Genomic DNA, 57,016 nt, shown 5'->3' on the forward strand with positions numbered 1-57,016 from the left:
GCGCACCGACAATCATCAGCAGGTTGGACAGGCCCGGGGCAACGAACAGGGTGACGCCGGCGCCAATGACCAAGACCACAAGGCAGGCGACGGTCTTCATGATGACGTCGTCATAGGTCATGCGGCCGGTGTCGGCGGGGCCGGCCGAAGGCTGGCTGTACATCTGCTGCAGTTGCTCGTTGGTCATGTTCTGCTGCTGGGCAGACCACGCCGCCTGGCCGTCCATGACCTGGCTCGGTGCCCGGCCGGGTACCTGGTTAAACTGCTGGCCGTACGGATTTTGCGGTACAGGCGGTGCCTGTTTTGCTCCACGGAAGTTTTTTCCGTTGAAGACTGGGTTTCCGCCAAGTGCCATTGCGGGTGTCCTCCTGAAAAAGGGCTAAGTGATAATTCACGGTACCAATTACCACGCGTGCCGTGCAGGGAAAGTTCCCTTGTTCACCTAGACGAAACGCAACCGTGACACGGAAGTGGAACAGTCTCCCCTGCGGGCGCCCGACTGAACGTTTAGGAACACCCTCAAACAACAAAGGTTTACTTAAGCGCTGCTACATCACGAGTTGTCCGCAGCTTCACAGTTGTTATCTGATCGCGATCTAAGGACCCCCGTTCCGTGCATTCTTTGCTTGCACCGAGCGGTAGCATTGGCCTCACATGGGTGACTTAGATCACATCGAGGCAGCTTGGCAAGAACTGTTCACAAGCCCCATGACCGTTCGCACCGGCTGCAATGGCGCAGCCGGGACCACCCCCACTGTGGAGGTTTCCATTTTGAGAAGCACACTGAGCGACCCGTCCATCAGACGGTCCAAGGGACTGCAGAGAGTCGTGGGGGCATTCTTTGCTGCCCTCATCGCCACTCTGTTGATCGCCGCCCCCGCGGCGGAGGCAACCACCCCCTCGCCTTCGCCAACACCAACCACTTTCCAAAACAACATCAGCGGCTTCCTCCGCGATGATGCCCGCGCACCAATACCCGGGGTGAAAATCAAAGCCACCGGCAACGGGTTCGAAGGTGAAGCCACCTCCGGGTCCAACGGCGCCTGGAGCATCGGCGTTCCCGTGCAAGGCACATACACCGTAGAACTTGATACCTCCACCTTGCCCGAGGGCATCAAGCTAGCGGACGGCCAGGACAATCCCCGCGACGTCAGCTTCAGCCAGACGTCCAACTTGTCCGTGATCTTTGCGTTCGGCAAAGGCATCGTGGTCCAACAGCAGGACTTCGGCCAAAACCTCCTCAACCGCCTGGTGGCAGGTCTCAGTTTCGGGCTGCTGCTCGCACTGGCATCTGTCGGCCTATCCCTGATCTTTGGCACCACGGGCCTCACCAACTTTGCCCACGGCGAAATGGTGACGCTCGGCGCGGTGCTGGTGTTCATGTTCAACGGCATCGGCCTGCCTTTCTGGCTGGCCATCCTGCTCGCCCTGGTGGGCGGCGGACTCTTCGGTTACGTCCAGGATGCCGGACTCTGGCGTCCGTTGAGGCGTCGCGGCTCGGGCCTTGTCCCCATGATGATCGTCAGCATCGGCCTCGCGCTGGCCATCCGCTACGTCATCCAGTTCTTCTTCGGCGGCGCAACGCAGCAACTGCCCGGTGCCCAGAGCGCTGAGATCCAGCTTGGTCCTGTGTCCATCTCGCCGAACAACCTCTGGTCCTTGGTCATCAGTGCGGTTGTCATCGCCTTGATCGGCATCGTCCTGCTCAAGACCCGCCTCGGCAAGGCAACCCGCGCCGTGGCCGACAACCCTGCATTGGCGGCAGCGTCGGGCATCGACGTCGATTCAGTCATCCGTATTGTGTGGATCGTCGGCGGTGTCCTCGCTTCATTGGGCGGCATCCTCTGGGCCTACTACCGGCCAGGTGTCACCTTCGACATGGGCTCGCAAATCCTGCTGCTCATCTTCGCGGGCGTGACCCTCGGTGGCTTGGGAACCGTATTCGGCGCCTTGATCGGTTCGATCGTCGTCGGCATCTTCGTGGAACTGACTACAGTGTTCGGCCTTCCGGCAGACCTCAAGTACGTCGGAGCCCTGTTCATCATGATTGTTGTCCTTCTGTTCCGACCGCAGGGTATCCTCGGCCGGCGTGAGCGTGTGGGTTAGGAGCGGGCCATGGACTTCGGATTTATTCTCTCCAGCGCCCTCGGCGAAATGTTCAGTCCGACGACGGCGGCCTACGCACTTGCCGCTTTGGGCCTCGCGGTCCACTTCGGCTACTCAGGCCTGTTGAACTTCGGCCAGGCTGGATTCATGGCGGTTGGAGCCTACGGCTTCGCCATCTCGACACTGACCTTCAAGGCCCCCTTCTTCATCGCCTTGGTCATTGCGATCCTGTGCTCGGTGATCTTCGCGTTCATCCTGGGTATCCCGACGCTGCGGCTTCGGGCAGACTACCTGGCTATCGTCACCATCGCCGCGGCGGAGATCGTCCGCTACGTGGTCACCACCAACCAGCTCACCTCAATCACCGGCTCAGCCAACGGCCTCGCCGCCTTTGAGGGCAGCTTCTTCTCCATGAATCCCTTCCCTGAAGGGTCGTATATGGGCATGAACAACCGCGACTTCTTCATACGCGTCGTGGGCTGGGGACTGGTGATTGTCTGCTGCCTGCTGGTCTGGCTGCTGATGCGCAGCCCTTGGGGCCGTGTGCTGAAGGGTATTCGCGAAGACGAAAATGCCGTCAGGTCGCTGGGCAAGAACGTGTACTCCTACAAGATGCAGGCACTGATCATCGGCGGCGTACTTGGCGCTTTGGCGGGCATGATTTTCACTCTCCCCCGGGGCGCTGTCCAGCCCTCCAACTACGGAACGGAACTGACGTTCTTCCTGTGGACCTGCCTCCTGCTTGGCGGCATGGCCACTGTTCTGGGGCCGGTCATCGGAGCAATGATCTTCTGGGTTGTGCTCTCCCTGACGCAGAGCCTGCTCTACGGCCTCATCGAGTCAGGCGCCATCACGTGGCTGACCACCGTCCAAGCCGGCCAGCTGCGTTACATCCTTGTGGGCGTCGCGCTGATGCTGCTGATGATCTTCCGCCCGCAAGGCGTCTTCGGCAATAAGAAGGAGCTTGCTTTCGCATGAGTGAGACCAACGAACCAAACACAGCCAACGCTGAGAACATCGACTACATGACGGACTCGCGGCCCATTGCGGTGGGGGAAAACACTCCCGGCTGCAAAAAGCGCGACCCCATTGTGGTGGCAGAGGACGTCACACGGTCCTTCGGCGGCATCAACGCAGTGGATGTCGAGTACCTTGAAATCCCCCGCCATAAGATCACCGCGTTGATCGGCCCCAATGGGGCCGGCAAAACCACCCTGTTCAACCTGCTCACAGGCTTCGACACCCCCAACACGGGCAAGTGGCAGTTCGAAGGCAACAGCCTGGCCGGCGTTTCCTCCTACAAAGTGGCGCGTATGGGCATGGTCCGCACCTTTCAGCTGACCAAGGTGATGGGCAAGCTGACCGTCATGGAGAACATGCGCCTTGGGGCAGCCAACCAACCCGGCGAGAGTCTCTCCAAGGCCCTGTTCAAGGGCATGTGGGGTGGCCGCGAAAAAGAGATCACGGCGCAGGCGCATGTGCTCTTGGAAAAGTTCAAGCTCGATGCCAAGAAGGATGACTACGCCGCATCCCTCTCGGGCGGCCAGCGCAAGCTCCTGGAAATGGCCCGTTCGCTGATGGTGCGACCCAAGCTGGTAATGCTCGACGAGCCCATGGCCGGCGTCAACCCCGCCCTGACGCAATCGCTGCTGGACCACATCAAGAACCTCAAGGCCGAGGGCATGACGGTTCTCTTCGTGGAGCACGACATGAACATGGTGCGCCACATCGCCGACTGGGTGGTGGTCATGGCAGAAGGAAAGGTCGTGGCCGAAGGCCCTCCCGGTGAAGTCATGAAGAACCCGGCCGTCATCGACGCCTACTTGGGCGCCCACCACGACGTCGACCTCGGCGACGCAGAAGGCATCAAGGAACTAGAGGCAGAACTGGAGGCCGACGAAGAGTCGGTTGTGGGCACCGAAGACGCAGGCATCCTGTCCGACATTGAAGAAGTCAAGAAGGAGGGCGAGAAATGAGCGCCACCAGCGCAATGCCCGCATCGGCGGACACTCCCTCGGATGATTCGGTCGTCAAGGTCACCAATCTCGTAGCCGGGTACCTCCCCGGAGTCAACATCCTCAACGGCTGCAGCATCGAAGCCAGGAAGGGTGAGCTGATCGGAATCATTGGCCCCAATGGCGCCGGCAAGTCCACCCTGCTGAAAGCGATGTTCGGACTGGTGAAAGTCCACTCCGGCACAGTAGTGGTCCGTGGACAGGACCTGACTGGCTTGAAGGCCAACAAACTGGTCACCCAGGGCGTTGGCTTCGTCCCGCAGACCAACAATGTGTTTGCCACGCTGACCATTGAGGAGAACCTGCAGATGGGCCTCTTCCAGCGGCCCAAGGTGTTCGCCGAGCGCTTCGATTTTGTCACCAGCCTCTTCCCTGAGCTGGCCAAGCGGCGTGCCCAGCGCGCGGGCTCCCTCTCAGGTGGTGAACGGCAGATGGTGGCCATGGGACGGGCGCTGATGATGGACCCGGCCGTGCTGCTCCTTGATGAGCCTTCGGCAGGCCTCTCCCCCGTCAAGCAGGACGAGACCTTCCTCCGGGTCCACGAGATCAACCGGGCCGGTGTCTCCGTCATCATGGTGGAACAGAACGCCCGCCGCTGCCTTCAGATCTGCGATCGCGGCTATGTCCTGGATCAGGGCAAGGACGCGTACACCGGCACCGGCCGTGAGCTGATGAAAGACCCCAAGGTCATCCAGCTGTATCTGGGAACCTTGGCAGACGAGGTCTAGGCAACCAGCCGCCTACACCACGGAGAACCCCGGGACAGTATCCCGGGGTTCTCCGTGGTTAACCCGCCATTGGGAACGGTTCCACGCCTGGTCCCGCCAGGCGCGCGGGGATGTCATGCTGGACTGATGACCCCGGCGATCACCCAAAAGCAGACCGGCCTCTTGACGTCCTGGCTGGGTCCCTTCACCGTAGTCCACGACCATTCCTGGCCTTTGCAGGACACCACAGTCCTGCAGCTGTCCACCCGGGACGACGCCCAATACATTGTCAAAGCCAGCCTCACCAGCCACCACATACGCCGGGAGATCGCCGCCTATTCACGGGGGCTGCCCGGGCTTGAGGGCAGGGTGCCCGTCCTCAAGCATGCTTCAGCGGAAGCCGGACTCCTGGTCACCGCGTACCTGCCCGGATCCCCGGTTGCGGGAACACCGGCTGAGTCAGAACCCGAGACGTATCGTCAGGCGGGTGCGTTGCTCGCCGCGCTCCACAGCCCCGTAGCCGTGTCCAGCGACTATCCTGCGGCCCTGGCACGGAAAACCCGGGCGTGGATACAACGGGCACAGGGACTGCTGCCTGAGGACCAACTAGCCCGCCTCAGTGAAGGCGTCACGGACCACCACCTCGGTCCCGTGCAGCTGGTGACCACCCATGGTGACTACCAGCCTAGAAATTGGCTGCGGGACGGCGAAGAGGTCAGGATCATCGACTTCGGACGTGCCGAATTACGCCCCTGGGTCCACGACCTGGTGAGGCTCAGTCATCAGCAACTCCTGGCCGCTCCACGCTTGCAGGCTGCGTTCTTCGAGGGTTTGGGCAGGACTGTCTCCCAGGGCCCGGAGGGCGAGCTGTGGAGGCTGGAGAACATCAACCAGGCCGTCGGAACCGTTGTCTGGGCCCACCAGACGGGAGACTCCGTATTCGAGCAGCAGGGCGTCCGGATGGTTGAGCGGGTCCTCACCGGCTTTGAACCGTATCGCAACTAGCAGCTTCGCACGCACAGCAGAACAGGTCCCCTTCCGAGAGGAAGGGGACCTGTTGGTTACTGCGGCCTGCAGGTGTTCGGCTTAGAGCTTGCCGAACTCCTCGCGGACCGGCTTGTAGGTGTTGTCATCCTGGTATTCGTAGATACCGATGTACGCCTCTGTGGGGTCACCAGCGTCGGAGAACGTTACCGGACCGGACTGGCCGTCGTAGTCGATGTCCTTGCCCTCGCGGAGCAGCGTGACGCAGGCTGCGAAGCTCGTGCACTTCTCGCCGCCTTCGGAAACTTCCTTCAGCTTGGCTGCGATGTCCGTGCCCTTGGTGCTCTTCGCTGCCTCGGAGGCCAGCGAGATCAGGTTCACGGCATCGTAGGATTCACCTGCGTAGCTGTAGTCCTTCAGGGCCGGGTCGATAGCCAGGAGCTTCTTCTTGAAGTCATCCTTGGCGAACGTACCGGGAATGGTTCCCTGTGCGCCCTTCAAGGTGCCTGCCTGGAAGTCCTTGCTGTAGTCCGAGGTGTTGCCGTCAACCATGAACAGCTGCGTGGGCTTGACGCCCTTGCCGGTGATCAGGGGGACGATGCTCTTGGCCTGGTCGAAGGTGATCAGTGCGATGGCGTCAGGCTTGGCAGCGAGAACCTTGTCAACCTGGCTGCTGAACTGCGAGTCGCCTTCGTTGAAGAGTTCTTCAGCAACGACCTTGCCGCCGGCGGCCTCAAAGGCCTCCTTGACGTTCTTCTGCAGACCCGTGCCGTAAGCGTCGTTCAGGACGATCATGCCGACGGTCTGGGCACCACAGGTGGCCATGTAGTTGCCGAGGACCTTACCCTGCAGGACATCGGACGGCGCGGTCCGCCAGTAAAGGCCCTTATCGTCCCACGTGGTGAAGTCAGGCGAGGTGTTTGCCGGCGAGAACTGGATAACGCCGGCGCCGGTGATCTGGTTGATAACCGTCTTGGAAACACCGGACGAGGCTGCGCCAATCACCGCGCTGACACCCTGACCCAGCAGAGCTGTGGTGGACTGCGTAGCGATGTCAGTCTTGGTGTCACCGGAATCGCGGTGGACCACGGAGACAGGGGCACCCAAAACGCCGCCGGCGTCGTTGACTTCCTTGATGCCAAGGTTGACACCGGCAATTTCGGGCGGGCCGAGGAACGCCAGCGACCCCGTTGTCGGCAGGAGCGAACCAAGCTTAAGCGGCGTGGCTGTGGTGGTGGTCGAGGGAGGTACAGGTCCCGCGTTGGTGGCAGCCTGGCTGTTACCGGCTCCCGCCCCGGCGCTCGGTGCCGGGCAGGAGATGCCTGCTGCGGCGGCGGATGAAGACCCAGTCTGGGTTGGAGTCGATGACCCACCACAAGCTGTGGCCAAGAGAGCGACCCCAATGCCAAGCGCTGTTAGCTTGGCGGCTCGGGGCGCCGCTGGGGAAAGATCAAACATGCGTTGTCTCCTCGATCGAAAGGTGCGAACTGCCTTTGATGCGATTTACTCAGGTGTTCCTGATTACGACTCAAACTAGTGCAATTGATCCACGAAAATAAGTGATTCAGGTCACATCCCTATAACACTCGTTGCCTGTGGGGAATCTCCGAGCTTGCTGGGAAAAGTCGCTGAACGATAAAGGTGATGGGCAGAAGAGAGACAGGACTCTCCCTGCCGAAGTGCCCCAGGTGGGACTCGAACCCACAACACGCGGATTTTAAGTCCGCTGCCTCTGCCAATTGGGCTACTGGGGCGCCCGGACCATGGTATCCCAGCTACAGCGTGTTGAATGGCTCCGCGTAGCGGAAGGTACCGTGGACGTCGTCGGGCCATCCCGGCAAGGCCAACAGCTGGAAGTGGTCGCCCCACGCCGCCTCAGGCGGCTCTACGCCCAACGACGTGGCTGGTACATAGCCGAAGCGCGGGTAATACACGGGGCTGCCGAGCAGGGCGATGCCGGGCTCACCGGCGGCCACGGCCCGGGCCGCCGTCTCACGCATCAGGGCCGAACCAACCCCGCGCCGCTGAAATGGCGGAAGCACGCCGATGGGACCTAACGCAATGAGATCCAGGTCCCCTACCCGTCCCCTGGTGCTGATGGCGTGACCCACGATTTCCCCACCGATCTCGGCAACGATGCTGAAATCCGGGATGTACTCGCGGCAATCAAATAGCTCCCGGAGCAGCCTGACCTCTATTGGCGTGCCCTCGACGGGCTCGCCCGTCACCGGTGAGACGGAGAAGGCACGTGCCGTCAGTTCCAGGATTGCGGGCCGGTCCTCCGGCCGCTCGGAACGCAGAACCACGCCGCGGGCCAGGAGCCGGAGCACCTCCAGGGCGCGATCGGCATCGGAGGAGGGAACCAGGAGGTGGTCATGATGGAATCCTGCCAGCACGTTGCAGCTGATTCCCGCGTGCGTCAGGGCGGCGCTGACTGCGGCGGTCAGCCCCACGGCCTCGAGGGCCGAGTGGACCTGCAGCGTGATCCACGCCGCCACAAAGTCGTAGCCGAGGCCCAGCTTGTCGGCCTCATCCCTGTGAAGGACAACCGTAAGGCCTTCAGCTTCTCGGACAGCCGCCTCAATGGCACCTTCCAGCGGACGGCCGTGCGGCCAGAGGGCGTAGACATAGTCGCCGTCTCGGACCACGGGGTGCAGGGATTCCAGGAGCGTCTTCAGATCGGTTTCACCGGACATGGAAACAGTCTAGGGGCGGCACCGGCGCAACTGCTTAAACACCGACGGCGGCCACTCCGCTGAGGGAGCAGCCGCCGTCGGGCGTGTATTACTTGGCGTCAGCAGCCACCGGAGTCTTGGCTTCTTCAACAACAGGCTTGGCCTCTGCAGGTGCCGGGGCAGCAGCAGGCTTGGGGGCCGGCGTCGCCGCGGCCACGAAGGCACCGCGCGGGTTGTCGAGGTCAATCAGCTGCGTGGTGTCGCGGCCTGCGAAGAAGGCCAGGATCCAGCCGAAGACAACGCGGAACTTGCGCTCGAACGTGGGCATTGCCATGCCGTGGTAACCACGGTGGGCAAGCCAGGCGAGTCCGCCCTTAAGGCCGATGCGGCCCAGAAGGTTGATGTTCGCAACACCCTTCCACTCGCCGAAGCCGGCAACAGCACCAAGGTTCTTGTGCTTGTAGTCGTGCAGCGGCTTGTCCCAGCGGGAAGCCCACAGGTTCTTTGCAAGCTTCTTGGCCTGGCGCAGTGCGTGCTGGGCGTTCGGTACGCAAGTACCGTCCGGCAGGCCCTTGCCTGTGAGGTCCGGAACAGCGGCGATGTCGCCGGCTGCCCAGGCGTTCTCGATGATGCCTTCATCGCCGGCGATGCGCAGGTCCGGGAGGACGCGGACACGGCCGCGGGGTTCCAGCGGGAAGTCGGTGGAGCGGATCATCGGGTTGGCCTGCACACCGGCAGCCCACACCAGGGTGTCTGCTTCGACTTCCTGTGCCGGAGTCTTGTCCGGGAGGTTGATCAGCTTGAGGTTGCCCTCGGCGCTGTCCAGGGAGGTGTTGAGGAGAACTTCGATGCCGCGGCTGCGGAGGTGCTCCACAACCCATTCGGCCTGGGAAGCGGTGACCTCGGGCATGATGCGGCCCATGGCTTCAACCAGAATGAAGCGGACTTCTTCCTGGTTGATGCGCGGGTTGTTGCGGACCGCAGCGCGGGCCAGGTCTTCCATTTCGGTGAGGCACTCGATGCCGGCAAAACCGCCACCGACAACCACGAAGGTGAGGGCCTTGGCACGCTCGGCCGGGTCCGTCATGGTGGAGGCAGCTTCGATACGCTCGAGCACCTTATTGCGCAATGCAACGGCTTCCTCGATGGTCTTCAGGCCAATGCCCTTGTCCGCGAGGCCCTTGATGGGGAAGGTGCGCGTGATGGCACCGGCCGCAATGACGACGTCGAAGTACGGGATTTCGAAGTTTTCGCCACCATCGGACGGTGCGATGACCGCAGTCCGGTTGGCGTGGTCGATGCTGGTGACGCGGCCCTGGATGAGCTCAGTCTGCTTGAGGTGCTGACGGTGGGAGACGACGGCGTGGCGTGCCTCGATGTTGCCACCAGCAACTTCCGGGAGGAAGGGCTGGTAAGTCATGTAGGGCAGTGGATCCACGACGGTGACGATGCCACCGGCATTCGCGATCTTCTTCTGCAATTTGAGGGCTACGTAGAGGCCGACGTAGCCGCCGCCGACGACGAGAACCCGGGGACGGTCAATGAGCTCTGGGGTGGTTGCCATGAAACCAGAGTACAGCACTTTGTGAAAATCTTCACTAACTACTTCTTGGCGGGTGGATCCACCGTTTCCAACACGCCTGTTTCGGCCTCTTCGGGCGTCGCAGGAGGGTTCCGGTAAACCCTTCGCAACTGGATCGCCGCGCCGGCCACAATGGCCGCGAAAAGGCCCCCGAAACCCAGTACGACGGCGGCCGGAAGGGCATCGTCCATGGTGGCCGGCGTCTTGGCTGCCGGAACGGTGGGATCGGCGAGGGTAGGGGCTGCGCTGGTCGGGCTCGCGACCGGGGCCTCGGACGGGGTGCTGAAGTCCCCCCGACGATGGACCCGGATCCAGTCCGCGATGGATCCCAGCGGGTTGGACGCGGCGGCAGGCACATCATCCTTCAGCGCGGCTTCGGCATTGAGGATGCCATAACCGTAAAGGGGGTCCTTGCCAGGGGCGCCAGCGTCCTTGGCCGTGGTGACAATCCTGTTGATGACCTGGTTGGCGCTCATCTCCGGCCACTTGGAACGAATGAGAGCCGCCACGCCGGAGACGATAGGTGCCGCGCCGGACGTTCCCGCCCATTCCGCGTACCCGCCACCAGGCAGGCCGCCCACCAGTTTCTCTGCAGGGGCTGCCACTCCGATGCTGATGCCCTGGGAAGAAGAGTCAACGCTGGCGCGTCCTTCGCCATCGAGGCCCGCGACGGTGAGGACTCCGGGAATGGTGGCCGGGGCGCCAACTTGGATGTTGCCACCTACGCGGTTGCCCGCTGCGGCAACGATCACCACGTCCTTCTGCTCGGCGTACAGGAACGCCGCGTCCCAGCTCTGGGGCCAATCGGGCGAGGTACTGCCGAGGGAAATGTTGATGACTTTGGCACCGTTGTCCACGGCCCAGCGCACGGCATCGGGAATTTGTTCCTGGTCCGTCTTGCCGGCGGGGTTGGGCGAGCCAAGCCACGTCGAAACCGCCAGGATCTCGGCTTCAGGTGCTACGCCAGTGATGCCGTCCGGTCCCCCGGCCGGAGGAACGGTGGGGCTCGTTGACGGCGACGCCGACGGCGATGCCGTGGGCGTCGTGTGACCGCGACCGGCGAGCATGGTGGCCACCAGGGTGCCGTGCTCGGTCTTGGCGCCGATGCTCTTTTGTCCGTTGGGAGCCCCCGCGCCGGAAACGTCCGTTCCGCCCACCACGGCGCCCTTGAGGTCAGGATGGTTTCCGTCAATGCCGCTGTCGATGATGGCGACCTTGACGCCGGCTCCCTTGGAAACCTGCCAGGCATTGGTAATCCCGGATTCCTTGAGCCAATATTCCTTGTCCCGCCAGGCGTCGGCGCTGGCAGCCGGAGCCGTCAACAGCACACCGGCCAGCGCCCCGCCAGCCAGGGTGGTGGCCAGCGCGGCAGAAACGGTGCGGCGGAATCGCAAGGTCATTCGCCAGCCCGGATGCTCAGAGCGATGCCGTCCAGGATGTCGTGTTCGCTGGAGACCGCTGTGCGGATGTTCCCGTTGCTCACACTGGCCAAGCGGGTCAGAATACGGCGCCACACCAAGGCGCCGGCTCCAATGACGTCAACGCGGCCCGGATGCATGTAAGGAAGTGCTGCGCGTTCGTCGCGGGTCATTTCCAGCAAGTTGGTAGCAGCGTCGCTGATGGTTTCGAGGTCCAGGGAAGCTCCATGGATCCGGCCAGGCTGGTACTCGCTCAAGCCAAGTGCGTGGGCAGTGATGGTGGTGATGGAGCCCGCCACGCCAACCACGGCAGTGGCGCGGCCAAGCGGCACCGTCAAAGCTGCAAGATCAAGCGCGGCATCGACGTCGGCCTCTGCTGCTGCGATTTCCGCAGCGTTGGGCGGATCGCTGCGGAGGTGACGTTCGGTCAGCCGCACACAGCCAATGTCCACGGAACGGGCGGCAATGACACCGCTGGAATCACCCAGGACAAATTCGGTACTGCCGCCGCCAAGATCCACCACCAGGATGGCGTCCTCCCCCGTAGCCGGCAGGACGCTGCTGGCACCGGCGAAGGAGAGAGCGGCCTCCTCATCACCGGAGATGACCTCGGGCTCCACGCCCAGGAGATCCCTGATGCCGTCCACGAAGACCTGGCGGTTGCGGGCATCACGTGTTGCAGACGTCGCGGCGAAGCGGATCCGCTCGGCGCCGTGTTCCTTGATAAGCGTTGCGTACTCGCGCGTGGCAGCGAAGGTCCGTTCCAGGGCTTCCGGGGCAAGCTCGCCCGTGGCATCCACGCCTTGCCCCAGGCGCACCACGCGCATTTCACGCACGACGTCGGCCAAGGGACCGGGAGCTCCGTTCGCGGCAGCGTCTGCGATCAGGAGGCGGATGGAGTTGGTCCCGCAGTCAATGGCTGCGACGCGGCTCATGCTGTGCCTTCCTCTGGCGGTGCAGCGTGGTCCGCCTTAGCCTTCCGTACCGGGGCGGGCCGCCCCACGATGTCCGGCAATCCCTGCGGACCATGCCGGCTCAGGTCCCGCGACGGTGCCTCGCCAGCGGTATCCCACGCGCCGTCGCAGTAGCACCGGTCCTTCGTCCACCACTCAGTGATGGACTCCAGGGCCTCATCACCCAGCGGATTCACGCCTGGACCAGCTGCCAGCGAGTGGCCCACCAGGACATGGAGGCACTTGACGCGGGTGGGCATCCCGCCGGCGGAGATGCCGGCAATTTCAGGCACGGCCCCCGTGCCGGATCGACCGGCGATTTCATTACGTGCCTGCAGGTAGGCCTCGTGGGCGCCGTGATAGGCGCCGGCCAGTTCCTGGTCGGCGGTCAGTCGCTCGTTCATCTCATTCATGAGTCCACCGGCCTCCAACCGCGACACTGCGGAAGTGATGACGGGGTGGGTCAGGTAAAACGTCGTGGGAAACGGTGTTCCGTTGCTCAGCCGCGGCGCGGTGGCAGCAACCAGCGGGTTGCCGCACACACAGCGTGCAGGGATCTCCACGACGTCCCGCACGGGCCGGCCGAGCTGGCGGCTGAGGACCTCGAGATCGTGAGCTGATGGCTGGCGGGATTCCTGCGGCACGGCTGCCGTGTTCTCTTCCACTTGCGCTGCCAACCTTCCTGCCCTTGTTGTCGTGTCCCATGCGGACACGACGGCGGCGGGCACCGCGTCTAGTCTGTTGCCGATCGTCTGATTGACTCCCAGAGAGCATCCACCCAGGGCAGATTTGCCGGGTTTGCGGATGATCCTGAACCGGTGCGGCCACCCGGTGTGCCGGCGGTTTCGTCCCCGCCAAACACCCAGTAGCCCGTTTCACCCGGCATAACCATGTTAATGCGGTCTCGGGCCTGCTGTTTCACATAGTTGGGATCCTGCCACCGGGAGAGCTGCTTGTTGAGCTCCGTTTGCTCGGCTTTCCTGCTGGCAATCTCGGCCTCCAGGGCGGAAATCTCAGCGCGCTTCTCCAAAAAGATCTTGACCGTGGGGGCCAGCATGATGGTGATGGCAATCATGACCACAGCCAGCGCAAGCATTCGTCCTGAGAACGCTTTGGCTGGAACGGGGTCGAGGTCCCGGGCATCCTTGGCGGGGGCGCCGGCCTTATCAGCTGCTGGATTCTTGCCGCGGGCAGGGCTTTTCGCCGTGCCGGGTGCTTTCCCGTTGGCCGAACGTGACGCAGTGGACTGGGTGGACCCAGCAGACGGGGCTTTGGTACCGGACGCGGGGGTTTTGGTACCGGACGCGGGGGTTTTGGTACCGGACGCGGGCGCCCTGGTGCCGGTTGCCGGCGTCGACGATCCTCCGGCCGTGCGCGTACCGCCAAACTCCGCCTTGATGACCTCGGCGTCGCCGGAGCCTGAGCCGTTGGATCCTGCAGCGGAGGAGCGCGGGGCCGCGCCGGACGGCCGGCCTGCGCTGTTTGGCCTACCAAGGGCGTCGGCCCTGGGAACCTTTGGACGACGGGTGGCCATGACACTCCTGTAATGCCCGGTGCTTGCCTGGCGGGTTGCTGCGCTTGCTTGTGTGACGGACTGGAACCAGCACAGTGCCTGCCCTGAATCCTCGCTGCGCCCGCGGTTCCGCAGGCAAGCGTTAAACAGAACCGGTGGCTATGGTCTTTCCACCATAGCCACCGGTTACCGGATTTCGCGGAATGCTAGCCCTTGAAACGCGGGAACGCGCTGCGGCCGGCGTAGCGTGCGGCGTCGTCGAGTTCTTCTTCGATACGCAGCAGCTGGTTGTACTTGGCAACGCGCTCGGAGCGGGCCGGGGCACCGGTCTTGATCTGGCCCGCGTTGGTGGCAACGGCGATGTCAGCAATGGTGGTGTCCTCGGTTTCGCCGGAGCGGTGCGAGGTGATGGTGGTGTAGCCGGAGCGCTGGGCCAGGGAAACGGCATCCAGAGTCTCGGTCAGGGAACCGATCTGGTTGACCTTGACCAGCAGGGAGTTTGCCGTGGCGGCGTCGATGCCCTGCTGCAGGCGGACCGGGTTGGTGACGAAGAGGTCGTCGCCAACCAGCTGGACCTTGTCACCGATGGTGTCGGTGAGGGTCTTCCAGCCTTCCCAGTCGTTCTCGTCCAGCGGGTCTTCGATGGAGACCAGCGGGTAGTCGGCAACGAGCTCGGCGTAGTAGGCGCTCATCTCTGCGGCAGAAAGCGCCTTGCCTTCGAACTGGTAAGCACCTTCCTTGTAGAACTCGGAAGAGGCAACATCCAAGGCCAGGGCGATATCCGTGCCCGGGGTGTAGCCGGCGTTCTTGATGGCTTCCTGGATCAAGTCCAGGGCAGCACGGTTGGACGGCAGGTTGGGGGCGAAGCCACCCTCGTCGCCAAGGCCCGTGGAGAGGCCCTTTTCCTGGAGGACGGCCTTGAGGTTGTGGTAAACCTCGACGCCCCAGCGCAGGCCCTCGGAGAAGGTCTCGGCACCGATCGGGACGATCATGAATTCCTGGATGTCCACATCGGAGTCTGCGTGCGAGCCACCGTTGAGGATGTTCATCAGCGGAACCGGCAGAACGTGGGCGTTCGGGCCACCCAGGTACTTGTACAGCGGCAGGTCGGAGGAAGCTGCGGCAGCGTTGGCAACGGCCAGGGAAACACCCAGGATGGCGTTGGCGCCGAGCTTGCTCTTGTTCGGGGTACCGTCGAGATCGATCATGGCCTGGTCGATGCTGCGCTGGTCAGTGGCGTCGAAGCCGATCAGGGCCGGGGAGATCTCGTCGATGACGGCGTCAACGGCCTTCTGGACACCCTTGCCGAGGTAACGGCCCTTGTCGCCGTCGCGAAGCTCAACGGCCTCGTGCTCGCCGGTGGAGGCACCGGAGGGAACTGCTGCGCGGCCGATCTGGCCGTCGGAGAGCAGGACCTCAACTTCTACGGTCGGGTTTCCGCGGGAATCAAGGATCTCGCGTGCGTGGATGGCATCGATAAGCGCCATGGATGTGCTCCTTATGGGCGAATTACAGGAATGTGGAGGGAAATTCTCAACGTCCTCGTCGCTACTAGCGTAGTCGAGAGTGGCTTAGGTTACGGCACGGCTTCCAAAGGCTCACGTCATGAAGGCCGGGCGTGCCCGTTCTGGAACGATCGAACCGCTGCGCGGAGGGCCCGTTCGGCGTCGAGACCCTGCTCCCTGGCCCCGGCGACGACGGCGAACAACAGCTCACCGAGCGCCTCTTCCGAGGCTGGGATGACAGGAACCACGACGTCGGCCGGGCGGCTGCGGGCGTCAACCGGCAGTCCCGCGCGGGCTGCCCGTTCCAGGGACTTCTGCGCTGCTGCCAACGCCGGAAGGTGCGGCGGAATGCCTTCGAAGGGATCCTCCCGCTCTGGTTTCTCCGCACGTTTGGCGGCGTCCCACTTGAGGATGATTTCCTCGACACTCGCCGGGAAACTCTCCTGCAGGGAACCGTCCGCTTTGAAGACGTGCCGGTTTCGTCGGACCATCTTGGCGTTGATGCCGCGCGCAACAGCCTCAAAGTCGAAACTGCCGCGCTCCTCGGCGAGCCGGGCGTGAAGCACTACCTGTAGCAGCACATCACCCAGCTCGCCGGGAAGTTCGTCGTCAACAGCGCCGGACTCGATCGAATCCACCACTTCGTAGGCTTCCTCGATCAAGTACTCAACCAAGGACTCGTGCGTCAGCGCGCCCATCCATGGGCAATGCTCACGCAGCGAGGCGATGGTCGCGATCAGTACGTCGATGGCCGGAACGGCAGGATTGTCCTTAGCCGAGGTTGGCGTAGGCATCGTTGATGTACTCGACCAACGCTTCGCGCTCGTCCAAAGGCAGGAACGCTGCCTCTGCGGCGTTGAGCGTCAGCTCAAGCAGATCGTCGAGGTCGTAGTCGAAAGTCTCCACCAGGAGCTCGAACTCGTCCGTCAGGGTGACCCCGCTCATGAGCCGGTTGTCGGTGTTGATGGTGACGTTGAAACCGAGCTGGAAGAGCATGTCGACGGGGTGGCTTTCGATGCCTTCACCGAAGGTGGAGATGGCGCCGGTCTGAAGGTTGGATGACGGGCAGATCTCCAGGGCGATTCCGCGGTCGCGTACCCAGGCCGCCACGCTGCCGATTGTCACCATGCCGATGGTGTCCTCGCCGTCGTCGTCCGAGTTGTCTTCAAACTCAACCGTGATGTCTTCGGCGATGCGGACACCGTGGCCGAGGCGCAAGGCGCGTCCGTCCACCAGTGCCGATTGGATGCTGTCCAGGCCAGCGGCCTCACCGGCATGGACAGTTGCGGGGAAGTTGTTCTCGGCCAGGTACGTGAAGGCGTCCTTGAAGCGGGAGGGGAGGAAGCCGTCTTCGGCACCGGCAATGTCAAAGCCCACAGCGCCGTTGGCGCGGTGGCGTACGGCGAGTTCGGCGATTTCCTGGCCGCGGTCGGCATGCCGCATGGCGGTGATGAGCTGTCCGACCTGGATCTGCTGGCCGCGTTCTTCGGCCGCATCCACACCGGCTTCAAGGCCGGCCTGGACAGCCTCCACTACCTCGTCCAGGGTCAGGCCGTTCTGCAGGTGCTGCTCGGGTGCCCAACGGACTTCGCCGTAGACAACGCCGTCTTCGGCGAGGTCTTCAACGAATTCCTTGGCAACCCGGAACAGGCCTTCCCTGGTCTGCATGACGGCGATCGTGTGGTCGAATGTCTCCAGGTAGCGGACCAGCGAGCCGGAGTCGGCAGATTCGCGGAACCATTCGCCCAACGCAACAGGGTCAGTAGACGGCAGCGTATGGCCGGCAGCCTGGGCCAGTTCAATGATGGTGGCGGGGCGGAGTCCTCCATCCAGGTGATCGTGGAGGGAAACCTTGGGAAGGCTCTTCAGGTCGAAGTCGAGGGCAGGGGCAGCGTCAACAATGGGCTCAGTCACGTACTAAGACTAGTCCCCCGACAACGCCCAAGGCCCGCTTCGCACGCCAGGGAGAGGCAGGCTTAACTGGCAGGCTTGGAGAGGTCGACGCCGGCAGCCGCCTTTTCCGAGGCATCCGCCCCGGGGACTTCGCTGCCCGTGGCCGCCGCACGAGCCGCGTCCTTCTTTTCCAAGTGCTTGTGCCACCAGCGCAGTGCGTGGTCCACCACGATGCCCAGAACCACTGCGAAGGCCACGGCAATGCCGACACCCAGGAGCGGGTTGTTGTGAACCCACTGCCCTGCGAGCAGGCCGATGCCGATGGAGTAGGCAACCCAGGTAACGCAGGCGAAAGCGTCCAGCCAGAAGAAGGTCCTGTGGCGGAATCCGGTCTGCCCGGCAACGTAGTTGACGGCAACGCGACCCCACGGAATGTAGCGGGCCGTAAAGATCAACACCGCCCCGCGCTTGTCCAACTCATATTGCGCCCAGCCGAACATCTTCTGGACCTTGGGCCTGCGCATCCACTTCCATCGGGTGAGGCCGATCTTCCGGCCCAGCATGTAGGCCATGTTGTCGCCTGCCATGGCACCCACCAGTGCGGTCGCACCCAGGATCCACAGGTTGGGCTCCCCGCTGTGAAGGGACAGCGCCGAGAGGCCAACGATGGCTGTTTCGCTGGGAAGAATCGTGGCAAATCCGTCAATGAAGAAGAAAACCAGGAGTACCGGGTAAATCCAGGGCTGCCCGGCTGCATGCTCGAGCATTTGGTTCAAAAACTCCACGCGGGGGTAGCTCCTAGACGAATATGACTTGACACTGTGACGGAAGTCGCTCTTAGTGTCCCATGGCCGGGACGTCGTTCGCTACGCCCCAGCCTTGGGATCACACGTTAACGCTATCGGCGGGCATGCTGTGGCGTCGTCAACCACCGGGCTGATCTTCCGGGCCGGTCCGTGTCATACCGTGGGTGGAGGCGGGGCACTTTCATCGGGGATATTCGACCCGTCCAAGGGGACGGATCCACGGACCCTGCTGATGATGCGATCAATGATGACCCCCAGGATCACAGCCACCACTATGGCGATGACGGCGCCCAGCAGATGGTTGTCCTCGAACCAGACCCCGAAGAAGTACCCGAGCACCACGGAATAGCTCGCCCATAGAACGGCTGACATGGCAGTGAAGGCCACAAAGCGGCGGTGGTTGAAGTGGGTGGCACCTGCAGTCAGGTTGACGGCAACCCTGCCAATGGGGATGAATCGGGCAACCATGATGAGGGAGGCGGCCCGGCGTCGGAGTTCCTTGCCCGCCCAGCGGAAAGCGCCCTGCATGCGCTGGGTGCGCATCCAACGCCACCGTTGGATGCCGATGCGGCGGCCAATGATGTAGGCGATATTGTCCCCGGAGAACGCTCCTATCGCCGCCATCAGACCCAGCAGCCACACGTTGGGCGAACCGCTGCTGCCTGAGACTGCGCTGAGTCCCACCACCACGGATTCGCTGGGAATGGGCGGGAAGAAACCATCAATGACGCAGCACGCCAGCACGAGGAACAACACCCACGGCTGCTCCGCTGCGGCGAGGATGAAATCGTTGATGGCCTGCACGGTTTCCTCACGGTAGCCGGCTCCCCATTGGTGCCGGATGACGGATATTCCGGGTTGCCCGATGCGGGCAACCCGGATATTCAGCCTAGGCGATCCGGTCGATAATGAGCTGATGCGCCGGGCGGGACCCCTCTGGCGCGATCACTACCGCGTCCTGGAGCGCTTCCTTCGCCCGATCGAACTTCTCAGGCGTGTCCGTCAGGAGAGTCATCAAGGGCTCGCCTGCGCGGACCAACGCGCCGGGCTTGGCGTGCATCCGGACTCCCGCGCCGGCCTGGACCTGGTCCTCCTTGCGTGCCCGCCCTGCTCCCAGCCGCCACGCGGCAACACCCACGGACAGCGCATCCAGACCCACCAGGACACCATCTGCCGGAGCGTAGACCACCTCGGATTCGCGGGCCACCGGCAGGGCAGCGCGGGGGTCGCCGCCCTGGGCTTCGATCATCCGGTTCCAGACGTCCATGGCCCGTCCGTCTTTGAGGGCCGCCGCAGGATCGGCATCGTGGATGCCCGCGCCCGCCAGCATTTCCTCCGCCAGCCGGACCGTCAATTCGACGACGTCTTCCGGACCACCGCCGGCAAGGACTTCCACTGATTCCTGGACCTCGATCGCGTTTCCGGCGGTCAACCCGAGCGGCGTGGACATATCCGTGATCAGCGCAACGGTGTGCACGCCGGCGTCCTTGCCCAGGGCCACCATGGTTTCGGCGAGCTCCCGCGCCCGAGCCTCATCCTTCATGAAGGCGCCGGAACCTACCTTGACGTCCAGCACCAACGAGCCCGTACCCTCCGCGATCTTCTTGCTCATGATCGAAGAGGCAATCAGCGGTATGGCTTCCACTGTTCCGGTAACGTCACGCAACGCGTACAGCTTCTTGTCAGCCGGAGCGAGGCCGGAACCGGCAGCACAAATGACCGCCCCGACGTCCTGCAGCTGGGCCATGATCTCGTCGTTGCTCAAGTTCGCGCGCCACCCGGGAATGGCTTCGAGCTTGTCCAGCGTCCCTCCGGTGTGGCCGAGGCCGCGGCCGGAGAGTTGCGGAACCGCGACGCCGAAAACGGCCACCAAGGGTGCCAACGGCAGCGTGATCTTGTCCCCCACCCCACCGGTGGAGTGTTTGTCGCTGGTAGCCTTCATGCCGCCGTCGGGCCTTGTCAGGGAGGAAAAGTCCATCCGCTCCCCCGAGGCGATCATCGCCGAAGTCCAACGGGAGATCTCTGCACGGTCCATTCCGTTGAGCAGGATGGCCATGTTCAACGCGGCCATCTGTTCTTCGGCGATGACGCCACGGGTGTAGGCGTCGATGGTCCAGTCGATCTGTTCGGCGCTGAGAGTGCCTTTGTCCCGCTTGATGGAAATGATCTGGACGGCGTCGAACGCTTCGGTGCTGGTCACGTGGTTTCCTCCAGGTTTTCGGGACCGAAGGCGTCAGGCAGCACCTGGTCCATGGATTTGATTCCCTGCGTTGTCATGAGCTGCATGCCCGGCGCCCTGAATTCGTACAGCAACTGGCGGCAGCGTCCGCACGGCATGAGGATGTTGCCTTGGCCGTCCACGCAATAGAAGGCGGCGAGCCGGCCACCGCCGGACATGTGGAGCTGGCCCACCAACGAACATTCGGCGCAGAGCGTCAGCCCGTAGCTGGCGTTCTCCACGTTGCAACCGCTGATGATCCTGCCGTCCTCGGTGAGGGCCGCAGCCCCCACCGGGAACTTGGAATACGGTGCGTAGGCCCGCTCCATGGCGGACACCGCAGCGGCTTCCAGGGCGGCCCAATCGACATACCCGTCGTGAAGAGTCGGCATGGTCAACCCTTCACGTACGGTATGCCGCTGGCGGCCGGTGGCCGCGACTTACCCACCAAACCCGCGACGGCGAAGATGGTCACCAGATACGGCAGCATGGCCATGAACTGGCTGGGCACCGGGGTACCAATGATGCCCAGGATCGATTGCAGGTTGTACGCGAACCCGAACAGCAGCGATGCCAGGAAGGCTCCAATCGGGTTCCAGCGGCCGAAAATCAGTGCAGCCAAGGCGATGAAGCCGCGGCCGCCGGAGATTTCCTTGGTGAAGGAGTCGATGGTTACCAGCGTGAACACTGCTCCACCGATGCCCGCCACGGCCCCTCCCAACGTCACGTTCCAGAAGCGGGTGGCGTTGACGTTGATGCCCAGTGTGTCGGCAGCCTGCGGGTGCTCACCGACAGCGCGCACGCGAAGGCCCCACCGGGTCTTGAACAGGCCGAACCACACCACGGCAACGGCCACGTACATGAGGTAGCCGGCAATTGACTGCTCGAACAGGATCGGCCCGATGATCGGAATATCGGAAAGGAACGGGATGGGCAGAATATCGAGCCGGCCAGGGGTGTTGAACTGCTCCTTGTTGGGAACCATGACGGTGCCGAACAGGAAGCCTGTGAGGCCGGAGACCAACACATTCAGGACAACGCCTACGATGATCTGGTTGACGAGGTACTTGATGCTGAAAACTGCCAGCACCATGGACACGACAGCACCAGCGGCGGCCGCGGCGATCAGGCCGATGTAAGGGCTGCCGGTCACTGTGGCCACCAGGGCTGCAGTGAAAGCGCCGCCCAGGAGCTGGCCTTCGATGGCAATGTTGACCACGCCCACCCGCTCACAGAGCACGCCTGACAGGGAGCCAAACACCAAGGGCACTGCCAGCGTGACCGAACCTGCGACGAGGCCGGCCAGCGAAATGGAAGGCTGGCGTGCGCCTGCCACGATCCAGACAAGCAAGGCGAACACGAAGACCACGGCGAACACGATTGGCAGCCACCTGGGAGAGCGCTCCCCTCGTGTCCACAAGTAGATCGAGTAGGCGGCCATGGCGAGCAGCAGGATGCCCAGGACAACGCCGCCCACCTGCCCGGGAATCATCAGGGCGGGAACTACAACTGCGTCCCCGGAATCGCTGATCTTCATTTCGGCGGTCTGGTCCGGGCCCAGCAGGCCAAAGAAGACCAAAGCCACCAGTGCCAGGACTGCCAGCGTTATGGGGACCTTCAGGGAAGGGCGGAATCCCGGCAGGGCCGTTTCTCCCGCTTTGGGAGCGGTGGTTGTTGCGCTCACTTGGCACCTCCGGTGGCGTTGGCAAGGGCAGCTTTCGTGGCCGCCTTCGGTGTCTTGTTCTTCTTCTTCTTTTTGGGTTCAAGCCGGAAGATCGACCTGATCAGAGGCGGAGCAGCGATGAAGAGGACAATCAGCGATTGCACCACCAGCACGATGTCGATGGGTGTGCCGGTTTGGATCTGCATCTGGACAGCGCCTGCCCGGAAAGCTCCGAACAGCAGGCCCGCGAAGAACGTTCCCCACGGGGTACTCCTGCCCAGCAGCGCAACGGTGATGGCGTCGAAGCCGATCTGCGCCGCGACACCACCGGTCAGGACTTTCTCCGTGCCGGCCACTTGGGCCACGCCGGCGAACGCCGAGAGCGCACCTGCCAGTGCCATCACCAGGATGGTGGCCCGCGATACCTTGACGCCTGCCGTGCGGGCGGCCACCGGGTTGGCACCGACTGCCCGGAACTCAAAGCCGATCGTGGAGCGGTTCAGCAGCCACCACACACCCACGGTCAATGCCACTGCCACGAGGAAGCCGAGGTGGAGGCGGGATCCGGGAATGAGGATGGGATACGTGGCCGAATCGTCCAAGCGCGGCGAAATGGGGCTGTTGTCGCCAGGCCTGCGGAACGCCGGAGTATTGAGCAGGAAGTCCAGAAGAAACAGCGCAATGTAGTTCAACATGATGGTCACGATGACTTCATGCGCACCTGTTTTGGCTTTGAGGATGCCAACGATCGCACCCCAGGCGGCGCCACCGAGGACGCCCATGATGATCACTACCAGCAAGTGAAGCGGGAAAGGCATGTGCCAGGCGAACCCCGCATATGCTGCCAGTGTTGCACTGATGATGATCTGGCCCTGCGCACCAATGTTGAAGAGGCCGGCGCGAAAGGCAAGTGCCACACCCAGGCCCGCGCAAATCAACGGGGTGGCTACGGTCATGGTCTCGAGCAGTGGCAGGAAGCCTTGCCTCGAGTTGAACACCGAGCCTTGGAAGAGGGCCACATAGCTCTTGGTCATGGCGTTCCACAGCGCCAACAGGAAATCGCCGGGTCGGGCAAAGAAATAGCCTGCGGTCTCGGCAACCTTCTTGTCCGTGCTGGCAATCAGCAGCCCGCCCAGGAACAGCGCCACGATGACCGCGAGGACCGACACGAAACCGTCGCCCATGACGATCCGGCGCAGAAGGCTGCCCTGTTGGTGTCCCGAGTCTCCGCTCTGGGAGGACACCGGCACAAGTGAAGGTTCCAACATGCCGCCGGCGGTATCGAGTGAGACGTCTGCGGCGCGGACTTCCGAGGTGGATTCAGCGGGTGTCTGCTCGCTCTCGGACTGGTTGTTATCAGTCATCGGAGCCTCCTTCCGGGCCGACGCCGGCCATCATCAAGCCAAGGGTGTCACGGGGCGTTCCTGCAGGAACGATGCCCACGAGTTTGCCTTTGTACAGCACCGCGATCCGGTCTGCGAGCTCAATGACTTCATCGAGCTCAGTGGAAACGATCATCACAGGCGTACCGACGTCGCGCTCGGCGACGATGCGCTTGTGCAGGAACTCGATGGAACCTACGTCGACGCCACGAGTCGGCTGGCTCGCGATGAACAGCCGCAGCGGCCGGGACAGCTCCCTGGCCATGACCACCTTTTGCTGGTTGCCGCCGGACAGTGTTCCGGCGGCGGACCCCGCCGACGGGGTCCGGATATCGAACTCCTCGATCTTGGCTTTCGCGTTCTCCACCACCTTGGCGGGCTTCATGCTGATGCCGCGGGCGAACGGTGCCTGGTCGTAGAGGTCAAGGACCAGGTTCTCGGCGACCGAGAACGGGCCAACGAGCCCGTCCACCGTACGGTCTTCCGGGACAAACCCGACGCCGGAACGCAGGACGTCCTTGACGGGTAGGCCCAGCAGCTGCTTGCCGTCCAGCGTGACCGAACCCGTGACATGCTCCTGCACGCCGAGGATGGCTTCCGTCAGTTCTGTTTGGCCGTTGCCTTGGACACCGGCGACGGCGAGGATCTCGCCTTTGGCGATGTCGAAGCTGATCCCGTCCACCACGTTGGTGCCGTTGGCGGCCCGGACCGTCAGGTTCTCCACCACGAACGTGGTTTCCTTGGGCTGTGCTGGGGCTTTGTTCAGGCTCAGGCTGACCGGGCGGCCCACCATCATGGACGCCAACTCCGTAGCGGCGGCAGAGGGAGGCGCGTCACCTACCACCTTGCCGCGGCGGATCACGGTGATGACGTCCGAGACGGCTTTTACTTCCCTGAGCTTGTGGGAGATGAAGACGATGGATGTCCCGCCCGCTTTGAGTTGCCGCATGATGTCCAGGAGTTCGTCCGTTTCCTGCGGAGTCAGAACTGCCGTAGGTTCGTCGAGGATCAGGACTTTGGCTTGGCGGACCAGGGCCTTAATGATTTCAACACGCTGCTGGACACCTACGGGGAGGTCCTCCACCAAGGCGTCGGGATCGACGTCAAAGCCGTACTTCTTTGAAATTTCGCGGATCTTCTTCCGGGTCTCCTCGATACTGAGGACACCGCCGAAGGAAGTTGGTTCCGCACCTAGCGCCACATTTTCGGCCACGGTGAAGACCGGAACCAGCATGAAGTGCTGATGCACCATGCCGATGCCCGCAGCCATGGCATCGCCGGGGCCACGGAAGGCCACAGGCTGGTCGTCCACGAGGATTTGTCCGGCCGTGGGCTCATACAGCCCGTACAGCACGTTCATGAGGGTTGATTTTCCGGCGCCGTTTTCGCCGAGGAGGCAGTGGATCTGGCCGGATTCGACCACGAGGTCAATGTCTTGGTTGGCGTAGAAGGTCCCGAAAGCTTTCGAGATCCCCTTCAATTCGAGTTTCACAACTCCCACCGTTCTGTGAGTCCGAGGGACGTTACTGCCGTCAAGCCTTTGGCTTGCGATCAGCCTAGTCAGGGCAAAAACGCGCCGCCAGTACCGAGGCTCGGTACTGGCGGCGCGTCCAGGAATTGCTTACTTTTTAGGGCTGGCCTGGGACTCGACAACCAGCTTGCCGGAGACGATGTCCGCCTTCAGGGCATCGAGTTCGGACTTGGTCTCTGCGGAAACCGCAGAATCGAGATCGTGGAACGGAGCCAGGGCTACGCCCTCGTTGGCCAGGGTGCCAACGTAGGCTTCGTTACTGAACTTGCCGTCCTTGTCATCCTTCACCACGGTTTCAACAGCCTCACCCATCTGCTTGACCACGGAGGTCAGCATCAGGTCCTTGTACTCAGGAGCGGTGAGGTAGCCGTCGGAGTCAACCCAGATGAGCTTGACGTCCTTGCCGGCCGCCTTGGCTTCCTTCAGTGCGGCTCCGGCACCCTTACCGACGGGACCAGCTACGGGCATTACGATGTCCGCGCCCTGGTCCAGAAGGTTCTTGGTGATCTGCTTGCCGGTGTCCTGCTTTTCGAAGTCACCGGTGAACGAGCCGTCCTGCGTGCTCTTGTCCCAGCCGACAACCTGGACAGACTTGCCCTTGGCCTTGTTGTAGGCCTGGACGCCGTCATAGAAACCGTCCATGAAGATGGTGACCGTGGGGAGCTTGATGCCGCCGAAGGTGCCTACCTTGCCGGTCTTGGAGGCTGAGGCAGCCGCGTAGCCTGCCAGGTATGCGGCCTGTGCGGTGTCATAGACCACCGGCTTCACGTTGGCGATGGGGGTCGCGTACGAGTAGTCGATGATGGCGAAGTGCTTGTCCGTGTTCTTTTCCGCAGCGGCCTTGGTGGCATCGCCCAGGAGGAAGCCGACCGTGACGGTCAGGTTACAGCCAGCGGAGATCATGCCGTTCAGGTTGGTCTCAAAGTCGCTGTTGGCCTTGGACTCAGCCGACTTCATGGTGATGCCGAGGTCCTTTTCGGCCTTCTGCAAGCCTTCGTATGAGGACTGGTTGAAGGACTGGTCATCGAATCCGCCGGAGTCGGAAACGATGCATCCGACGAAGTCGCTCTTGGTTGCCGAGCTGGAACCGGCGTCTGGGGCTTGCCCGCAACCGCTGAGCAGGAGCGCTGCGGCTCCTGCAGTTGCAACACCGGCCATTGAACCGCGCTTAAGGGTGGCACGCAGTGGGTTCTTCAATTTTCCTCCAGGAAGAAAGTGAGTCGCGCTACGACGGATGGTCAATGAGTGTCCGTTTCGAATACCCCGAGGCAGAAATTCTGTTTTCACTGAAGTTTCGCAGCACTGCGCCGAAGCGCCTTGATATGACCAACACTAGTGGCGTGGACCACAAGCAGATAGCACAAATCAGTCCTGGCAGGCAGATTGTTGACTTTTTGTTACCAAGCAGTAGCCGGCAACGCAAGTCACAAGCGGACGAGCATCTTTCCCGTGTTCGCACCATCGAGCAAATCGATGAACGCCTGGGGTGCATTCTCCAGGCCGTCCACGATCGTCTCGTCGTAGCTCACGGTCCCGTCGGCCAACCAGCCGGCCATCTTGCCGGCGAATTCGGCGGCGTGCTGGCGCTGTCCACCCACCAGGAACCCACGCAATGTCAGCTGCTTTCCGATGGCTGCCGCGAGGTTCCTTGGCGCGGCCGGAGGCTCAGTGGAGTTGTACTGCGCAATGGCGCCGCACATGGCTACCCGGCCGCCGACGTTGAGCGTGGCCAGCGCGGCCTCAAGGTGCTCGCCGCCAACGTTGTCGAAGTACACGTCAATGCCGCGCTCCCCCGCTGCTTCACGGAGTTGGTCCAGCACCGGGGCATCGTTGTAGTTGAAGGCGGCGTCGAAGCCGAGCTCCAGCAACCGCGCCACTTTCTCCGGCGAACCAGCACTGCCGATAACCTTGCCGGCACCCATGGCCCTGGCGATCTGGCCCACCATCGAACCGACGGCGCCCGCGGCTCCGGACACGAAGACAACATCGCCTTCCTTGAATTCCGCCACCTTGAGCAGGCCCGCGTAGGCGGTGAGGCCGGTCATGCCCAGCGCGCCCAGGAACGCGGACGTCGGGGCGAGGCCGGCGGGTACCGGGGTAGTCGCCGCGGCGTCCACAACTGCGTGTTCGCGCCAACCGAGCTGATGCACGACGACGTCACCCACCTTGTGCGCGTCCGAACGCGACGCGATCACCTCACCCACAGCACCGCCGTCGAGCGCTGCATCCAGGCCGAAGGGCGCCGAGTACGACTTGACGTCGTTCATGCGGCCCCGCATGTAGGGATCTACCGACATGAACTGGTTCCGGACCAGGAGCTGGCCTTCGCCAAGTTGGGGCAGCTCGGAAGCTGCCAACCGGAAGTTCTCCGGGGCCGGACGTCCTACCGGGCGGGAGGCAAGCTGGATCTCGCGGGTTTCAACCGGCGTTGCGGCGCTCATGCTGCGAACTCCACGAGCTTGAGGTCCACTGCCATGTTTCCGCGCGTGGCGTTCGAGTAGGGGCAGATCTGGTGGGCCTTGGCCATGAGGGCTTCCGCGGTGTCGCGGTCCAAGGCGGGCAGGGCGATTTCCAGTTCCGCAGCCAGGCCGTAGCCTTCGCTGTCCGTGAGCGCACCGAAGTGGATCTTTGCAGCAACGGCCGAATCACTGAGGTCCACGCGGTCCTTGCGTCCAACCAGGCGCAGGGCCGAGTGGAAGCAGGCGGCGTAACCGGCGGCGAACAGCTGCTCGGGGTTGGTGCCTTCACCATTGCCACCGAGTTCCACCGGGCTGGCCAGTGCCACGTCCAGTTTGCCGTCGTTGGTGCGGGCGTTGCCGTCGCGGCCTTCGCCGGAGGCCAGTGCCTCGGCTGTGTAGAGAGTCTTCATGGTGTTCCGTTTCTTTTGAGGGAATGGATGGCTTGGAAAAGTCGTCACAGTGAGCTGTTCAAGGCGGCCGTGAGCTTGCCGAGGGTGGAATGCAGCTGCTCGATCTCGCCCGCCGAAAGGCCGGCTGCGTCGGCGAGGCGCTGGGGCACGGCCTGGGCGCGGGCACTCAGGGCGGTTCCGGCGTCGGTCAGGATGACGTCCACGCGGCGCTCGTCCTCGGCCGAGCGGCGGCGTTCAACCAGGCCCATGCCTTCGAGGCGCTTCAGCAAGGGCGACAATGTGCCGGAGTCGAGGCCGAGTTCGGCACCGAGCTCGCGGACACTGCGTGGTTCCTGCTCCCAGAGCACGAGCATCACCAGGTACTGCGGATACGTCAGCCCAAGATCCTCCAACACGGGGCGGTAGACCGCCGTCGCTGCCTTGGATGCCGAGTAGAGGGCAAAGCAGACCTGGTGGCGGAGGCGGGGAGCATCACTCATGACTAAAACGATAGTGCACAATTCAATTGCGCACAACCTAACTATCGATGAGTAACCCAACCGGGTAGCAGATGAGGCCGTTTCGACGGTTCATCTGCTACCTGCATGGGTTAGTGGTGGAGGTCGCGAACTGTGCGGAGGGCGGCGGCCGTGAGGACACGTATGGCGAACCCGAGGGCGCGTTCGTCCACGATGAAATCACCGCGGTGCAGATCGTATTCCTCGCCGCCCGGCGTGTGCGTACCCAGGCGCATCATGGCTCCTGGAAGGTCTGCCAGGAACCAGGCAAAGTCCTCGCCGCCCATGGACTGCGGCGTCAGGACCACGGCATGCTCTCCCAGTTCAGCCCGGGCAGCCGCCTCGATCAAGGCGGTCTCGTGCTCGGAGTTCACCACCGGGGGAACGCCGCGGGTGTGCTCCATGTGGACATCCACGCCATAAGGGGCGGCGACTTGCTTCACAACATCGTCCAGCAACTCGCCGGCGCCATGCCAGGCGTCCCGGTCCAGGCAGCGCATGGTGCCCGCCATGTACCCGCTCCCGGGAATGGCATTCGGAGCGGAGCCGGCCGAAATCTGGCCCCACACCACGGAAACGCCGCTGCGGACATCCACGCGGCGGGAGAGCACAGCCGGCACGTTCACCGCAATTTGCGCCAAGGCGAAGACCAGGTCCTCGGTCAGATGGGGCCTGGAGGTGTGGCCTCCGCGGCCCGACAGCTCAATCTTGATGGTGTCGGAGGCCGACGTGATCGCGCCGATTCGCGTACCGATCTGGCCGACATTGATCCGAGGATCGCAGTGCAGCGCCAGAATACGCGGCACTCCCTCCAACACGCCCTGCTCGATGCAGGACAACGCTCCGCCGGGCATGGTTTCTTCTGCCGGCTGGAAAATGATCCGGACCGTGCCGCCCAAAGGCGTCTGCTGGTGCATGCGCTGGAGGACCAACGCGATTCCCAGCATTGCGGTGGTGTGGACATCATGGCCGCAAGCATGCGTCACGCCATGGTTCTTGGAAGCGAACGGCAGCCCGGTTTCCTCGATGATCGGCAAGGCATCTATGTCCCCGCGAAGGGCCGTCGCGATGGGGCCTTCGCCGACATCGACCGTGACGCCGGTGCCCTCCAAGCGCCGCGGCTTGAGGCCCGCAGCTTCGAGTCGCTCCACGAGTTTGTCCGTGGTGCGGAACTCCTTGAAGGAAAGCTCAGGGTGCGCATGAAGGTCCCGCCGGAATTCGATGAGTTCCGGAAGCAGTTCGTCCAGCCATGGGCTCACCATGGGTGTCGGCTCGGTTTCAGTCGTGTAATTGCGCACGTCACAACTGTAGCCATCCACAGCCCGCTAAGAACGAAAGCCACCTCTTGGTTACGCCGCGTTCAGACGCAGGACAACCAAAGAGGTGGCTCACGGTATAAGCAGTTGCCTACAGTACGTCCGTATCGCCGCTGGCTTTGAGGGCGTCAACAGTGCCCTTGACCAGCTGTGCGTGTTCCTTGGTGGTGACCAGGAGTGCATCCGGGGTGTCCACGATGACTACGTCCTTGATGCCGATCAGGGCAATCACCCGCTTGGTGTCTGAAACCACCACGCCGCTGGCGTTCTCCGCGAACACACGGGCACCTTCACCAAGCACCGTGACTTCATCGACGTCGCCGGCATTGTTCAGGCGACCGATCGCGGCAAAGTCGCCGACGTCGTCCCAACGGAAAGTGCCAGGCACGACGGCGACATCGCCGGCTTCCGCCGCGGGCTCGGCAACGGCGTAGTCAATGGCAATCTTGGGCAACGTGGGCCAGACGCGGGCAGTCACTTCAGCGCGCTGCGGAGTGTCCCAGGCCTCGGCGATTTCCTGCAGGCCGGCGAAGAGCTCCGGCTGGTTGGCTTCCAGGTGCTTGAGCATGAGGGCCACTGGCGCGACGAACATGCCCGCGTTCCAGACGTAGTCCCCCGCCTCCACGTACTTGTTGGCGACTTCCTGGCTTGGCTTCTCAACGAACTCGGCAACAGCCAGCGCGTTGGGTGCACCCTCAACCGAGAGAGCCGCACCGGAGCGGATGTATCCGAAGCCGGTGGAGGGATGGGTCGGCTTGATGCCAATGGTGACGATCTTGCCCGTGGCGGCGGTGTAGATGGCCTCGCGCACGGTCTCCTGGAAGAGGTTGTCCGGGCTGATGACCTGGTCCGCGGCGAAGGAACCCATGATGGTGTCCGGATCGCGGCGGTAGAGGATGGCAGCTGCAAGCCCAATGGCGGCTCCGGAATCCTTCGGTTCGCTTTCGAGGACCAACTCGTCATCCCCGACTTCGGGAAGCTGGCGGCACACGGCGGCCTTGTGCGCCTCTCCGGTCACCACCAGGACCCGCTCCCCCGCCAGCGGCTCGAGGCGGTCGTAGGTGGCCCGCAGCAGCGTGCTGCCGGAACCGGTCAGGTCATGGAGGAACTTAGGCGCAGCGGCACGCGAGAGTGGCCACAAACGGGTGCCCACACCGCCCGCCGGAATAACCGCATGAAAGCGGCTCAATGGCGATTCCCGGAATTTTGCGTCTTCTGTACTCACCGCAACACTTTATCCGACGCTGCCCCGAAGCCCCGCAGAACGCCACACATGTGGTGTTCGTCTCAGGCCATGGCAAAAATCGCCAGAAACCGGGCAGGAAACATGGAATTTACAAGCAGCAAAGTCCGCCCTAAATTGAATAAGCTGTAAGCGAAGCCTAGATTTAGGCGTGAGCTACGAGTGCTCTCGCAGCAGGCGTTCCCCCCGCATGGATCCCATGCCAGCGCCGCTGTGTTGCAGGAAGGTTTATTCAGTGCCGACAAAACCAGCTGGCACCTTGTATCGCGGCCGTGAAGGCATGTGGTCCTGGGTTGGACACCGCATTACAGGTGTAGTGATCTTTTTCTTCTTGTTGGTCCATGTGCTGGACACCTCATTGGTGCGCGTGTCCCCTGAGGCCTACACCGCCGTCATTGGCGCTTACAAGAACCCCCTCATGGCCCTGGGTGAAACGGGCCTGGTCGCTGCGATCATCTTCCACGCCTTCAACGGCCTGCGTGTGATCGCCATTGACTTCTGGAAGAAGGGCGCGAAGTACCAGCGCCAAATGCTGTGGATCGTGCTTGCGCTGTGGCTGGTCACGTTCGCCGGCTTTGCCATCCGCCACCTTTCCCTCGCGCTGGGAGGCCACTAAGCCATGACTACCATCGAGTCCCCCCGCACCGGGAAGATCGCCCCGAAGTACAACCGCACCGGTTCAAGCCGTGGCAACTTCGAGATGATCGCCTGGCTTTTCATGCGCCTGTCCGGCATCGTCCTGGTGGTGCTGATCTTCGGCCACCTGTTCGTGAACCTGCTGGTCGGCGAAGGCATCCACGCCATTGACTTCGGCTTTGTTGCCGGCAAGTGGGCCGATCCGTTCTGGCAGTTCTGGGACCTCGCCATGCTCTGGCTTGCCATGCTGCACGGCACCAACGGCGTCCGGACCATCATCAACGACTACGCCGAGAAGGACTCCACGCGCTTCTGGCTCAAGATGGTCCTTTACGCGGCCACCCTGGTCATCATCATCCTTGGCACCTTGGTGATCTTCACCTTCAACCCGTGCCCCGTGGTGGACGGTGTCCAGCTTCCCGGCGGTTTCTGCCCGGCGCCTTAAGGCCCGTGCCGTAGCGGCCCAGCCCGCTGCGGGCTCGCCTGACGTAGCGGAGCAGCCTCCGCCGACCATCTGAATTTTTGAAAGAGAGAGCATCTGGTATGCAGGTCCATAAGTACGACGTCGTCATTGTCGGTGCAGGTGGCGCCGGCATGCGCGCCGCGATCGAGTCCGGTCAGCGCGCACGCACAGCGGTACTGACCAAGCTCTACCCCACCCGCTCGCACACCGGTGCAGCACAGGGTGGAATGTGTGCAGCACTGGCCAACGTCGAAGAAGACAACTGGGAATGGCACACCTTTGACACCATCAAGGGTGGCGACTACCTGGTTGACCAGGACGCAGCCGAGGTCATGGCGAAGGAAGCCATTGACGCCGTGCTGGACCTGGAAAAGATGGGTCTGCCGTTCAACCGCACGCCCGAGGGCCGGATTGACCAGCGCCGTTTCGGTGGCCACACCCGCGACCACGGCAAGGCCCCCGTCCGCCGTGCTTGCTATGCAGCCGACCGCACCGGCCACATGATCCTGCAGACCCTGTACCAAAACTGTGTCAAGCACAACGTTGAGTTCTACAACGAGTACTACGTCCTGGACCTGCTGATCGTCGAAGAAGACGCAGTGCGTGAAGACGGTACTCCGTACAAGCAGAAGCGCGTTGCAGGCGTTGTCTCCTACGACCTCGCCTCCGGTGAGCTTCACGTCTTCCAGGCAAAGTCGGTGGTATTCGCCTCCGGCGGTGCCGGCAAGGTCTTCAAGACCACCTCCAACGCCCACACCCTCACGGGCGACGGCATGGGCATCGCGTTCCGCCGCGGCATCCCCCTGGAAGACATGGAGTTCTTCCAGTTCCACCCGACCGGCCTCGCCGGCCTGGGCATCCTCCTTACCGAGGGTGCACGTGGTGAAGGTGCCATCCTGCGTAACTCAGAGGGTGAACGCTTCATGGAGCGCTACGCCCCCACCATCAAGGACCTCGCGCCGCGTGACATCGTTGCCCGCGCCATGGCCAACGAAGTCCGTGAAGGCCGCGGTTGTGGCCCGAACAAGGACTACGTCCTCCTGGACCTGACCCACCTTGAGCCCGCACACATCGAGGCCAAGCTTCCGGACATCACCGAGTTCGCACGCACCTACCTCGGTGTGGAACCCTTCACCGATCCGGTCCCCGTGTTCCCCACGGCGCACTACGCCATGGGTGGCATCCCCACCAACATCACCACCGAAGTGCTGCAGGACAACGACACGATCGTGCCGGGCCTCTACGCAGCCGGCGAAGTTGCTTGTGTGTCCGTTCACGGTTCCAACCGACTGGGCACCAACTCCCTCCTGGACATCAACGTCTTCGGCAAGCGCGCCGGCATTGCCGCTGCGGAGTACTCCAAGACGGCCGACTACGTCGAGCTGCCGGAGGATCCGGAAGCAATGACGCGCGGCATCCTGAGCGGCCTGCTCACCGGCACCGGCACTGAGCGTGTAGCCCAGATCCGCAAGGAACTGCAGGACACCATGGACGCCAACATGCAGGTGTTCCGCACCAAGGAATCCTTGGAGCAGGTTCTGAGCGACATCGCTTCCTTCGAGGAGCGGTACAAGAACGTCAGCGTCCAGGACAAGGGCAAGCGCTTCAACCTGGACCTCCTGGAAGCCGTGGAACTGGGCTTCCTCCTGGACATGGCAAAGGTCATGACCGTCGGTGCGCTGCACCGTGAAGAGTCGCGCGGCGGACACTACCGCGAGGACTTCCCGGACCGCGACGACGAAAAGTTCATGAAGCACTCCATGGCCTACCTGGACACTTCTGTCACCGTCGATTCCTCCGCGGAATCCGTTGCGGGCATCCGTCTTGAGACCAAGCCCGTCATCTTCACCCGTTACGAGCCGATGGAGCGTAAGTACTAATGACGACCGAAATGGCAGAGCCCGCTTCCAAGATCGAGCTCCCGGCAAGCGTTGCCGGCGACGGTGAAATCCCCACGTTCCACATCACGCTGCGCGTGCGCCGCTACGATCCCGAAATTTCGGACGAAGCACGTTGGGACGACTACAAGCTGACCATGTACGGCACGGACCGCGTGCTGGATGCCCTCCACAAGGTCAAGTGGGAGATCGACGGCACCGTATCCTTCCGTCGCTCCTGCGCCCACGGTGTGTGTGGTTCCGATGCCATGCGCATCAACGGCCGCAACCGCCTCGCCTGCAAGACGCTGTTGAAGGACCTGGACACGTCCAAGCCCATCACCGTCGAGCCGATCAAGGGCCTGCCCGTGGAGAAGGACCTGATCGTGGACATGGAACCGTTCTTCCAGTCCTTCCGCGAAGTCATGCCGTTCCTGATCAACAAGGGCCATGAGCCCACCAAGGAACGCCTGCAGTCCGTTGAAGACCGTGAGCGCTTCGACGACACCACCAAGTGCATCCTGTGCGCTGCCTGCACCTCATCTTGCCCGGTGTTCTGGACCGACGGCCAGTACTTTGGTCCGGCGGCGATCGTCAACGCCCACCGCTTCATCTTCGATTCCCGCGATGACGCAGGCGACATGCGCCTGGAAATCCTCAACGACAAGGAAGGCGTGTGGCGCTGCCGCACCACCTTCAACTGCTCGGAGGCCTGCCCTCGTGGCATCCAGGTGACCAAGGCAATCGCAGAGGTCAAGCAGGCCATCCTGGCCCGCAAGATCTAGTTCGCCGTTCACCTCGAGAACAGCAAGACGACGGCGCCGCCCACCACTGATGGTGAGCGGCGCCGTCGTCGTTAAGCATTTTCCGCAACCCCCACCGCAACGCAAGGAGAGCAACGTGTCACGCTCTGAGAAGATCAGCTTCACTGGAAGCACCGGCGATACGTTGGCCGGAATCGTGGATGTCCCGGAAGGCGCTGTGCGGGGCTGGGGCGTCTACTCGCACGGCCTCACGCTGGGCAAGGACAGTCCGGCTGCCTCGCGTATCTCCAAGGGACTCGCTGAGCAGGGCATCGGGATGTTGCGGTTCGACAACCTGGGGCTGGGCGGCTCGGCCGGGGAATGGTCCGCCGGCTCCTTCAGCGTCAAAGTGGCCGACACCATCCTTGCCGCCGAGTTCATGAGTCAGCAAGGCCGGGGCATTTCGTTGCTGGTGGGACACTCCTTTGGCGGCGCCGCCGTACTCGCCGCGGCCCGCGACATCCCGGGACTCAAGGCCGTGGTGACGGTTGGTGCACTGTACGAGCCAAAGCACGTTGAGCACATGTTCGATGCCGAGATCGGAACCATTCTGCGCGACGGAAGCGCAGTGGTGGATCTGGGCGGGCGGCCCATGGAAGTCCGCCGGCACTTTGTGGAGGACGTGGAACGCGCCGACCTGCGCGACTGCATCCGGACCCTCCACAAGCCATTGATGGTGATGCACTCCCCCACCGACAACACCGTGGGAATCGACAACGCCAGCGAGATCTTCCGGACGGCGCGCCACCCCCGGAGCTTCATTTCCTTGGAGGGCAGCGAGCACCTCCTGACGGGCAAGGGACAGGCTGCACGGGTTGCTCGGATCATCGGCGCGTGGGCCGATCCCTATCTGGAGATCCGCGACGCCGACTGAGGGCCCTGCCCGCCCATGCAGGTGACAGCAACGTTCCACTGATGCCCCAGTGGAACGTTTGCTGTCACCTAGTCGGGCCTACTTTCCGATGGCGGCTTTGCTTTCACTGAGCCACTGCTCAGCTGCCTTCTCCGGGGTCAGCCTCTTGAACAAGACCTCCGTGTTGACTCGGGCGGTGATCTCCGAGACCGCTGTGGAACCAGTGGGGCCGATAAACGTGGGAGCGAAGTCCATCTTGCCGATCTGGTCGATATAGGCGGCCTCGACCTTGCCCTGCGGTGTCAGCAGGTCCTGGATGGCCGTGCGCATTTCCGGGTTGCTCGGTACACCGCGGTCACTCTGGATGATCTTGGCAGCGGCCTCTTTGTTCACCAGGAAGTTGACCAGCTTGGCAGCAGCGTCTGTGTGCTTGCTTCGCGCGGAGATGGTGTAGAACTGCGAGGACTGGAGCCAGATGCCGGGTGTCGGTGTTTCGCCCGGGAGCTTCATCAGCTTCAGCTCGGCACCAGAGGCCTTGCTAAGGGCGGTCAGTGAATTGCTCCACGTGAGCATCATCCCTGCCTGGCCCATGCCCATGAGCGTCTGCTCCGTACTGACATTAAGCTTTTCCACCGTCTCCGAAGCGCTCGGGGCGGCTCCGGACTCGCTGAGCTTCAGGGAGTAGTCGAAGTATGCCTGGACGGTGTCCTTGTCCAAGCCCAACTGGCCGTCCTGGGTGTACAGGGACTTGCCGCGCTGACGGGCGAAGGCGTCAAGGGAATCGTGCGTGAGGACCGTGGCGGTGCCATACGTTCCCTTGGGGCTCTTGTCCGTTACGTCCTTGGCGATCCTGGCGAAATCATCCCAGGACCACGTGGAATCGTCCGGAAGTGCCACGCCTGCAGCTTGGAACACGGCAGGATTGACGACGATGGCCAAGGCGTTCGCGCCGGTGGAGACACCGTATTGCTTGCCTTGGACCTGCCCGTTTTCCAGGGCACCCTGGTCGATTTTGGACAGGTCGAGGGACGAACTGACCTTGGACAGGTCCAGCAGGGCGCCACGGTTGGCGTATTCGGCCGGATACGCGCCGCCCATGGTGATGACATCGGGGGCATCGTTTGCGGCCACTTGCGTGGCCAGTTTGTCGAAGTAGCCGCCGATGTCTCCATACTCCGGCTTGACCTTGATGTTGGGGTTGGCCGCTTCGAATTCCTTGATGGCCTTGTTGGTGATGTCCGCACGGGTGGCGTTGCCCCACCACGAGAACCGGATCTCCACAGGGCCATCTTCAGGCTGGTTGGATGAAGGGCTGGAACAGGCTGCGGTGAGGCCCAGCAGGCCGACAGCTGTGACGATTGCGATTGATTTTCGAATACCACGGAGAGATCTACGCGCCATTGGGTAAGCTTCTTTCAGACTCAAGAAAACGGTTCCTGATAGTATCAAGTCGCTGTATATTCGTCAATAGTTTTGGCTATGAACTATTTCCGTACCGAAGGAGTCCGCAGTGTCCCCGCTCTTGAACGAGATCCAGATCCGCGATCCATTCGTCCTTTCCCTCCCGGAAACCCGGGAGTATTTGCTCTTTGGAAGCACGGACAAGAACATCTGGTCAGGGCCGGCCACCGGCTTTGACTGCTACCGAAGCAGCGACCTGCTCGCATGGGATGGGCCCCTGGAAGCGTTCCGCCCGGCCCCCGACTTCTGGAGCCAGGAGCAGTACTGGGCCCCGGAGGTCCACGAACACCACGGGCGCTACTTCATGTTTGCGACCTTTACCGCTCCAGGGCGGTTCCGCGGAACGCAGATACTCTCCGCAGACCAGGCCGAGGGCCCCTACGCCCCCTGGAGCGACGGCCCCGTGACACCAAAGAACTGGCAATGCTTGGACGGCACGCTTCACATAGATGCCGAAGGGGCGCCATGGCTGGTCTTCTGCCACGAATGGAAACAAGTGCACGACGGCGCCATGATGGCTCAGCGCCTCAGCCCGGACCTTCGGAGCACAGAAGGGGTGCCGGTGTTCCTGTTCAATGCCTCGGAGGCGCCGTGGGCCCGAGCCCTGGACGTTCCCTCGGTGCAGGACCGTGAGTTTCCCGTCTACGTCACCGATGGCCCATTCCTGTTCCGGCTCAGCAGTGGGAAGCTGGTTATGCTGTGGTCCAGTTTTGGGGACAATGGCTACGCGATGGGCATTGCCCGCAGCCAATCCGGTATGCTACTCGGCCCGTGGATCCAGGAGTCGGAGCCGCTCTGGAGCACCGACGGCGGGCATGGAATGATCGGCCGGACCTTCGATGGAAAGCTGTTCCTGACGCTCCATCAGCCCAACAACAGCCCCAACGAGCGCGCCGCTTTCCATCCCCTCCGCGAGCTTGAGGACACCGTAGTCCTGGAGCGGACACTGGAGGGCTCGTGATCCAAGGGGTTGACACGGCCCCGGAGCGGTACAAGGATTGAATCGTTTCGGAAAACGGTTTCTCACGGCTTTGCGTGGCATGTCGAGACGCTCAGGCCGCCACAGCCGAAACCCGATCCGACCCGATTGTCCCAGCAGCAGTCACAGCAGACAGCATCAGGAGGGCGTGCACAGTGCACAGCCAAAACACCATCCATTCACCGGAGTTCCCGGCTCCGGCCCCTCGCACGAACAACGCCGGCGTCATCGACCGGCAGGCGCTCGTTCAGCGGCACAACGTCCGGCAACAGGAACTCGACCCCAGAAGCCCGGTGTCGGTGGGCAACGGTGAGTTCGCCTTCACCATGGACCTCACCGGACTGCAAACACTGCCGGACAGTTACCCGGTAGGTGCTCGCGACGAGCTTCCGCCGGGCACGCTGCTGGGCACGCAAGCGCAATGGGGGTGGCACTCCGTGCCATCGCCGCACCCCTACGAGCTTTCAGGATCAACCGTCCTCTACGACTCCCCGCGCGGGCCGGTTCCCTATGTGGACATGGTGGGCGAGATCGTCAACGACCGCGAAACGGACACATCCCGGGCTGAAACCTGGCTCCGGGCGAACAGTCATCGCCTCGACTTGGGACGCCTCGGCTTCCGCTGGATAGAGGATGGAATAGAGCGTTCCGTCACCGAAGCCGACGTCACCGGTGCCCGGCAGACGCTGGACTTGTGGACGGGCGTGGCGACCAGCGATTTCTCCATTGCCGGGCAACCCGTCAAGGTCACGACGGCGTGCCACCCCGACCGTGACGAGCTCGGTTTCCGGGTGGAGTCGCCGGCGCTTGGTGCCGGGTTGGTTGTTGGTCTCGCCTTTCCGTATGGCTCAGAGGCCTGGCATGACGCCGCCGATTGGAACAACCCCGCTGCGCACACCACGGTGCTCGGCGGGCCTGTTTCCTCGGAAGACCCCGCCCGAACCACCGAGTGGACTATCCACCGCGAGCTGGACGATTCCCGCTACCGGGTGGTGATCACCGGACAGAATCTAACGGTGGAACACACCGAGGACCATCGGCTCCGAATAGCTCACCCAGTCACTGACAGCACCGGCGCAGCAGGCGTGCTCGATTTCTCCCTCATGTTCGTATCGGCCGGCGATGGCGACTGCATCCCGCGGGGCAGCAACAGGCTGGCAGTTGCAGCTACAGGGGTGGGCAGCGGAACCGAGCCGGCCACCGGCGTCGGGCGTTCACCGGCAAGTAGCGTGGTGGCCGCTTCTGAGGCGTACTGGCCCAAGTTCTGGTCCTCTGGAGGGGCGATCGAACTTGATGCAACCGACGATCCCCGGGCCAAGGAGCTGGAACGCAGGACAATACTGTCCCAGTACCTCACGGCCATCAATTGCTCGGGATCGTTGCCGCCGCAGGAAACCGGACTCGTGTGCAACTCGTGGCGCGGCCGGTTCCACCTGGAGATGCACTGGTGGCACGCCGCGCACTTTGCCCACTGGAATCGTGTAGAGCTCCTCCTGCCCTCTTTGCGGTGGTACTCCACCGTGCTGGAAACGTCCCGGCAAACAGCCAAGGCGCAAGGCTTCAACGGAGTCCGCTGGCCCAAGCAAGTAGGCCCGGACGGGCGCGAAAGCCCCAGCCCCATTGGGACATTCCTGATTTGGCAGCAGCCACACCCCATCCACCTGGCCGAACTCGTGTACCGGGCCACGCCCGGGCGCGAAGTGCTGGAAGAGTTCGCGGAGATCGTCTTCGAGTCTGCTGCCTTCATGGCAAGCTTTGCGCACCCAACTGCGCGGGGCTTCGAACTGGGCCCGCCCCTGATTCCGGCACAGGAAAGCTACGGTTCCATCCGGGGCAAGGTCACCAACCCCACGTTCGAACTGGCGTACTGGCAGTGGGGACTCCGGACCGCAGCTGCATGGCGCGAACGCCTGGGGCTGGAGCCGGTGGCGGAATGGCGGGAGGTGGCAGATGGCCTGGTGCCCCCGCGGGTGATCAACGGGGTCTACGCTGCGATCGACGTTGAACCCTTCACGATCCGCACGGACCACCCTTCCATGCTGTGCGCACTCGGCGTCCTACCCAGGACCGACCTGATAGATCCTGACATCATGCGCGCTACGGTCACCGACGTCCTTGCGGACTGGGACTGGGGCAGCACCTGGGGCTGGGACTACCCCGTCATGGCCATGACCGCTGCCCGGCTGGAAGACCCGGAGGCTGCCGTTGACGCCTTGCTGCTGGACGCCGGAAAGAACACCGTTCTCCCCAACGGGCACAACCGACAAACGGACTCCCTGCCGCTGTATCTGCCCGGAAACGGCGGGCTGCTGGCAGCCGTTGCGTTAATGGCCGCAGGCTGGGACAACGGACCGGGGCGCCACGCCCCGGGGTTCCCGGCTGATTGGACCGTGGCCTGGGAAGGACTGGTGCAGGCGCCGTAGCCCCCCGGGCCATAGCAATGCGGGGTCGCCCAGGGTTTCGAAGGAGCCGGAAGCGACCCCGCCCGCTCAACTCTTTCGGGGACCCGCCGCTGCTCCAACCAAGGCTCCCAGGCCAAGTCCGATGAGAATGCCAAGAAACGGAGAATTGAACACCAACTGGCCCACGATCAGGCCCGCCGCTGCACCCAGCAGGCCCGCGATCCACAATTGGTTGTTCATAGCGCCTCCATGGCGACGTTCAGGTGCGGGGCGTCACGCGTCGGGAACCAAGGACCCTCTTACGCGGGCCCTCCCCCGACTCGGCGTCAGCCTCACGAATAGCCGACCAAGACCCCGAGACGAGGTACACCTGGCTGACCAGGTTGAACCAGATCAGCAGGCCGATGATGATGGCAAACGAAGCCAGGACGGGATTATTGCCGGATCGGGCAAGAAGTTCCGTGCTGAACAGCTGGAGGACGGTGGTCCCGAAGCCCGCTAGTAACACGCCTTCGAAGAACGCCCGCCGCCCCAACTTGAGGCCACCTGCGATCCGGAACAAGACTGCCGCCGTCGCGCAGTTCAGGATGAGGGGAACGACGATCTTGACTGTTGCCGCCACCGGCCCAGCCACGGTCTCATCCAGCTTCAGGACGTCGATGAGCCAGTCGGCCGCCGTCCCGAAGATCAGCGACGCACCGGCGCTCACCACCAGCATGACGCCAAGAAGGAGGAGGGTGCCGGCGTCGATAAGCTTCTGCAGGACAGCGTTGCGTTGAAGCGGACCTGCGTTCATGACACCCCGCAGTCCCTCCCTGACACTGGCTATCCAACCGAGGGAAATGAAGACGGTGACAACCGCGGCGATCAGTGCGGTCCAACCCAGTCCCGAGGGGTTGAGCAGGGACTGCGGGTCCACCAGGCCGTCTGATCCGTCCACTTGGAGAAGCCCCGGAGCTGCAGCGGCCACGCTGTCAATCACGGCATCCTGCAGCGCAGGGCTGCCGCCCAGGACAATTCCAGCAACGGCGAAGCCGGTGGTGATCAGACCGGTCACCGAGAAGAACATGTTGAAGCCGATACCGGCGCTCAGCAGGGGTCCATGCTGCCGCGAGTAGTGCTGGAAGGACCGCATGGCCCGGTTGGTGTTCAGCCTGGCCATGAACAAGGCAAAGAAGGCACCGGCCTTCTTCGGCAGGCCTTCGCCGGCGCGCTTGGCCTGGCCCCAATCCTGCCTCTTTCGGAGAAGCTCAAGTTTGAGCTTGGCCAGCTCAGTTGGCAGCGGAGGAGCGTCCGCCTCTGCGGGTTGCATCCGTTTGCTGTGCTTCGTCAGTATCGCCGCCAAAGTCGAGCTCTTCCCGTAGCTGCCAAATTCCATTGGTATCGTGCTCGTAAAGTCCCATGCTAACCACTGGGAAGGTCGCCCGGTAATCTCTGAGGACCGTTTCGGCTTCGTCGAGATTTTCCGTTGCGACATCGTGTGCCACTGTGACATGCGGATGGTACGGGAAGGGAAGCAAACGCTCGAGGGGACCGCTTTGAAGTTTCCCGTGCAACTGCACGCACTCTTCAAAGCCTTCCTCGACGTTGACGAAGACGACAGGCGAGATAGGCCGGAAGGACCCGGTGCCCGAAATGGTGATGGTGAAAGGCTCTTGGGTACGGGCAACTTCACGCACATGATCCCGCGTGGCGGTCCAGTCCAGGGTGGGGGTAGTGGTGATCAACGTGATGTGGGCAGGAATGACGTCCGCCATGGGATCGCCAAAGGATGCCCTCCACTCCTGCAGTTCGCGGGCGATCTCCGGCGGGAACCCGAGGATCACGCCCACGCACATGGCGTCACCGGCACCACAATCAGTGCCGGTGACGGCGGGCTGGCGAGAACCGTCCGGACCCACCCCCTGACGGGGGTCGGACGTGACGTTGAGCTGGCCAGCGGAGCACATGGAGTTAGCGGACTCCCTGGTCCCCGCGGTACGGCAGGAAGCCGACCTTGGAGTAGACGTCGGCGAGGGTGGCAGAGGCAATTTCGCGCGCCTTGTCCGCGCCCAGTGCCAGGAGCCGGTCGAGTTCTGCGGGATCGGCCAGGAGTTCGTTGGCACGTTCACGGATGGGCGCCAGGTGTCCGGAGACGAGTTCGGCGAGGTCCACCTTGAGATGGCCGTACATTTTGCCCTGGTAGTCGGCCACGATCTTTTCGACAGGCGTGCCGCTGATGGCCGAATAGATGGTCAGCAGGTTGGAGATGCCCGGCTTGTTCTCGCGGTCGTAGCGGATCTCGGTCTCCGTGTCCGTCACGGCAGACTTGATGCGCTTGGCCACGATCTTGGGGTCATCAAGCAAGTTGATCAGGCCGGCCGGTGATTCCGCCGACTTGGACATCTTGGCCGTGGGGTTCTGGAGATCGTAGATCTTTGCCGATTCCTTCTGGATGAAGGCTTCGGGGACTTGGAACGTCTCGCCGAACCGGCTGTTGAAGCGGTTGGCCAGGTCCCGGCTGAGCTCGACGTGCTGGCGCTGGTCCTCACCAACAGGCACGCCGTGCGGCTGGTACAGGAGAATGTCGGCGGCCTGCAGGATGGGATACGTGAAGAGGCCGACGCTGGCGTGGTCCGAACCCTGCTTCTGGGCCTTGTCCTTGAACTGGGTCATGCGGCCGGCTTCACCCATGCCCGTGATGCAGTTCAGTACCCAGGCCAGCTGGGCATGCTCCGGAACCTGGGACTGGACGAAGAGCGTGCACTTTTCGACGTCCACGCCACCGGCGATGTACTGGGCTGCGGTGACCCGGGTGCGATGGGCAAGTTCGGCAGGGTCCTGCGGCACTGTGATCGCGTGCAGGTCCGGGATGAAGTAGACGGCGTCGTACTCATCCTGCATGCGGACCCAGTTGACCAGGGCGCCGAGGTAGTTGCCAAGGTGCAGGGAGTCGGCGGAAGGCTGCATGCCCGAAAGGACCCGGTGCTTGGCGCCAGACGCCAGCTTGGTGGAGGTCACAGGGTTCTTTTCGGTTGCAGCACCGGCCAACGTGCCGGTTTCAGTCGTGGTGGAACTAGTCATGGAGCAATACCTTCGGAAGCTTAGAGCCGGTAGTCGACTACCAGCGGTGCGTGGTCAGAGAAGCGGGTGTCCCACGAAGGCGCCCGGTCCACCACAGCCGAGAAGGCGGCTGCTGCGAGACCCGGAGTGGCCAAGTGGTAGTCGATGCGCCAGCCAGTGTCTGTGTCAAAGGCCTTACCGCGCTGGGACCACCAGGTGTAGGGGCCGGCGACATTTCCTGCCAGGCCCCTGTGGACATCCCTCCATCCGATTTCTTCACCGAGGAAGCGGTCAAAGTACGCACGCTCCTCCGGGAGGAAGCCGGCACGCTTGACGTTGCCCTTCCAGTTCTTGATGTCGAGTTCAGTGTGTCCGACGTTGAGGTCGCCAACTACCAGTGCATGGTCGCTGTGCTTGGCGAGCTCCGGCAGCCGGATGCCCATGGCGTCCAGGAAGCGGAATTTGTCGTCCTGCTTAGGCGTGCCAACTTCACCGGAGTGCACATAGGCGCTGACGACGGAGAGCGTGGCGGATTCGCCTGCACTGTCCTTGACGGAAAAGTCCGCCTCAACCCAGCGGCCCGAAGTGTCGAAGTAGTCATCGCCAATGCCAACGCGGGTGGCAGCGGGCTCCTCGCGGGAGGCGATGGCCACGCCGGCACGGCCCTTGGCTTCGGCCTCGGAGTGAAGGATGTACCAGCCTTCTCCGATAAGCTTCCTGACGATGTCGTCAGGCGCCCGGACTTCCTGCAGGCAGAGGATGTCTACCTCGCGAGGCTCCAGCCATTCCGCCATGCCGTTCTTGTAGGCAGCCCGGAGGCCGTTGACGTTGACTGATGCGATGCGAAGGAAGTCCTTCTTCAATGCCGTACTCACCCGCTCTACTCTAGTCGATGATGGTGCCGGCCACGGGCTCGTCCGAGCCACCGGAGGACTTGATCATGTCCCTGGCATTCGTGGCCGTTATGGCGATGGTTTCCAGTGCGCGGTTGATGGTGTCGTGGTTCGCGTCGGCGCCCTTTGCGCGTTCCTCGTCCACCACGCGGACCTGCACCTGGACAATCTTGAACGAATGGTCCAGTTTGAGGTCCCGGACCTCATCGGATTGGCTGCGCTCCGCGACGACCCGCGTGCCGCCGCTGTCAGCGGAGGACGACGACGGCGCGCGGCCGGCTGCCGCGTTGAAGGCATTCTGCGCTTCGGTCAGTTTGGCTCCGGCCCGCTGGGCGGCTTTGCGGATGCTCACGACCACGAAGGTGGCGAGGGCCAACCAACCAAAGGCCACCACCGCGACGACCCACCCGACAACATCGTTCTGGTTGGCCGCGAAGATCACGGCTACCAAGAACGCAATGATGACAACGGTCATCCCCAGGCCGCCGATGCGGAAGCCTTTGAGGGCGCTCTTGCCGGACGGGGACGTGGACGGGTGCGGGTCGCCGAGAGATTGCATGTACCAATTGTCGCAAACCCCGGCAGGTGCCCGTGTCCGCTTCCACGGACGGCGAACAGCCTCGCCTAGGAGCCGGTGCGCGGCTTGGACCTGGCCTTGCCAGGTGTTGTGGATTTGCGCTGCAGGAACCGCGCCGCGAGCAGTACCGGGTCCGGATCCGTTGCTCCGTCCATGACCTCGCAGAGCCGCTGGACCAGTGCCGCGGCGGCAGCAGGAATATCCACGTCAAGGGCGGAGATGGGTGGACGGTGCTGCCGCGAGTGCTCGGAGTCGGACCCCGTGCACACCAGCAGATCCCCCGGAATTCGCACTCCACGCTCCTGCATGGCCTGGGCTACGCCGCTGGCGTGCCTGCCCGTCAGGCAATACACAGCACCGGGCACGCCATCGGCCCAGATCCTGGAGCCCGCTTCACGGCCGCCGTCCACGCCCTCACGTTCAGGAACATGGTAGATCCGCGGTTCCCGGCCGTTTTCCAGGCACCAATCGACGTAGGCTGCCTCGCAGTCGAAGTTCCAGGCATTCCGGTCCGTGCCGCCGACGTAGGCAATCGATCCGGCGCCTGCCAATGCCAGGTGGTCCATGACCATCCGCGTAGACGCGGCGTCGTCATGAGCCACCCAGTTCCGAAAGTCCGGACGGGCCGGGTCCCGATCCCAGGTGACGTAGGGGATTCCGCGTTTCTCCAGCAATGCCACCACCGGGTCATCCAGATGTGGTGCGAACACGATATACCCGTCCAGCGACATGGAGAACGGCGGCAGCGGGCCACGGCTGAGGTCCGGTACCAGCATGAGGCCGAGGTTGCGGTTGAGCGTCTCCGCTGCCGCGGCCCCTGCGAGTTTCATGAAGACATCCACACCGTTGGGGCCGTAGTTGCCCAGGCTGTCCAAAGAGCGGAACACGAGGCCGATGGCATTCATCTTGGAACTCCGCAGCCCCCGCGCCATCGCATCGGCAACGTAGCCCATCTCCGCAGCGACGGCTCGCACCCGTTCCCTGGTGGCATCGCTGATGTTGCCCTTGCCGTTGAGGGAGTGCGACACCGTGGTGATGGAAACTCCGGCCTTGCGGGCCACGTCCCAGATGGTGGCACCGTGCTGAAGTTCGCGGGCCATTGGCTCTCCCTCTGTGGTCACTGTGAGATCTGCCGTGCGAAATCAAGAATAAAACTTTCCAACCAGCTACACAAAAACGTTTTTGTTCCGTACTTTGAGCGTCACAAGTGATCCACATCATCCCGGCGGAAGGCCTCATCCCGCCGGAATGGCCCCTCAAGGAGACCAATGCAGCTTCACCACCACACATCCACCGCTCTCGACCCCCGCGAGCGCGGCTTGGATATCGGCCGCACCTCGGATGCGCAAACACGCACTACCGCAAAGCTCTACAGCGACTTCTTCGCCGTACTCGGCATGGATCCGCAGAAAGTGCGGACCATCGCAGAGCAAAGCCACGAGGCCCTCCGGGATTGGAGCCCTGCGCTGGCGGAGGAAGCCGAGGGCTGGGCCCACGGCGCCGGACTCGAAACATGGGAGCTCGCGATTGTGAATGCCCGCACGGAAATCCTGGCAGCCGCACCCAAGAAGGCAGGCTCCCATGAATGCTCGACGGCGGTCTACGCTCCTGCCGGTACCGGCTCACCGCAGACCCTGCAGACCTGGGACTGGCACGGCGACCTCGCACCCGATGGCCTGCTGCTTGAGCTGACTCCCGCTCCGAGACGGACCACCAAGACGTTCACTGAATTCGGAACGCTGGGGAAGATCGGCGTCAATAGCGAGGGCCTCGGCCTGCACTTCAACATCCTTGCCCATGCCAGTGACAACAGCTCCGGCGGCGTGCCGGTCCATGCCATCGCCCGGCGCATCCTTGACGAAGCCTCCAGTATCGATGACGCGATCAGCATCGCCTCGTCGGCGAAGGTGAGCGCCTCAACGGTTTATTCGGTGTTCACAGCTCACAGCACCCCACGCCGGGCCGTCAGCATCGAGGTCTCCCCCGCAGGCACCGCCGTCGTGGATGCAGGCAGCGACGGCTGGCTGCTCCACACGAACCACTTCCTCGATCCGCGCCTGGCACAAGATGATGCAATCGACGACGGCGCGTTGTCGCCCCAGCGCCTGGCCCACCTCGGGCAGGTGCGGGCGGAATTGGCCGGCTTGGATGCCCGAGCCCGCGCTGAGCGGTTCTGCTCTACCCAAGGAGCGTCGTCGGTGGTCTGCTTCCATCCCGATGCCGCCGTCCCCCGGCATGAACAGTGGCAGACGCTGCTGACCATCAGCGTCAATGCAGGCGACTGTTCCCTCGAATACGCACCGGCCAACCCCGCCGATGCCGCCGTAACCGGCTTCCAAACGTTCTGAAGCTCATCCCTTCTGAACCTCATCGCCCGCACCATCCCCCAACAAATCCCCAACGAAAGGCACCCCCTTGCCGCAATCCCTTCAGCCCAATGTTGCGCTGGAACCGCACGACTCGCACGCCAAGCGTCCCGTGTCGGCACTGCGCACCTTCTTTGTCTCCTGCTTTGGAACAGCCCTGGAGTTCTACGATTTCACGATCTACGGACTGGCAGCTGCCCTGGTGTTCCCGCAAGTGTTCTTCCCTGACCTTGACCCCTTGACCGGAACGTTGGTGGCGTTCGCATCCTTCGGCGCCGGATTCCTGGCCCGGCCGCTCGGTGGCATCGTCCTGGGGCACTTCGGTGACCGACTGGGACGCCGAAGGATCCTGATACTGACACTCCTGCTCATGGGCGGCAGTACATTCCTGATCGGCTGCCTCCCCGGTGCGGATACGATCGGCTCTGCGGCGCCCATCCTGCTGATTGTCCTGCGGCTTGTCCAAGGATTCTCTGCCGGTGGTGAGTGGGGCGGTGCGGCTTTGGTGGGAATCGAATCGGCACCCGAGGGCCGACGCGGTCTTTGGGGCAGCTTCACCAGCATGGGCATCGGGCTCGGCGTGCTTCTGGGCTCAGGCGTGTTTTCCCTGACGGACGCCATGGCCGGTGGAGAAGTGGCCGGCTTCGCGTGGCGGATTCCTTTCTGGATCGGCGGGTTGTTGGTGGTGGCCGGACTCGTGGCCCGGTTGACCCTCCCCGAGGACCAGCGACCGTCATCGGCTGTGACACCCCGCATTCCGCTGCTGGCGGTCATGAAGTCGCACCCGCGCCGGATCCTGATGTCCATTGGCGTCAGCTACGGCTACAACACCTTCACCTACATCGCCACGGTGTTCCTGATGTCCTATGTGCTCCAGCACGGGTACACGAGCAGCGAATCGCTGCAGTTCCAGCTGTGGGGTGCCGTAGCCAGCGTCATCTCTGCCCCGCTTGCGGCGATCCTTTCCGACAGGATCGGCCGTAAGCCGGTGATGGTGGGCGGTGCGGTAATGCTCATCATCTACTTCCTGGCGTTTTTCCCGTCCATTGAGACCCACACCGGGTGGCTGGCCCTGCTGATGTTTACGTTGGGCGGCGCGCTCAACACCGTGCCGCAGGGACCCCTGCCTGCCTTCCTCGGCGAGCAGTTCCCGGCAGCCTCCCGCTACTCGGCCATTTCGGCCAGCTACCAGATCGGTTCCGCACTCGGTGGCGGCACAGCGGCCACCGTGGCCACGGCATTGCTGATCGCCACCCATGGCGACCCGATCGGCGTCGTGATCTATACGGTCTCGGCGCTGGCAGTGATGGGCCTGTGCTCCTGGGGTCTGCGCGACAACGCCAAGCTGACCATGGCTGAGATAAAGACCGCCTAGAACCGACGCGGGCTGCGCCGGCAGTTCCTACTTCAGGAACAGCTGGCGCAGCCTTCCGGTGGTGAGCATGATACCGAGCGCAATCATCACCACGTAGTAGCCCACGTGGATGGCGGTGGCCGGACTGAACGAGCCCACGCTGATCTGCCGCAGCAACTCCACGCCGTGCCACAGGGGCATGGCCTGGATGAACCACTGGATGACCTGCGGGTAGACGCTGAGCGGGTAGAACGTGGCGCTGAACAGGAACATGGGCAGCAGGAAGAAGTTGATCCAGTCCATCTGCTGGAAGGTCTTCATGAAGCTGGTGATGCCCATGCCGAAGCTCGCGAATCCGAATGCGATCAACACTGACGCCGGAATGACCAGGATGGCCCACCAACTGGTCAGCAGCCCCATCACGCCCATGACGGCCGTGAAACCAGTGGCATACAGCAGGCCGCGCAGGAGGGCCAGGAAGATCTCGCCAATCGCCACATCCAACGGACCTAGGGACGTGTACAGCATTCCCTGGTAGAGCTTGGCGAAGTTCATTTTGAAGAAGACGTTCCACGTGGAATCGTAGATGGCCCCGTTCATTGCCGAGACGGCCAGCAGCGCAGGGGCAATGTACGCCGCGTAGCTGATCTCCTCGCCGCTTGGCCCCTGGACCGTGCCCACAATCGAGCCCATGCCCACGCCCATGGCCAGCAGGAACAGCACCGGCTCGAAGAACCCGGACACCATCACCAGCCACGTACTGCTCTTGGCTGCCATAAGTCCACGGCCCACAACGGCCTTGGCATTGCGGGAGTACAGGGAACCGAACTTCCGCTCGCGGGCAAGGTCCGTGGCGCTGTGGCCACCTGTCAGGACACTCATGAGCCCATCCTTTTCACGAACTGGCGGCGGACCAGCACCCAGCCCGCCGTGGCTGTGACCAGCAGGAACACCACGTGGGTGATGGTCAGTAGCGGGTCCTGGTCCATGCCGTAGGTGAACACGCGGCCCAGCTCGGTTCCATGCCAGACCGGAGAAATCCAGCCGATCCACCGAACCGCCAGCGGCAGCGAATCCAGCGGGAAGAACGTCCCCGAGAACAAGAACAGCGGCATCACGATGAACCGTTGCACCAACGCGAACTGCCCCTTGTCCTGGGTGATGCTCGCGGCGTAGGCCATCAAGGGCAGGCCAAAGCTCAGCGCAGCCACCGTTGCGACGATGGCCGATACCCAACCCCACGGACTCGGTGAGGCGCCAAACATGGCCACCACCACGAAGTAGACCACCGATTGCAACAGGAACCGCAAGGAACTGGCCATGATGTGGCCACTGGCGATCTGCTGTGGAATCAACGGCGAGGCATGCGGACCGTAGAACACCCGGCGCCATTTGAAGCCATCCATGATGGGGTACGAAAACTCCCCGGACGCGGTCATCACCGCTGCGGATACCAGCAAGGCGGGCGCCACGAACTCCAGGTAGCTGACGCCACCGAATGCGGCCTCGCTGTTGGCGTCCACCAGGCTGGCCAGGCCAACTCCCATGGCGAACAAATAGGCCACCGGCTGCCCCACGCTGTACAGGATGACGGACCAGCCGTAGTTGCGCATGACTCGCAGCACCTGCTCCGCGTAGAAGAAGGCACCCCAGCGGCGCGCGCGGGCAGCCGAAACCTCAGGTGAGTGGGCCCGCAACGGCCGCTCCGCCGTCGTGATTGGTCTATCAGCGCCGCTAGTCAACGAGGCTCCTGCCCGTGAGCCGGAGGAACACGTCCTCCAGCGACGAGCGGCGCACCAGCGAGGTCATCGGGCGCAGCCCCCGCGCGGAGACCTGCTCCAAGGCCGCTTCGCCGTCGTGCGTGTAGATGAGCACACGGTCAGGCAGCGTTTCCAGCCGCTCGCCTATGCCTTGGAGTTCGACGCCGATGGTCCCGTTCCGCTCGGATCCGAACCTGAGCTCCAGTACTTCGCGCGACGAGTGCTCCCGGATCAGGCTGGCCGGCGAACCTTCGGCCATGATGCGGCCCTTGTCCACCACGATCAGGCGGTCGCAGAGTTGCTCGGCCTCGTCCATATAGTGCGTGGTGAGGATGAGAGTCACACCGCTTTCCTTGAGCCGGAAGAGCCGGTCCCACAGGATGTGGCGGGCCTGCGGATCAAGGCCGGTGGTGGGCTCGTCGAGGAGCAGGATCCGTGGCTCGTTGATGAGCGACCGGGCGATGGTGAGTCGCCGCTTCATGCCGCCGGAGAGAGCGTCCACCTTCGAGTTGGCTTTGTCCGTCAGCTGCGCGAATTCCAGGAGTTCGTCGGCCTTGGGCCGCAGGTAGCTCAACGGCAAACCGAAGTAGCGCCCGTACACGATCAGGTTTTCGCGGACCCTCAGTTCTTCGTCCAGGTTGTCCTGCTGCGGGACCACCCCCAGGTGCGCCCTCACTTCGGGGCCGTGCGATTCGGGGTCCAGGCCCATGATGGTGAGCGTTCCGGACGTGCGCTGGGAGACGCCGCCGATCATTTTCATGGTGGTGGACTTGCCGGCGCCGTTGGGGCCCAACAGGCCGAAGGACTCCCCCGCGGGTACGTCGAAGGAGATGTTGTCCACGGCGGTGAGGTCACCATACGTCTTGGTGAGGTTCCGCGCGCTGATAACGGTTGGTCGGTTCATTTGGGCAGACTAGCCCAACTGGCTGGCATTAGTGGTTGTTCTGAGCCCCCAAAACAACCACTAATGCCAGCCAGTTGGGTGTGCACGTCAGCTGCTGGGCTGCGAGCGCAGTACCTCCAGTCGTTGCCGGAACTCGGTCTCGTCAATCTCGCCGCGCGCATACCGCTCCCGCAACACGCCCTCGGCGCCTTGGGTTGCGGCCCAGTGGTGGTTGCGGCGCCACGTCCTGCGGCCAACAAAAATGAACAGCCCGATGACGAGGATCCAGAACAACGGGAACAGCAGGAAGAACGGCCAGAAAGCCCCGTCTCCCCAAGGACCATGCGCGGCGACGGCGGCCGGCACCTGTGCCAGCGCTCCCCCAAACGTGGCGGCCTCCCCGGCCATTGAAGTCAATGCGGTGAACATGTCAGTGATCCAAACTCTCTTCGCCGGCGCTCGGCGTGAACCGTCTTTCGGCTCTGGTTCGAGTCTTCCCGCGGACGGCCTCTGGGGCGTCCGCCGTGGGGAGTCACCTTGGGCAGCATGTGTACTCCGTCAGGAGTCGGCCTTGGCGTGTCAGCTGCTCCAGCCCGGCTTCACCAAGCCGGATTCGTAGGCGAGGACCACCAGTTGCGAGCGGTCACGGACCATCAACTTGGTCATGATGCGTGAAACGTGGGTTTTGGCCGTCAGCGGCGTAATGAAGAGTCGTTCAGCGATCTCAGCGTTATTCAGGCCCTCGCCCACCAGCGCCAGGACTTCGCGTTCACGGTCGGTCACCTGCTCCAGCGGGATCACCTTGGCTGCAGCCCTGCTTTGTGACGCTAATTGGGCCATGATGCGCCGCGTCACCGAGGGTGAGAGAAGTGCGTCGCCGTCGTCGACAACCCGGACGGCGCGGATGAGCTCAGCCGGTTCAGTGTCCTTGACCAAGAATCCCGCAGCCCCTGCCCGCACGGCCTCGGCGATGTACTCGTCGAGCTCGAAGGTGGTGAGGATGATGACCCGGGTGCCGGCGAGCGCGGTGTCTGCGAGTATCCGGCGGGTGGCGGAGAGGCCGTCCTCATCAGGCATGCGGATGTCCATCAGGATGACGTCCGGCTTGTCCCGCATGGCCAGGCGCACGGCGTCCCTGCCCGTGCCGGCTTCACCTACAACTTCCATGTCCGCCTCGGCGTCCAGGAGCGCGCGAAAGCCCGCCCTGATGAGCGTTTGGTCGTCGGCGAGGAGGATGCGGATCACGGGAGGGTTCCTTCTTGTTGAGTCGGGAAGGTCGCTTCGACACGGAGGCCCGGTTCCAGTTCATACAAGGTGAGGGTCCCGCCCAAGGCGGCAGCCCTCTCCCGCATCCCCGTGAGGCCGTTGCCGGGGAGCGCCTCACCCAGGCCCGCGCCGTCGTCGTCTATGGTCACGGTGAGCGCCCCGGCGGTTTGAAGGACACGCACGACGGCGGACCGGGCACCTGAGTGGCGGCCGACATTGGTCAGTGCTTCCTGGACGATCCTGTAGGCGGCCTCCTGCTGGGCGGGACCGATGTATTGGTGGTCCGAATCGTCGTGGAGGCTCACGATCAGGCCGCCCAGCTCAGCGTTCTTCACCAGCTCGGGGATACGATCCAAGGTGGGCCGCGCGGCCGGGGCCAGCGGGACATCCTCGCGCAGCACGCCCAGGAGCTGGCGAACCTCGGTCAGCGATTCCTTGCTGGCGGCCTTGATGGCTTCCAGGGCGGGCCTGAGTTTCTCCGGATCATCGGCGCCCACATGCAGGGCCACCGATGCCTGAACGTTGATCATGGACAGGGAATGAGCCACCACGTCATGGATATCGCGGGCCAGCGTGAGCCGGTACTCGTCCCGCTCAGCTTTCCGGGCCACCTCGCGGCGGCGGCGATACTCCGCGAACCGTTCGCTCCGCCGTCGGAATCCCTGCCCCAGCAATACCAGGATCACGGCCCAGGCCACTCCCGCGGAGGCGCGGAACGTCCAGCCGTCGTCGCCGGCAAATGCCGTGCCAGCCACTACCGCCGCGGCCGCCACGCCCGCACCCGTCCAGGCTTGCCAGCGGAGTCCCGCCGCCGCGGTCAGGAGGATGGACAGTGCAAGGGACAACACCACCGGCCCCCACGCGTAGCCCAACGCCACATACGCTCCCGTGGCAAGGAGTGCTACTGGGAGCATGACGTGCGGAGCACGTTTCCTGAATGCCAACCCGGCCGGTCCGGCGAGTAGCAGCAGGATCGCAAGCGCGTCCAAGGGCCGCGGCGCGTCCTGATGACTCGCCGAAAGCAGCGTTCCCACCACCTGGATCACGGCCACCGTGATGACGATGAAGCTCGTGGGAGGACCCGCGAACCGGCGCGCACCTGGAATTCGCTGGGGTCCAAGTGAGCGGGGCATACACCGAGCCTAGCTTTGGTGGGGGCCGATCGTCGTCGGGTTAACGGAGCAGGGCGCCTACTCCCGGAGGAGTAGGCGCCCTTGCTTTTGGTCTCTACGAGGCTCTTGGTCTCGGCTACGCGATGCCGGCCTGGCGCTCAGCGCTCTCCACGACGTTCGCCAGCAGCATGGCGCGGGTCATCGGGCCTACGCCGCCCGGGTTCGGGGACAGCCAGGCGGCGACGTCGGCAGCTGCCGGGTCCACATCTCCGGTGACAACAGCCTTGCCGTTGCCGTCGTCCACGCGGCTGACACCGACGTCGAGCACGATCGCGCCAGGCTTGAGGTCTTCAGCCTTGATCATGTGCGGCACACCGGCGGCAGCAATCACGACGTCGGCCTGCTTGAGTTCTGCCGGCAGGTCTACCGTTCCGGTGTGGGCGAGGATCACCGTGGCGTTGACTTCCTTGCGTGTCAGCAGGAGGCCGATGGGGCGGCCGATGGTCACGCCGCGGCCAACCACGAGGACACGCTTGCCCTTGAGTTCGATGTTGTGGCGGCGCAGCAGTTCCACACAGCCCTTGGGTGTGCAGGGCAGCGGGGACTTCATTTCACCGTTAACGTTGGCCACCAAGCGGCCAAGGTTCATGGGGTGCAGGCCGTCGGCGTCCTTCTCAGGGTCCATGGCTTCCAGGATGACGTCCTGGTCGATGTGCTTGGGCAGCGGAAGCTGGACAATGTACCCGGTGCATTCCGGGTTGTCGTTGAGCTCGCGGACAACCGTCAGGAGGTCTTCCTGGCTGATGTCCTCGGGGAGGTCGCGGCGGATGGACTGGATGCCCACCTCGGCGCAGTCCTTGTGCTTGCCGCCGACGTACCATGTGCTGCCGGGGTCGGAGCCCACCAGGATGGTTCCCAGGCCGGGGACGATGCCCTTGGCGGCCAGGACGGAAACGCGAGTGGTCAGTTCTGCCTTGATGGCTGCGGCGGTGGCCTTGCCGTCAAGGATCTGTGCGGTGGACTGTGTCATTCCATCTGCTCTTTCTGGTGGGTGACCTATTGGTGAGAGCCTTTGGCAGGCTCATGCCAACGGGACCCGCCACCATTTGCGCGGCGGCAGATCCCGTTGGCTCCGGTTCAGTGCCCGGTTAATGCTGTTTACTGCTTCTTGCTCTTAGCGAGGCTGTTTACCACTGCTCGTGCTGCGGGTACAGCGGGAAGTCAGCGGCGAGTTTGTCGACGCGTGCCTGAAGGGCTTCGACGTCGGTGGCGGAGCCCGCCTTCAGCGCGTTGGCGATGATCTCGGCAACCTCGGTGAACTCCGCGGCACCGAACCCGCGGGTAGCCAGCGCGGGCGTACCGATGCGCAGGCCGGAGGTGACCATCGGCGGGCGGGGGTCGAACGGAACAGCGTTGCGGTTCACGGTGATGCCCACCGAGTGCAGGAGGTCTTCGGCCTGCTGGCCATCCAGCTGCGAGTTGCGCAGGTCAACGAGGACCAGGTGAACGTCCGTGCCGCCGGTGAGGACCGAAACGCCGGCCTCGGCAACGTCGGCCTGGTTCAGGCGGTCAGCGATGATCTTGGCACCCTCGAGGACGCGCTCCTGGCGTTCCTTGAACTCTTCGCTGCCGGCGATCTTGAAGGCAACGGCCTTGGCTGCGATGACGTGCATGAGCGGGCCGCCCTGCTGGCCCGGGAAGACGTTGGAGTTGAGCTTCTTGGCCCACTCCTGCTTGCCCAGGATCACGCCGGAACGCGGACCTGCGAGGGTCTTGTGCACCGTGGAGGTGACGACGTCGGAGTACGGGACCGGGCTCGGGTGCAGGCCGGCTGCCACCAGTCCGGCGAAGTGTGCCATGTCGGTCCAAAGGAGTGCGCCGACCTCGTCAGCGATGGAGCGGAAGGCAGCGAAATCGAGGTGGCGCGGGTACGCGGACCAGCCGGCAATGATGACCTGCGGCTTCTCGGCGATGGCCTGCTCGCGGAGCTTGTCCATGTCAATGCGGAAGTTGTCTTCTTCAACCTGGTAAGCAGCTACGTTGTAGAGCTTCCCGGAGAAGTTGAGCTTCATGCCGTGGGTCAGGTGGCCGCCGTGTGCCAGGGACAGGCCGAGGATCTTGTCGCCCGGAGTGATCATGGCGGAAAGTGCTGCAGCGTTTGCCTGGGCACCGGAGTGCGGCTGGACGTTGGCGTACTCGGCGCCGAACAGTTCCTTGACGCGGTCGATGGCGAGCTGCTCAGCGACGTCGACGTATTCACAACCGCCGTAGTAGCGGCGACCCGGGTAGCCCTCGGCGTACTTGTTGGTCAGGACGGAGCCCTGGGCTTCCATGACAGCGCGGGGTGCGAAGTTTTCGGATGCGATCATTTCCAGGGTGCCGCGCTGGCGGCCAAGTTCCTGGTTGAGGACTGCTGCGATCTCGGGATCGAGATCGGCAAGCGACTGGTTGCTGACAGACGCGGAAGTGGTTGTGGTAGTCACGGAGATCTCCTGGCTAGGCAACGGGTGGTGCTACAGGTCAGGCTACCGGCAGCAGCATTCCCGCGTCCCCTTGTTTACGGAGGCGTCGGTCACGTGCAGCGGTAAGACATGACCCTCGGCCCAGGCGTACGATCCGTGGTCTTCGTGATTGCCGCTCCCTGGTGGTATTCCACCCAACGCCAGTTGCGACCCATTAACAGTACAACAACGCAGCACAGGTAGGCTTGATCGTGTGACTGACTCCACCGCTTTCGTAGTAACACTGTCCTGCCCCGACCGCCCCGGCATCGTCCATGCGGTAGCCGGCGCCCTTCTTGGGGCCGGTTGCAATATCGCCGATTCCCAGCAGTACGGAAGCCCCAGCACAGGCAACTTCTTCATGCGCGTGGAGGCTACGACGTCGTCCTCCCAGGACGAACTGGCCACTGCCCTGCGGCCGGTCGCCGAATCCTTCGGCATGACCTGGCAGATCAACCCCGTCGGCCAGAAAGTCCGCACCATCATCCTGTGTTCCAAGGATGCGCACTGCCTCAACGACCTCCTGTTCCAGCAGCGCGCCGGTACCCTGCCAATCGACGTTCCGGCCATCGTCTCCAACCACCGCGACCTCGAGGAACTGGCCGAGTTCTACGGCATCCCGTTCCACCACATTCCCGTCACCGCCGACACCAAAGCGCAGGCCGAAGCCGAGCTCCTGAAGCTGATCGCCGAGCACGACGTCGAGCTGACCGTCCTGGCCCGGTACATGCAGGTCCTCTCCAACGATCTCTGCACTGAGTTGAACGGCAAGGCCATCAACATCCACCACTCGTTCCTGCCCTCCTTCAAGGGCGCCAAGCCCTACCACCAGGCGCATGCCCGCGGCGTGAAGATCATCGGCGCCACCGCCCACTATGTGACGGCCCACCTCGACGAGGGGCCGATCATCGA

The 57,016-nt window shown here is 63.3% G+C and carries 55 protein-coding genes and 1 tRNA gene (2 of these 56 only partly in view); 15 read left to right on the top strand and 41 right to left on the bottom strand.

Going from position 1 to position 57,016, the window contains the following annotated elements:
* Positions 1-355, bottom strand: the beginning of a protein-coding gene (locus tag ACFRJ9_RS10680; protein WP_377667329.1) for a Bax inhibitor-1/YccA family protein. It extends 557 nt beyond the left edge of the window; the window shows 355 of its 912 coding nt (coding positions 1-355); it begins with the start codon at positions 353-355; its stop codon lies off the left edge, out of view.
* Positions 356-708: 353 nt separating this feature from the next.
* On the opposite strand from ACFRJ9_RS10680, the gene ACFRJ9_RS10685 reads away from it, so the two are divergent.
* From ACFRJ9_RS10685 to ACFRJ9_RS10705, 5 genes are all read left to right on the top strand, one after another.
* Positions 709-2,106 (top strand): branched-chain amino acid ABC transporter permease, encoded by a 1,398-nt coding sequence (locus tag ACFRJ9_RS10685; protein WP_377667331.1) that lies wholly within the window; start codon positions 709-711, stop codon positions 2,104-2,106.
* A 9-nt stretch (positions 2,107-2,115) separates the two neighbouring features.
* Positions 2,116-3,084, top strand: coding sequence for a branched-chain amino acid ABC transporter permease (locus ACFRJ9_RS10690; protein WP_377667333.1), 969 nt, complete (start codon positions 2,116-2,118; stop codon positions 3,082-3,084).
* Positions 3,081-4,082 (top strand): ABC transporter ATP-binding protein, encoded by a 1,002-nt coding sequence (locus tag ACFRJ9_RS10695; protein ID WP_377667335.1) that lies wholly within the window; start codon positions 3,081-3,083, stop codon positions 4,080-4,082. Before ACFRJ9_RS10690 ends, ACFRJ9_RS10695 begins: the two co-directional genes overlap by 4 nt.
* Positions 4,079-4,849 carry an ABC transporter ATP-binding protein gene (locus tag ACFRJ9_RS10700; protein ID WP_377667337.1) on the top strand — a complete coding sequence of 257 codons (771 nt, stop codon included), beginning with the start codon at positions 4,079-4,081 and terminating at the stop codon, positions 4,847-4,849. The genes ACFRJ9_RS10695 and ACFRJ9_RS10700 overlap by 4 nt, the downstream gene beginning before the upstream one ends.
* 126 nt (positions 4,850-4,975) lie before the next feature.
* The gene (locus ACFRJ9_RS10705; protein ID WP_377667340.1) at positions 4,976-5,833 is read left to right on the top strand and encodes a phosphotransferase; all 858 of its coding nucleotides are present in this window, start codon (positions 4,976-4,978) and stop codon (positions 5,831-5,833) included.
* An 81-nt stretch (positions 5,834-5,914) separates the two neighbouring features.
* Here ACFRJ9_RS10705 and ACFRJ9_RS10710 read toward each other — a convergent pair whose 3' ends face one another.
* The 24 genes from ACFRJ9_RS10710 to ACFRJ9_RS10825 form a co-directional block, all read right to left on the bottom strand.
* The gene (locus ACFRJ9_RS10710) at positions 5,915-7,270 is read right to left on the bottom strand and encodes an ABC transporter substrate-binding protein (RefSeq protein ID WP_377667343.1); all 1,356 of its coding nucleotides are present in this window, start codon (positions 7,268-7,270) and stop codon (positions 5,915-5,917) included.
* A 222-nt stretch (positions 7,271-7,492) separates the two neighbouring features.
* Positions 7,493-7,566 (bottom strand) — tRNA-Leu (locus ACFRJ9_RS10715).
* A 21-nt stretch (positions 7,567-7,587) separates the two neighbouring features.
* Positions 7,588-8,508, bottom strand: a complete 921-nt coding sequence (locus tag ACFRJ9_RS10720; protein ID WP_377667345.1) for an N-acetyltransferase — start codon at positions 8,506-8,508, stop codon at positions 7,588-7,590.
* 88 nt (positions 8,509-8,596) lie between these two features.
* Positions 8,597-10,051 (bottom strand): NAD(P)/FAD-dependent oxidoreductase, encoded by a 1,455-nt coding sequence (locus ACFRJ9_RS10725; RefSeq protein ID WP_377667347.1) that lies wholly within the window; start codon positions 10,049-10,051, stop codon positions 8,597-8,599.
* A gap of 38 nt (positions 10,052-10,089) precedes the next feature.
* Complete coding sequence (locus tag ACFRJ9_RS10730) at positions 10,090-11,469, bottom strand: S8 family serine peptidase (RefSeq protein ID WP_377667350.1); 1,380 nt, start codon at positions 11,467-11,469, stop codon at positions 10,090-10,092.
* Complete coding sequence (locus ACFRJ9_RS10735; RefSeq protein WP_377667353.1) at positions 11,466-12,422, bottom strand: exopolyphosphatase; 957 nt, start codon at positions 12,420-12,422, stop codon at positions 11,466-11,468. The genes ACFRJ9_RS10730 and ACFRJ9_RS10735 overlap by 4 nt, the downstream gene beginning before the upstream one ends.
* On the bottom strand, positions 12,419-13,105 hold the full coding sequence (locus ACFRJ9_RS10740; RefSeq protein ID WP_377667355.1) for a DUF501 domain-containing protein: 687 nt from the start codon (positions 13,103-13,105) through the stop codon (positions 12,419-12,421). The genes ACFRJ9_RS10735 and ACFRJ9_RS10740 overlap by 4 nt, the downstream gene beginning before the upstream one ends.
* A gap of 68 nt (positions 13,106-13,173) precedes the next feature.
* On the bottom strand, positions 13,174-13,974 hold the full coding sequence (locus ACFRJ9_RS10745) for a septum formation initiator family protein (RefSeq protein WP_377667358.1): 801 nt from the start codon (positions 13,972-13,974) through the stop codon (positions 13,174-13,176).
* Positions 13,975-14,159: 185 nt separating this feature from the next.
* The gene (gene eno / locus ACFRJ9_RS10750; protein WP_377667360.1) at positions 14,160-15,440 is read right to left on the bottom strand and encodes a phosphopyruvate hydratase; all 1,281 of its coding nucleotides are present in this window, start codon (positions 15,438-15,440) and stop codon (positions 14,160-14,162) included.
* Between the two features lie 116 nt (positions 15,441-15,556).
* Positions 15,557-16,252 (bottom strand): MazG nucleotide pyrophosphohydrolase domain-containing protein, encoded by a 696-nt coding sequence (locus ACFRJ9_RS10755; protein WP_377667363.1) that lies wholly within the window; start codon positions 16,250-16,252, stop codon positions 15,557-15,559.
* A complete protein-coding gene (locus tag ACFRJ9_RS10760) occupies positions 16,230-17,372 on the bottom strand; it encodes an adenosine deaminase (protein WP_377667365.1) in 1,143 nt (380 codons plus the stop codon). The genes ACFRJ9_RS10755 and ACFRJ9_RS10760 overlap by 23 nt, the downstream gene beginning before the upstream one ends.
* A 62-nt stretch (positions 17,373-17,434) precedes the next feature.
* Positions 17,435-18,118 (bottom strand): DedA family protein, encoded by a 684-nt coding sequence (locus ACFRJ9_RS10765; RefSeq protein WP_377667649.1) that lies wholly within the window; start codon positions 18,116-18,118, stop codon positions 17,435-17,437.
* 192 nt (positions 18,119-18,310) lie between these two features.
* On the bottom strand, positions 18,311-18,961 hold the full coding sequence (locus ACFRJ9_RS10770) for a DedA family protein (RefSeq protein ID WP_377667368.1): 651 nt from the start codon (positions 18,959-18,961) through the stop codon (positions 18,311-18,313).
* An 85-nt stretch (positions 18,962-19,046) separates the two neighbouring features.
* Positions 19,047-20,357 carry a thymidine phosphorylase gene (locus ACFRJ9_RS10775; protein WP_377667370.1) on the bottom strand — a complete coding sequence of 437 codons (1,311 nt, stop codon included), beginning with the start codon at positions 20,355-20,357 and terminating at the stop codon, positions 19,047-19,049.
* Positions 20,354-20,767 carry a cytidine deaminase gene (locus ACFRJ9_RS10780; RefSeq protein WP_377667372.1) on the bottom strand — a complete coding sequence of 138 codons (414 nt, stop codon included), beginning with the start codon at positions 20,765-20,767 and terminating at the stop codon, positions 20,354-20,356. Before ACFRJ9_RS10780 ends, ACFRJ9_RS10775 begins: the two co-directional genes overlap by 4 nt.
* 2 nt (positions 20,768-20,769) lie before the next feature.
* Entirely contained in the window at positions 20,770-22,059 is a 1,290-nt protein-coding gene (locus ACFRJ9_RS10785) for an ABC transporter permease (RefSeq protein ID WP_377667375.1), read from the bottom strand.
* Complete coding sequence (locus ACFRJ9_RS10790; protein WP_377667377.1) at positions 22,056-23,402, bottom strand: ABC transporter permease; 1,347 nt, start codon at positions 23,400-23,402, stop codon at positions 22,056-22,058. The genes ACFRJ9_RS10785 and ACFRJ9_RS10790 overlap by 4 nt, the downstream gene beginning before the upstream one ends.
* Entirely contained in the window at positions 23,395-24,912 is a 1,518-nt protein-coding gene (locus ACFRJ9_RS10795) for an ABC transporter ATP-binding protein (protein WP_377667379.1), read from the bottom strand. The genes ACFRJ9_RS10790 and ACFRJ9_RS10795 overlap by 8 nt, the downstream gene beginning before the upstream one ends.
* 129 nt (positions 24,913-25,041) lie before the next feature.
* Entirely contained in the window at positions 25,042-26,109 is a 1,068-nt protein-coding gene (locus ACFRJ9_RS10800; RefSeq protein ID WP_377667652.1) for a BMP family protein, read from the bottom strand.
* Between the two features lie 266 nt (positions 26,110-26,375).
* Positions 26,376-27,392, bottom strand: coding sequence for an NADP-dependent oxidoreductase (locus tag ACFRJ9_RS10805; protein WP_377667381.1), 1,017 nt, complete (start codon positions 27,390-27,392; stop codon positions 26,376-26,378).
* Complete coding sequence (locus ACFRJ9_RS10810) at positions 27,389-27,820, bottom strand: organic hydroperoxide resistance protein (RefSeq protein WP_377667383.1); 432 nt, start codon at positions 27,818-27,820, stop codon at positions 27,389-27,391. Before ACFRJ9_RS10810 ends, ACFRJ9_RS10805 begins: the two co-directional genes overlap by 4 nt.
* Before the next feature lie 44 nt (positions 27,821-27,864).
* A complete protein-coding gene (locus ACFRJ9_RS10815) occupies positions 27,865-28,299 on the bottom strand; it encodes a MarR family winged helix-turn-helix transcriptional regulator (RefSeq protein WP_377667386.1) in 435 nt (144 codons plus the stop codon).
* Between the two features lie 110 nt (positions 28,300-28,409).
* A complete protein-coding gene (locus ACFRJ9_RS10820; RefSeq protein WP_377667388.1) occupies positions 28,410-29,615 on the bottom strand; it encodes an amidohydrolase in 1,206 nt (401 codons plus the stop codon).
* A gap of 109 nt (positions 29,616-29,724) precedes the next feature.
* A complete protein-coding gene (locus ACFRJ9_RS10825) occupies positions 29,725-30,858 on the bottom strand; it encodes a mannose-1-phosphate guanylyltransferase (protein WP_377667390.1) in 1,134 nt (377 codons plus the stop codon).
* Positions 30,859-31,111: 253 nt separating this feature from the next.
* On the opposite strand from ACFRJ9_RS10825, the gene sdhC reads away from it, so the two are divergent.
* From sdhC to ACFRJ9_RS10850, 5 genes are all read left to right on the top strand, one after another.
* Positions 31,112-31,492: a succinate dehydrogenase, cytochrome b556 subunit gene (gene sdhC / locus ACFRJ9_RS10830; RefSeq protein WP_089594138.1), complete on the top strand. Its 381-nt coding sequence runs from the start codon at positions 31,112-31,114 to the stop codon at positions 31,490-31,492.
* A gap of 3 nt (positions 31,493-31,495) precedes the next feature.
* Complete coding sequence (locus ACFRJ9_RS10835; protein ID WP_377667392.1) at positions 31,496-31,957, top strand: succinate dehydrogenase hydrophobic membrane anchor subunit; 462 nt, start codon at positions 31,496-31,498, stop codon at positions 31,955-31,957.
* 98 nt (positions 31,958-32,055) lie between these two features.
* Positions 32,056-33,855 (top strand): succinate dehydrogenase flavoprotein subunit, encoded by a 1,800-nt coding sequence (gene sdhA / locus ACFRJ9_RS10840; RefSeq protein ID WP_377667394.1) that lies wholly within the window; start codon positions 32,056-32,058, stop codon positions 33,853-33,855.
* Entirely contained in the window at positions 33,855-34,637 is a 783-nt protein-coding gene (locus ACFRJ9_RS10845; RefSeq protein ID WP_211713080.1) for a succinate dehydrogenase iron-sulfur subunit, read from the top strand. The genes sdhA and ACFRJ9_RS10845 overlap by 1 nt, the downstream gene beginning before the upstream one ends.
* 115 nt (positions 34,638-34,752) lie before the next feature.
* Positions 34,753-35,529, top strand: a complete 777-nt coding sequence (locus tag ACFRJ9_RS10850; protein WP_377667397.1) for an alpha/beta hydrolase family protein — start codon at positions 34,753-34,755, stop codon at positions 35,527-35,529.
* Positions 35,530-35,607: 78 nt separating this feature from the next.
* On the opposite strand, the gene ACFRJ9_RS10855 is transcribed toward ACFRJ9_RS10850, so the two are convergent.
* Positions 35,608-36,909, bottom strand: coding sequence for an ABC transporter substrate-binding protein (locus ACFRJ9_RS10855; protein WP_377667399.1), 1,302 nt, complete (start codon positions 36,907-36,909; stop codon positions 35,608-35,610).
* Positions 36,910-37,018: 109 nt separating this feature from the next.
* Between ACFRJ9_RS10855 and ACFRJ9_RS10860 the strand changes: the two genes are divergently transcribed.
* Together ACFRJ9_RS10860 and ACFRJ9_RS10865 are read left to right on the top strand one after the other, a co-directional pair.
* Complete coding sequence (locus ACFRJ9_RS10860) at positions 37,019-37,930, top strand: glycoside hydrolase family 43 protein (RefSeq protein WP_377667401.1); 912 nt, start codon at positions 37,019-37,021, stop codon at positions 37,928-37,930.
* A 173-nt stretch (positions 37,931-38,103) separates the two neighbouring features.
* Entirely contained in the window at positions 38,104-40,371 is a 2,268-nt protein-coding gene (locus tag ACFRJ9_RS10865; protein ID WP_377667404.1) for a hypothetical protein, read from the top strand.
* 66 nt (positions 40,372-40,437) lie between these two features.
* On the opposite strand, the gene ACFRJ9_RS10870 is transcribed toward ACFRJ9_RS10865, so the two are convergent.
* The 7 genes from ACFRJ9_RS10870 to ACFRJ9_RS10900 form a co-directional block, all read right to left on the bottom strand.
* On the bottom strand, positions 40,438-40,590 hold the full coding sequence (locus ACFRJ9_RS10870) for a hypothetical protein (RefSeq protein ID WP_377667406.1): 153 nt from the start codon (positions 40,588-40,590) through the stop codon (positions 40,438-40,440).
* 19 nt (positions 40,591-40,609) lie between these two features.
* Positions 40,610-41,695 (bottom strand): YihY/virulence factor BrkB family protein, encoded by a 1,086-nt coding sequence (locus ACFRJ9_RS10875; RefSeq protein ID WP_377667655.1) that lies wholly within the window; start codon positions 41,693-41,695, stop codon positions 40,610-40,612.
* Positions 41,622-42,299 carry a 2'-5' RNA ligase family protein gene (locus ACFRJ9_RS10880; protein ID WP_377667408.1) on the bottom strand — a complete coding sequence of 226 codons (678 nt, stop codon included), beginning with the start codon at positions 42,297-42,299 and terminating at the stop codon, positions 41,622-41,624. The genes ACFRJ9_RS10875 and ACFRJ9_RS10880 overlap by 74 nt, the downstream gene beginning before the upstream one ends.
* Positions 42,300-42,303: 4 nt before the next feature.
* The gene (trpS, locus tag ACFRJ9_RS10885; RefSeq protein ID WP_377667410.1) at positions 42,304-43,413 is read right to left on the bottom strand and encodes a tryptophan--tRNA ligase; all 1,110 of its coding nucleotides are present in this window, start codon (positions 43,411-43,413) and stop codon (positions 42,304-42,306) included.
* Between the two features lie 20 nt (positions 43,414-43,433).
* Positions 43,434-44,267, bottom strand: a complete 834-nt coding sequence (locus ACFRJ9_RS10890; RefSeq protein ID WP_377667413.1) for an exodeoxyribonuclease III — start codon at positions 44,265-44,267, stop codon at positions 43,434-43,436.
* Between the two features lie 10 nt (positions 44,268-44,277).
* Positions 44,278-44,844, bottom strand: a complete 567-nt coding sequence (locus ACFRJ9_RS10895; RefSeq protein ID WP_377667415.1) for a hypothetical protein — start codon at positions 44,842-44,844, stop codon at positions 44,278-44,280.
* Between the two features lie 65 nt (positions 44,845-44,909).
* Complete coding sequence (locus ACFRJ9_RS10900) at positions 44,910-45,962, bottom strand: LacI family DNA-binding transcriptional regulator (RefSeq protein ID WP_377667418.1); 1,053 nt, start codon at positions 45,960-45,962, stop codon at positions 44,910-44,912.
* Between the two features lie 168 nt (positions 45,963-46,130).
* Here ACFRJ9_RS10900 and ACFRJ9_RS10905 point away from each other — a divergent pair, with 168 nt between their 5' ends.
* Together ACFRJ9_RS10905 and ACFRJ9_RS10910 are read left to right on the top strand one after the other, a co-directional pair.
* Positions 46,131-47,210, top strand: a complete 1,080-nt coding sequence (locus ACFRJ9_RS10905; RefSeq protein ID WP_377667421.1) for a C45 family autoproteolytic acyltransferase/hydolase — start codon at positions 46,131-46,133, stop codon at positions 47,208-47,210.
* 67 nt (positions 47,211-47,277) lie between these two features.
* Positions 47,278-48,603 carry an MFS transporter gene (locus ACFRJ9_RS10910; protein WP_377667423.1) on the top strand — a complete coding sequence of 442 codons (1,326 nt, stop codon included), beginning with the start codon at positions 47,278-47,280 and terminating at the stop codon, positions 48,601-48,603.
* A gap of 27 nt (positions 48,604-48,630) precedes the next feature.
* On the opposite strand, the gene ACFRJ9_RS10915 is transcribed toward ACFRJ9_RS10910, so the two are convergent.
* The 8 genes from ACFRJ9_RS10915 to glyA all read right to left on the bottom strand — a co-directional run bounded on the left by ACFRJ9_RS10915 (position 48,631) and on the right by glyA (position 56,086).
* Positions 48,631-49,464 (bottom strand): ABC transporter permease, encoded by an 834-nt coding sequence (locus ACFRJ9_RS10915; RefSeq protein WP_377667426.1) that lies wholly within the window; start codon positions 49,462-49,464, stop codon positions 48,631-48,633.
* Complete coding sequence (locus tag ACFRJ9_RS10920; RefSeq protein ID WP_377667658.1) at positions 49,461-50,300, bottom strand: ABC transporter permease; 840 nt, start codon at positions 50,298-50,300, stop codon at positions 49,461-49,463. Before ACFRJ9_RS10920 ends, ACFRJ9_RS10915 begins: the two co-directional genes overlap by 4 nt.
* Positions 50,301-50,316: 16 nt before the next feature.
* A complete protein-coding gene (locus tag ACFRJ9_RS10925; RefSeq protein WP_377667428.1) occupies positions 50,317-51,246 on the bottom strand; it encodes an ABC transporter ATP-binding protein in 930 nt (309 codons plus the stop codon).
* An 87-nt stretch (positions 51,247-51,333) separates the two neighbouring features.
* Complete coding sequence (locus ACFRJ9_RS10930) at positions 51,334-51,654, bottom strand: SHOCT domain-containing protein (protein WP_377667430.1); 321 nt, start codon at positions 51,652-51,654, stop codon at positions 51,334-51,336.
* Positions 51,655-51,804: 150 nt separating this feature from the next.
* Positions 51,805-52,470 (bottom strand): response regulator, encoded by a 666-nt coding sequence (locus ACFRJ9_RS10935; protein ID WP_377667433.1) that lies wholly within the window; start codon positions 52,468-52,470, stop codon positions 51,805-51,807.
* Positions 52,467-53,624 (bottom strand): sensor histidine kinase, encoded by a 1,158-nt coding sequence (locus ACFRJ9_RS10940; protein WP_377667435.1) that lies wholly within the window; start codon positions 53,622-53,624, stop codon positions 52,467-52,469. Before ACFRJ9_RS10940 ends, ACFRJ9_RS10935 begins: the two co-directional genes overlap by 4 nt.
* A gap of 115 nt (positions 53,625-53,739) precedes the next feature.
* Positions 53,740-54,633, bottom strand: coding sequence for a bifunctional methylenetetrahydrofolate dehydrogenase/methenyltetrahydrofolate cyclohydrolase (locus ACFRJ9_RS10945; protein WP_377667438.1), 894 nt, complete (start codon positions 54,631-54,633; stop codon positions 53,740-53,742).
* A 157-nt stretch (positions 54,634-54,790) separates the two neighbouring features.
* Positions 54,791-56,086: a serine hydroxymethyltransferase gene (glyA, locus tag ACFRJ9_RS10950; RefSeq protein ID WP_377667441.1), complete on the bottom strand. Its 1,296-nt coding sequence runs from the start codon at positions 56,084-56,086 to the stop codon at positions 54,791-54,793.
* Between the two features lie 232 nt (positions 56,087-56,318).
* Between glyA and purU the strand changes: the two genes are divergently transcribed.
* Positions 56,319-57,016: the 5' portion of a formyltetrahydrofolate deformylase gene (gene purU, locus ACFRJ9_RS10955; RefSeq protein ID WP_377667443.1), read on the top strand. The gene runs 154 nt beyond the window's last position; only the first 698 of its 852 coding nucleotides appear in the window; the start codon lies at positions 56,319-56,321; the stop codon falls past the right edge of the window.

The organism is Paenarthrobacter sp. NPDC056912, from assembly GCF_042786555.1.
In the GTDB taxonomy this organism is placed as follows: domain Bacteria; phylum Actinomycetota; class Actinomycetes; order Actinomycetales; family Micrococcaceae; genus Arthrobacter.

What these genes read in the sequence shown, in the direction of transcription:
- ACFRJ9_RS10685 (WP_377667331.1), top strand. Translation starts at nt 709, where the DNA reads ATGACCGTTCGCACCGGCTGCAATGGCGCAGCCGGGACCACCCCCACT.
- ACFRJ9_RS10690 (WP_377667333.1), top strand. Translation starts at nt 2,116, where the DNA reads ATGGACTTCGGATTTATTCTCTCCAGCGCCCTCGGCGAAATGTTCAGT.
- ACFRJ9_RS10695 (WP_377667335.1), top strand. Translation starts at nt 3,081, where the DNA reads ATGAGTGAGACCAACGAACCAAACACAGCCAACGCTGAGAACATCGAC.
- ACFRJ9_RS10700 (WP_377667337.1), top strand. Translation starts at nt 4,079, where the DNA reads ATGAGCGCCACCAGCGCAATGCCCGCATCGGCGGACACTCCCTCGGAT.
- ACFRJ9_RS10705 (WP_377667340.1), top strand. Translation starts at nt 4,976, where the DNA reads ATGACCCCGGCGATCACCCAAAAGCAGACCGGCCTCTTGACGTCCTGG.
- ACFRJ9_RS10710 (WP_377667343.1), bottom strand. Translation starts at nt 7,270, where the DNA reads ATGTTTGATCTTTCCCCAGCGGCGCCCCGAGCCGCCAAGCTAACAGCG.
- ACFRJ9_RS10720 (WP_377667345.1), bottom strand. Translation starts at nt 8,508, where the DNA reads ATGTCCGGTGAAACCGATCTGAAGACGCTCCTGGAATCCCTGCACCCC.
- ACFRJ9_RS10725 (WP_377667347.1), bottom strand. Translation starts at nt 10,051, where the DNA reads ATGGCAACCACCCCAGAGCTCATTGACCGTCCCCGGGTTCTCGTCGTC.
- ACFRJ9_RS10730 (WP_377667350.1), bottom strand. Translation starts at nt 11,469, where the DNA reads ATGACCTTGCGATTCCGCCGCACCGTTTCTGCCGCGCTGGCCACCACC.
- ACFRJ9_RS10735 (WP_377667353.1), bottom strand. Translation starts at nt 12,422, where the DNA reads ATGAGCCGCGTCGCAGCCATTGACTGCGGGACCAACTCCATCCGCCTC.
- ACFRJ9_RS10745 (WP_377667358.1), bottom strand. Translation starts at nt 13,974, where the DNA reads ATGGCCACCCGTCGTCCAAAGGTTCCCAGGGCCGACGCCCTTGGTAGG.
- eno (WP_377667360.1), bottom strand. Translation starts at nt 15,440, where the DNA reads ATGGCGCTTATCGATGCCATCCACGCACGCGAGATCCTTGATTCCCGC.
- ACFRJ9_RS10755 (WP_377667363.1), bottom strand. Translation starts at nt 16,252, where the DNA reads ATGCCTACGCCAACCTCGGCTAAGGACAATCCTGCCGTTCCGGCCATC.
- ACFRJ9_RS10765 (WP_377667649.1), bottom strand. Translation starts at nt 18,118, where the DNA reads ATGCTCGAGCATGCAGCCGGGCAGCCCTGGATTTACCCGGTACTCCTG.
- ACFRJ9_RS10780 (WP_377667372.1), bottom strand. Translation starts at nt 20,767, where the DNA reads ATGCCGACTCTTCACGACGGGTATGTCGATTGGGCCGCCCTGGAAGCC.
- ACFRJ9_RS10790 (WP_377667377.1), bottom strand. Translation starts at nt 23,402, where the DNA reads ATGACTGATAACAACCAGTCCGAGAGCGAGCAGACACCCGCTGAATCC.
- ACFRJ9_RS10800 (WP_377667652.1), bottom strand. Translation starts at nt 26,109, where the DNA reads ATGGCCGGTGTTGCAACTGCAGGAGCCGCAGCGCTCCTGCTCAGCGGT.
- ACFRJ9_RS10805 (WP_377667381.1), bottom strand. Translation starts at nt 27,392, where the DNA reads ATGAGCGCCGCAACGCCGGTTGAAACCCGCGAGATCCAGCTTGCCTCC.
- ACFRJ9_RS10810 (WP_377667383.1), bottom strand. Translation starts at nt 27,820, where the DNA reads ATGAAGACTCTCTACACAGCCGAGGCACTGGCCTCCGGCGAAGGCCGC.
- ACFRJ9_RS10815 (WP_377667386.1), bottom strand. Translation starts at nt 28,299, where the DNA reads ATGAGTGATGCTCCCCGCCTCCGCCACCAGGTCTGCTTTGCCCTCTAC.
- ACFRJ9_RS10835 (WP_377667392.1), top strand. Translation starts at nt 31,496, where the DNA reads ATGACTACCATCGAGTCCCCCCGCACCGGGAAGATCGCCCCGAAGTAC.
- sdhA (WP_377667394.1), top strand. Translation starts at nt 32,056, where the DNA reads ATGCAGGTCCATAAGTACGACGTCGTCATTGTCGGTGCAGGTGGCGCC.
- ACFRJ9_RS10845 (WP_211713080.1), top strand. Translation starts at nt 33,855, where the DNA reads ATGACGACCGAAATGGCAGAGCCCGCTTCCAAGATCGAGCTCCCGGCA.
- ACFRJ9_RS10855 (WP_377667399.1), bottom strand. Translation starts at nt 36,909, where the DNA reads ATGGCGCGTAGATCTCTCCGTGGTATTCGAAAATCAATCGCAATCGTC.
- ACFRJ9_RS10870 (WP_377667406.1), bottom strand. Translation starts at nt 40,590, where the DNA reads ATGAACAACCAATTGTGGATCGCGGGCCTGCTGGGTGCAGCGGCGGGC.
- ACFRJ9_RS10880 (WP_377667408.1), bottom strand. Translation starts at nt 42,299, where the DNA reads ATGTGCTCCGCTGGCCAGCTCAACGTCACGTCCGACCCCCGTCAGGGG.
- trpS (WP_377667410.1), bottom strand. Translation starts at nt 43,413, where the DNA reads ATGACTAGTTCCACCACGACTGAAACCGGCACGTTGGCCGGTGCTGCA.
- ACFRJ9_RS10895 (WP_377667415.1), bottom strand. Translation starts at nt 44,844, where the DNA reads ATGCAATCTCTCGGCGACCCGCACCCGTCCACGTCCCCGTCCGGCAAG.
- ACFRJ9_RS10900 (WP_377667418.1), bottom strand. Translation starts at nt 45,962, where the DNA reads ATGGCCCGCGAACTTCAGCACGGTGCCACCATCTGGGACGTGGCCCGC.
- ACFRJ9_RS10905 (WP_377667421.1), top strand. Translation starts at nt 46,131, where the DNA reads ATGCAGCTTCACCACCACACATCCACCGCTCTCGACCCCCGCGAGCGC.
- ACFRJ9_RS10915 (WP_377667426.1), bottom strand. Translation starts at nt 49,464, where the DNA reads ATGAGTGTCCTGACAGGTGGCCACAGCGCCACGGACCTTGCCCGCGAG.
- ACFRJ9_RS10925 (WP_377667428.1), bottom strand. Translation starts at nt 51,246, where the DNA reads ATGAACCGACCAACCGTTATCAGCGCGCGGAACCTCACCAAGACGTAT.
- ACFRJ9_RS10930 (WP_377667430.1), bottom strand. Translation starts at nt 51,654, where the DNA reads ATGTTCACCGCATTGACTTCAATGGCCGGGGAGGCCGCCACGTTTGGG.
- ACFRJ9_RS10940 (WP_377667435.1), bottom strand. Translation starts at nt 53,624, where the DNA reads ATGCCCCGCTCACTTGGACCCCAGCGAATTCCAGGTGCGCGCCGGTTC.
- ACFRJ9_RS10945 (WP_377667438.1), bottom strand. Translation starts at nt 54,633, where the DNA reads ATGACACAGTCCACCGCACAGATCCTTGACGGCAAGGCCACCGCCGCA.